Source organism: Mucilaginibacter sp. Mucisp86, assembly GCF_047324315.1.
Lineage (GTDB): Bacteria > Bacteroidota > Bacteroidia > Sphingobacteriales > Sphingobacteriaceae > Mucilaginibacter.
Genome location: NZ_CP168503.1, coordinates 2,245,841 through 2,303,511 on the forward strand (window position 1 = coordinate 2,245,841; position 57,671 = coordinate 2,303,511).

Annotated in this window: 45 protein-coding genes, 1 tRNA gene and 1 pseudogene (2 of these 47 running past the window's edge); 18 read left to right on the plus strand and 29 right to left on the minus strand. The window is 44.1% G+C overall.

All coding sequences use genetic code 11. The features are described 5' to 3' along the window. The 3 genes in view from ACEN9X_RS09445 to ACEN9X_RS09455 are tightly spaced (each overlapping or abutting the next) and all read left to right on the plus strand, a layout consistent with a single transcriptional unit that may run on beyond the window. Nucleotides 1-1,642, plus strand: partial view of a hypothetical protein gene (locus ACEN9X_RS09445; protein ID WP_413670134.1) — the 3' portion only. Its footprint begins 1,217 nt before the window's first position; only the last 1,642 of its 2,859 coding nucleotides appear in the window; its start codon lies beyond the left edge, outside the window; its stop codon occupies nt 1,640-1,642. After that, entirely contained in the window at nt 1,639-2,694 is a 1,056-nt protein-coding gene (locus ACEN9X_RS09450; protein WP_413670135.1) for a hypothetical protein, read from the plus strand. Before ACEN9X_RS09445 ends, ACEN9X_RS09450 begins: the two co-directional genes overlap by 4 nt. Beyond that, complete coding sequence (locus ACEN9X_RS09455) at nt 2,664-8,240, plus strand: DEAD/DEAH box helicase (RefSeq protein WP_413670136.1); 5,577 nt, start codon at nt 2,664-2,666, stop codon at nt 8,238-8,240. The genes ACEN9X_RS09450 and ACEN9X_RS09455 overlap by 31 nt, the downstream gene beginning before the upstream one ends. Before the next feature lie 142 nt (nt 8,241-8,382). On the opposite strand, the gene ACEN9X_RS09460 is transcribed toward ACEN9X_RS09455, so the two are convergent. Together ACEN9X_RS09460 and ACEN9X_RS09465 are read right to left on the minus strand one after the other, a co-directional pair. Next, nucleotides 8,383-11,277, minus strand: coding sequence for a KGGVGR-motif variant AAA ATPase (locus tag ACEN9X_RS09460; protein WP_413670137.1), 2,895 nt, complete (start codon nt 11,275-11,277; stop codon nt 8,383-8,385). Next, nucleotides 11,274-11,849: a hypothetical protein gene (locus tag ACEN9X_RS09465; protein WP_413670138.1), complete on the minus strand. Its 576-nt coding sequence runs from the start codon at nt 11,847-11,849 to the stop codon at nt 11,274-11,276. Before ACEN9X_RS09465 ends, ACEN9X_RS09460 begins: the two co-directional genes overlap by 4 nt. A gap of 804 nt (nt 11,850-12,653) precedes the next feature. Between ACEN9X_RS09465 and ACEN9X_RS09470 the strand changes: the two genes are divergently transcribed. The 8 genes from ACEN9X_RS09470 (at nt 12,654) to ACEN9X_RS09505 (ending at nt 22,164) form a co-directional block, all read left to right on the plus strand. Beyond that, nucleotides 12,654-13,415 (plus strand): SDR family NAD(P)-dependent oxidoreductase, encoded by a 762-nt coding sequence (locus tag ACEN9X_RS09470; RefSeq protein WP_413670139.1) that lies wholly within the window; start codon nt 12,654-12,656, stop codon nt 13,413-13,415. A gap of 72 nt (nt 13,416-13,487) precedes the next feature. Then, nucleotides 13,488-14,099, plus strand: a complete 612-nt coding sequence (locus ACEN9X_RS09475) for a TetR/AcrR family transcriptional regulator (protein ID WP_413670140.1) — start codon at nt 13,488-13,490, stop codon at nt 14,097-14,099. Between the two features lie 55 nt (nt 14,100-14,154). Beyond that, nucleotides 14,155-15,519, plus strand: coding sequence for a TolC family protein (locus ACEN9X_RS09480; RefSeq protein WP_413670141.1), 1,365 nt, complete (start codon nt 14,155-14,157; stop codon nt 15,517-15,519). A gap of 12 nt (nt 15,520-15,531) precedes the next feature. After that, on the plus strand, nt 15,532-16,584 hold the full coding sequence (locus tag ACEN9X_RS09485) for an efflux RND transporter periplasmic adaptor subunit (RefSeq protein ID WP_413670142.1): 1,053 nt from the start codon (nt 15,532-15,534) through the stop codon (nt 16,582-16,584). An 11-nt stretch (nt 16,585-16,595) separates the two neighbouring features. Further along, nucleotides 16,596-19,667, plus strand: coding sequence for an efflux RND transporter permease subunit (locus ACEN9X_RS09490; RefSeq protein ID WP_413670143.1), 3,072 nt, complete (start codon nt 16,596-16,598; stop codon nt 19,665-19,667). Between the two features lie 101 nt (nt 19,668-19,768). Then, on the plus strand, nt 19,769-20,683 hold the full coding sequence (locus ACEN9X_RS09495; protein ID WP_413670144.1) for an NAD(P)/FAD-dependent oxidoreductase: 915 nt from the start codon (nt 19,769-19,771) through the stop codon (nt 20,681-20,683). Nucleotides 20,684-21,130: 447 nt separating this feature from the next. Next, nucleotides 21,131-21,204, plus strand: a tRNA-Asp gene (locus tag ACEN9X_RS09500). Nucleotides 21,205-21,702: 498 nt separating this feature from the next. Then, nucleotides 21,703-22,164, plus strand: a complete 462-nt coding sequence (locus ACEN9X_RS09505; RefSeq protein ID WP_413670145.1) for an Arm DNA-binding domain-containing protein — start codon at nt 21,703-21,705, stop codon at nt 22,162-22,164. A gap of 62 nt (nt 22,165-22,226) precedes the next feature. Here ACEN9X_RS09505 and ACEN9X_RS09510 read toward each other — a convergent pair. Continuing rightward, nucleotides 22,227-22,445, minus strand: a pseudogene (locus ACEN9X_RS09510) (single-stranded DNA-binding protein); the annotation flags it as partial. A gap of 831 nt (nt 22,446-23,276) precedes the next feature. On the opposite strand from ACEN9X_RS09510, the gene ACEN9X_RS09515 reads away from it, so the two are divergent. After that, a complete protein-coding gene (locus tag ACEN9X_RS09515; protein WP_413670146.1) occupies nt 23,277-23,546 on the plus strand; it encodes a helix-turn-helix domain-containing protein in 270 nt (89 codons plus the stop codon). A gap of 412 nt (nt 23,547-23,958) precedes the next feature. Here ACEN9X_RS09515 and ACEN9X_RS09520 read toward each other — a convergent pair whose 3' ends face one another. From ACEN9X_RS09520 to ACEN9X_RS09565, 10 genes are all read right to left on the minus strand, one after another. Beyond that, the gene (locus tag ACEN9X_RS09520) at nt 23,959-24,249 is read right to left on the minus strand and encodes a DUF2147 domain-containing protein (RefSeq protein ID WP_413670147.1); all 291 of its coding nucleotides are present in this window, start codon (nt 24,247-24,249) and stop codon (nt 23,959-23,961) included. A gap of 41 nt (nt 24,250-24,290) precedes the next feature. Then, the gene (locus ACEN9X_RS09525; protein WP_413670148.1) at nt 24,291-25,292 is read right to left on the minus strand and encodes an NADP-dependent oxidoreductase; all 1,002 of its coding nucleotides are present in this window, start codon (nt 25,290-25,292) and stop codon (nt 24,291-24,293) included. A gap of 21 nt (nt 25,293-25,313) precedes the next feature. After that, nucleotides 25,314-26,081: an SDR family oxidoreductase gene (locus tag ACEN9X_RS09530; protein ID WP_413670149.1), complete on the minus strand. Its 768-nt coding sequence runs from the start codon at nt 26,079-26,081 to the stop codon at nt 25,314-25,316. A gap of 24 nt (nt 26,082-26,105) precedes the next feature. Continuing rightward, nucleotides 26,106-26,909 carry an SDR family NAD(P)-dependent oxidoreductase gene (locus ACEN9X_RS09535; RefSeq protein ID WP_413670150.1) on the minus strand — a complete coding sequence of 268 codons (804 nt, stop codon included), beginning with the start codon at nt 26,907-26,909 and terminating at the stop codon, nt 26,106-26,108. Between the two features lie 27 nt (nt 26,910-26,936). After that, complete coding sequence (locus tag ACEN9X_RS09540; RefSeq protein WP_413670151.1) at nt 26,937-28,037, minus strand: alkene reductase; 1,101 nt, start codon at nt 28,035-28,037, stop codon at nt 26,937-26,939. A 214-nt stretch (nt 28,038-28,251) separates the two neighbouring features. Further along, nucleotides 28,252-28,848, minus strand: a complete 597-nt coding sequence (locus tag ACEN9X_RS09545) for a TetR/AcrR family transcriptional regulator (RefSeq protein ID WP_413670152.1) — start codon at nt 28,846-28,848, stop codon at nt 28,252-28,254. Between the two features lie 169 nt (nt 28,849-29,017). Continuing rightward, nucleotides 29,018-29,650, minus strand: coding sequence for a TetR/AcrR family transcriptional regulator (locus ACEN9X_RS09550; protein ID WP_413670153.1), 633 nt, complete (start codon nt 29,648-29,650; stop codon nt 29,018-29,020). A gap of 7 nt (nt 29,651-29,657) precedes the next feature. Continuing rightward, on the minus strand, nt 29,658-30,950 hold the full coding sequence (locus ACEN9X_RS09555; protein ID WP_413670154.1) for a TolC family protein: 1,293 nt from the start codon (nt 30,948-30,950) through the stop codon (nt 29,658-29,660). Between the two features lie 10 nt (nt 30,951-30,960). Then, nucleotides 30,961-34,068, minus strand: a complete 3,108-nt coding sequence (locus tag ACEN9X_RS09560; RefSeq protein ID WP_413670155.1) for an efflux RND transporter permease subunit — start codon at nt 34,066-34,068, stop codon at nt 30,961-30,963. 9 nt (nt 34,069-34,077) lie between these two features. Then, complete coding sequence (locus ACEN9X_RS09565; RefSeq protein ID WP_413670156.1) at nt 34,078-35,139, minus strand: efflux RND transporter periplasmic adaptor subunit; 1,062 nt, start codon at nt 35,137-35,139, stop codon at nt 34,078-34,080. Between the two features lie 259 nt (nt 35,140-35,398). On the opposite strand from ACEN9X_RS09565, the gene ACEN9X_RS09570 reads away from it, so the two are divergent. Next, nucleotides 35,399-35,989: a TetR/AcrR family transcriptional regulator gene (locus ACEN9X_RS09570; protein ID WP_413670157.1), complete on the plus strand. Its 591-nt coding sequence runs from the start codon at nt 35,399-35,401 to the stop codon at nt 35,987-35,989. 91 nt (nt 35,990-36,080) lie between these two features. On the opposite strand, the gene ACEN9X_RS09575 is transcribed toward ACEN9X_RS09570, so the two are convergent. Beyond that, entirely contained in the window at nt 36,081-36,380 is a 300-nt protein-coding gene (locus ACEN9X_RS09575; protein ID WP_413670158.1) for a hypothetical protein, read from the minus strand. On the opposite strand from ACEN9X_RS09575, the gene ACEN9X_RS09580 reads away from it, so the two are divergent. Then, nucleotides 36,345-36,437 (plus strand): hypothetical protein, encoded by a 93-nt coding sequence (locus tag ACEN9X_RS09580; RefSeq protein ID WP_413671127.1) that lies wholly within the window; start codon nt 36,345-36,347, stop codon nt 36,435-36,437. The two genes, ACEN9X_RS09575 and ACEN9X_RS09580, sit on opposite strands and share 36 nt — an antisense overlap. A gap of 201 nt (nt 36,438-36,638) precedes the next feature. On the opposite strand, the gene ACEN9X_RS09585 is transcribed toward ACEN9X_RS09580, so the two are convergent. The 3 genes from ACEN9X_RS09585 to ACEN9X_RS09595 form a co-directional block, all read right to left on the minus strand. Next, nucleotides 36,639-37,445 (minus strand): HipA domain-containing protein, encoded by an 807-nt coding sequence (locus tag ACEN9X_RS09585; protein ID WP_413670159.1) that lies wholly within the window; start codon nt 37,443-37,445, stop codon nt 36,639-36,641. A gap of 120 nt (nt 37,446-37,565) precedes the next feature. Continuing rightward, on the minus strand, nt 37,566-37,892 hold the full coding sequence (locus tag ACEN9X_RS09590; protein ID WP_413670160.1) for a HipA N-terminal domain-containing protein: 327 nt from the start codon (nt 37,890-37,892) through the stop codon (nt 37,566-37,568). Further along, nucleotides 37,882-38,085 (minus strand): helix-turn-helix transcriptional regulator, encoded by a 204-nt coding sequence (locus ACEN9X_RS09595; RefSeq protein WP_090463249.1) that lies wholly within the window; start codon nt 38,083-38,085, stop codon nt 37,882-37,884. Before ACEN9X_RS09595 ends, ACEN9X_RS09590 begins: the two co-directional genes overlap by 11 nt. A 624-nt stretch (nt 38,086-38,709) precedes the next feature. On the opposite strand from ACEN9X_RS09595, the gene ACEN9X_RS09600 reads away from it, so the two are divergent. Continuing rightward, the gene (locus ACEN9X_RS09600) at nt 38,710-39,180 is read left to right on the plus strand and encodes a ferritin-like domain-containing protein (protein WP_413670161.1); all 471 of its coding nucleotides are present in this window, start codon (nt 38,710-38,712) and stop codon (nt 39,178-39,180) included. 167 nt (nt 39,181-39,347) lie between these two features. Continuing rightward, entirely contained in the window at nt 39,348-43,199 is a 3,852-nt protein-coding gene (locus ACEN9X_RS09605) for a hypothetical protein (RefSeq protein WP_413670162.1), read from the plus strand. A gap of 42 nt (nt 43,200-43,241) precedes the next feature. Here ACEN9X_RS09605 and rpe read toward each other — a convergent pair whose 3' ends face one another. The 6 genes from rpe to ACEN9X_RS09635 form a co-directional block, all read right to left on the minus strand. After that, nucleotides 43,242-43,892: a ribulose-phosphate 3-epimerase gene (gene rpe / locus ACEN9X_RS09610; RefSeq protein ID WP_413670163.1), complete on the minus strand. Its 651-nt coding sequence runs from the start codon at nt 43,890-43,892 to the stop codon at nt 43,242-43,244. A gap of 52 nt (nt 43,893-43,944) precedes the next feature. Continuing rightward, on the minus strand, nt 43,945-44,361 hold the full coding sequence (locus ACEN9X_RS09615) for a DUF1003 domain-containing protein (RefSeq protein ID WP_413670164.1): 417 nt from the start codon (nt 44,359-44,361) through the stop codon (nt 43,945-43,947). Between the two features lie 670 nt (nt 44,362-45,031). Continuing rightward, nucleotides 45,032-46,678: a glucose-6-phosphate isomerase gene (pgi, locus tag ACEN9X_RS09620; protein ID WP_413670165.1), complete on the minus strand. Its 1,647-nt coding sequence runs from the start codon at nt 46,676-46,678 to the stop codon at nt 45,032-45,034. Nucleotides 46,679-46,741: 63 nt separating this feature from the next. Further along, nucleotides 46,742-48,193, minus strand: a complete 1,452-nt coding sequence (gene gndA / locus ACEN9X_RS09625; protein ID WP_413670166.1) for an NADP-dependent phosphogluconate dehydrogenase — start codon at nt 48,191-48,193, stop codon at nt 46,742-46,744. Between the two features lie 32 nt (nt 48,194-48,225). Further along, nucleotides 48,226-50,241, minus strand: a complete 2,016-nt coding sequence (gene tkt / locus ACEN9X_RS09630) for a transketolase (RefSeq protein WP_413670167.1) — start codon at nt 50,239-50,241, stop codon at nt 48,226-48,228. 96 nt (nt 50,242-50,337) lie between these two features. Further along, nucleotides 50,338-50,613: an AtpZ/AtpI family protein gene (locus ACEN9X_RS09635; RefSeq protein ID WP_413670168.1), complete on the minus strand. Its 276-nt coding sequence runs from the start codon at nt 50,611-50,613 to the stop codon at nt 50,338-50,340. 313 nt (nt 50,614-50,926) lie between these two features. On the opposite strand from ACEN9X_RS09635, the gene ACEN9X_RS09640 reads away from it, so the two are divergent. Both ACEN9X_RS09640 and ACEN9X_RS09645 read left to right on the plus strand, forming a co-directional pair. Then, nucleotides 50,927-51,373, plus strand: coding sequence for a VOC family protein (locus ACEN9X_RS09640; protein ID WP_413670169.1), 447 nt, complete (start codon nt 50,927-50,929; stop codon nt 51,371-51,373). A gap of 115 nt (nt 51,374-51,488) precedes the next feature. Then, nucleotides 51,489-52,412, plus strand: coding sequence for a Dyp-type peroxidase (locus tag ACEN9X_RS09645; RefSeq protein ID WP_413670170.1), 924 nt, complete (start codon nt 51,489-51,491; stop codon nt 52,410-52,412). A gap of 13 nt (nt 52,413-52,425) precedes the next feature. On the opposite strand, the gene ACEN9X_RS09650 is transcribed toward ACEN9X_RS09645, so the two are convergent. From ACEN9X_RS09650 to ACEN9X_RS09675, 6 genes are all read right to left on the minus strand, one after another. Next, nucleotides 52,426-53,343 (minus strand): bestrophin family protein, encoded by a 918-nt coding sequence (locus tag ACEN9X_RS09650; protein WP_413670171.1) that lies wholly within the window; start codon nt 53,341-53,343, stop codon nt 52,426-52,428. A 90-nt stretch (nt 53,344-53,433) separates the two neighbouring features. After that, nucleotides 53,434-53,799, minus strand: coding sequence for a two-component system response regulator (locus ACEN9X_RS09655; RefSeq protein ID WP_413670172.1), 366 nt, complete (start codon nt 53,797-53,799; stop codon nt 53,434-53,436). A gap of 40 nt (nt 53,800-53,839) precedes the next feature. Then, nucleotides 53,840-54,637: a mechanosensitive ion channel family protein gene (locus ACEN9X_RS09660; protein ID WP_413670173.1), complete on the minus strand. Its 798-nt coding sequence runs from the start codon at nt 54,635-54,637 to the stop codon at nt 53,840-53,842. Nucleotides 54,638-54,715: 78 nt separating this feature from the next. Further along, a complete protein-coding gene (locus ACEN9X_RS09665; RefSeq protein WP_413670174.1) occupies nt 54,716-54,865 on the minus strand; it encodes a KUP/HAK/KT family potassium transporter in 150 nt (49 codons plus the stop codon). Nucleotides 54,866-54,991: 126 nt separating this feature from the next. Next, nucleotides 54,992-57,367 carry an FdhF/YdeP family oxidoreductase gene (locus ACEN9X_RS09670; protein WP_413670175.1) on the minus strand — a complete coding sequence of 792 codons (2,376 nt, stop codon included), beginning with the start codon at nt 57,365-57,367 and terminating at the stop codon, nt 54,992-54,994. 15 nt (nt 57,368-57,382) lie between these two features. Next, a protein-coding gene (locus ACEN9X_RS09675) for a DUF7009 family protein (protein WP_413670176.1) crosses the window boundary here: on the minus strand, nt 57,383-57,671 show its 3' portion. It continues 62 nt past the right edge of the window; the window shows 289 of its 351 coding nt (coding positions 63-351); its start codon lies beyond the right edge, outside the window; it ends in the stop codon at nt 57,383-57,385.

The window sequence follows — 57,671 nt, forward strand, 5'->3', positions numbered from 1 at the left end:
GTATCTAATCCTTACATACAATGACCAGTGGCCAGAAAGCAAATTATTATTCGACTCTAACATAGACTGCAAAGGGATCTACGCCAGGCATATTAAAATCCCAGAAATGCTTGCCGAAGCGGACGAGAAGTTACTAATTAGTTTAGGGCTTAACATACAAAAGAGTATACGGATTTGGCCAGCTGGCTTGCCTGCATATTTTTGGGATGGTAATGGGTCAGGTGAATGGCTTGCAACTGAAAGCCCATGTTTGGGAATAGTGGTAGATTATGATTTTGAAAAACTAAAAGTCAGCTTGGGCCAGGCTAACACTTACTTTCCTGGCAAAACATCTGGGAATCCAACCTTTATACGGCTAAATCCACTGCCGGTTGGCTCGCATACTTTGAAAATAAACCTATACTCGGCCGGTTCTATAAAAGAAAACGTTGAATGTTATGTAAATCTTGAAATAAGGAATCCCGAAACTTGGGTTCGGGGCACAACCATGCATAATGGGCTTGCTTTTCAAATTGATCCTTATAGCGATGATTTAGATGAACTTCTTGGAGGTAAAATTCAGGTAAAAGTATTTGGCCCTCAAAACAGATCGATAATCCTTAACCTGGATTTTTTTATGGGTAAGGAAATCGTAAAAACGATTTCTTCAAAGCCAATACCTTTTCCCTTTAATCAAGGTGAGTTAAAAAAAGTATGTGAGCAGGCTATTAAGGATGATGCGGTAATCTATTCACAAAAACTGCGATTGAGGATATATTGCGAAGATCTGGGACATAAAGACTTAATATTTACAAGGAAAATACCACCTCTTCGTTGGTTTTTTAAATCTGTTGACCGATCACCCTGTTTGAAACTTGTAGATGAAACTGATAGCGATCAATCGCTCAAGGTTTTATTTTTTGACTTAAGTGAACCAGAGATTGAAAAAGACATATCAACAGAAACATTTTCACAACTTGTAAGTTTAAAATCGAGATGCGGATTGTTTCTTGCCAGACGAGGCGAGCATCAAACCAGTATCGTAATAAGTCATACCGACAGAGTGCACGGTTTTGACGCCCTATCAATCGCACCGAAATTAAATGAAAATCGTGATCTGCATATTCCCGGCTATCTTTCCTTCATAAAAACGTGGATTACTGCTCGTTCATCTGGGATCTTATCCCAAATCCATCAGGAAAAGGTTGTTGAAGCATCTACAATCAAGCTATTCTCTCATTTATGTGGTACTCGCTGGGCTAATGGAGAAAAGGAGTTCATTGACGGGAGCAACATTATTAGGTCTATCGAGAACCTGGCGCGTATTGTTGAAAACCCAACCATCCAAAACACAATTAAAAATAAGCTATTAGATATGCAGTACAGGGAGGTCGATATATCTGAAATTAGTTTCTGGTTAAATAGATTGTTTAAACGTTATAACATCTGTGCTTCAGATCCTTTAATTTCTTTCGCAATGGATTTCGCATCGAGACCTTTGTCGTTTGCAGGAAACTATGATCAAAAGTTTTCTTCAATGATTAATCACTTGATCGCAAATAAAAGTATTCTTCGTAGTTGCCGGTTGGTGGTGCTCTCAACAGCAAAATATATTGATCCTAACAGAAATTATCCTCTTCTATTACCATCAGGCTGGCAATGATAAACGAAATAACAAAAGACGAAGTATTGACATTGGCAGAGGAGTCGCTGCATTTGCCTAAATCAGGAAGTGTGGATGAAACTTTGGTCGCAAATTGTCTGCGCCGAATTGCAAGCTACAAGTGTCCGTGTTCCATAAATGCACTAATTAGTGAGGGACAACGGTCGCTTAAATTTCTTTCCGATAATGATAGTATATATCAGCAAGAGATCGAGCGGATTATAAATCTACTTATTGTGGGCGGAGATTTCCTGGAATTAACAGATGTAGTGACGCCGGAATCTAATGTAAAAGGTACGTGGATATTTGTAGCTCCCCCGTCGTTCGTAATACGGCCTAATGGAACTATCTTCCTTTTTGGGATAGGTCCCGATGGTGATATACCCATTTCATCACTTCTTGATCGAGTAAATTATGACGGTTGTAAGCGTTTCCTGATATCATTGGAAATGGAGAATCTCCCGGATAAATTAACTGATTATGGTTTATCGCAAATAAGCGAATCATCATGGCTGAAGCTGCCTCGTAAATCAACAGCACAACAATGTATTGAAGAGTTCGATAATTTACTAGCATCTGCCTCTTTAAGTGAACACATTCCAGAGGTAATGGTACTTGATAGGGGCAAATGGATTTCAGCAACTGCGCAGAACGGCAAATTCATTGCAAGAAGACCTCAGTGGTATGGTCCTAAATCTTGGTGCTATGCAGAAGTTGAAAACGGCAGAGTGAGAAAGTTTATTGATTTTCCATTGCGATATAATGGCATTCCGCAGAGACAATGCGACGTCGCTTGGTTACTACAATTAGCTATTGACGAAAATATTAATAAACCCCAGGAATTTACAATGCAAGTTGACGGGTTAAACTCAATTTTTAGCTTTTATTCTCCTATTCCACTTTGGGCTGAACGAAGATTGTTAGCCATGGGCCAAGCGACGAAACAAAAAAACTGTTTATTTTCATATATAATTCCCAATACCGAGGCACTTGCGGAAGAGGCATTTTTGTGTGAGTACTTATGGCTCAAGAGAAAAGACATAACACTATGACAGCATCAGTTACAAAAAACATTACAGAATTGCATGCAGCGCTATCTGATTATATAGAGGCGACTTATCACATAAGCCATCCCTCTCTCGTTGTGCAGAGGAAGGCTCTTTTGAATGCAGTCGGTATTATTCACCAAAAGCCCTATATTGAGTCAACGCCCAAATACTTAAGTGGTAGAAAATTTGCTGAAATACCTGGCCTTCCTAAAGAAGTTATCGAGCTTTTTGAGGCACTTGCAAATAGTTCTAACGGCCATGACAGGATAATATTTGACCCACCTTATAAACATCAATGGGAGTCAGTAGAAGGAATTCTGGTTAAACAAAAAAATCTGATGATAATGACCGGAACCGGCTCGGGTAAAACCGAATCGTTTCTTCTGCCCATTATTGGCAAGTTAGCTGCGGAAGCTTCCATAACTACAGAAAGTTTTAAAAATAATGGCGTTCGTGCACTGATCCTTTATCCAATGAATGCTTTGGTCAATGATCAGTTAGGTAGGGTTCGCAATTTGTTTCAGGATAGTCGATTGAAATCTTTCTTTAAATCGAAAGCAGGTAGAATACCAACCTTCGCTCGATATACAAGTAGAACACCATATCCAGGTGTGCGAGATGCGAAGAAAGATCAGAAGCGTTTAAAGTCATTTGAAGAATTCTATATATCAATTGAGCAAGCTACAACTGATGAAAATTCTGAAACCAGACAGAAAGCAATAAAGCTTATGGTTGAATTGAAGAAAAAAGGCAAATGGCCAGCAAAGCCGAGTATTTCGGAGTGGTATGGGACACGAAACACACACTGGCAAAATTCATCGGGTGATTATTTACGAGCTATTACCTTACCGGAGGATTCAGAATTAATTACAAGACAAGAAATCCAAAGATCTGCGCCGGATTTATTAATTACAAACTATTCAATGCTTGAGTATATGCTCATGCGTCCAATAGAACAAACAATTTTTGAACAGACATCAAAATGGCTTGCAGAAAATAAAAATGAAAAGTTCCTTATTGTAATTGATGAAGCGCATTTGTACCGAGGGGCTGCTGGTGCAGAAGTTGGGCTTCTGCTTCGACGATTACGAACAAGGCTAGGTATTACAGAAGATCGGTTCCAGGTAATATGTGCGACAGCAAGTTTTCAGGACCATGATTACGCGTTGCGTTTCGCAAGTGAATTATCCGGTAATGCTAAAGAGAGTTTTATTCCAATTACCGGCAGTTATAACTATCAAAAAGTTGATCTCTATGATGCTGAATGGGAGGCAAAACGCTTATCAGGAATCGATCTGGAACGATTTTATGAAGGGATTGAGGCCGAACGGATGAAGTTTATAGAAAACTTTATAAGAGATCAAGGTGTCAACCCACTTGAAAGCGTCGAAGCTTCTCTTTATGAGGCTTTAAAAAATTACGCCCCGTTAGCAAAGCTAGTCAACTTGACAATGGGACAAGCGATACCAATAGATAATCTTGGCGTAGAAATTTTCCCCAATGTAGATACCAAAATTTCTGATCGTGCAGTCGCAATTTTACTTGCTTTGGGAAGTTTAGCAAAGCAAACCAAAAGTGAGGCTGGTTTGCTGCCATGCCGCGTACATACTTTCTTCAGGGGGTTACCAGGTCTTTGGGCTTGTATCGATCCAAATTGTATCGAAATCGAGGATGAAAATAGATCACTCGTTTGTGGGAAAATTTATAGCCAGCCAAGGTCGCGATGCGATTGCGGCGCACGTGTTTTCGAACTTTTTACCTGCAGAAATTGTGGCACTGCGCATATACGAGCATATACTGATAATATTGAGAATCCAAGTGCCCTTTGGTCAGAGCCTGGAAACAATATTCGATTAATCGGATCCAATGTTATAGACTTATTCCCTTTAGACCTGCTTCTTGAAACGCCAGTACATGCAAACAAAACAGAACCTGCCTTTCTTGACATTAAAACAGGGAGATTAAATCCTAACGATCTTGGTGATTCTTTCCGCCGCGTTTATATAAGAAGAGAGAGGCAAGTTTCGGAAGAACAGGATGATGAAAACGAGATAGGAGGTGAGGGAGAAGTTGAAGAGACCTTAGGCATGTTCGTCACATGCTCTGTATGTGCCAAAAGCGGCGGTTCAAGAGAAAGCGCAGTACAGGATCATCAAACAAAGGGCGATCAGCCATTCCTGGCGCTTCTTTCAAGGCAAATTCAAATTCAGCCTCCCAATTCTGCAGAAGCAACACGTTTTGCACCTCTCCGAGGTAGGAAGGTGCTTATCTTTTCAGATTCTCGTCAGGTAGCTGCAAAGCTTGCTCCCAACCTACAAATGTATTCTTTGAGAGATTCTGTGAGACCGCTTATGGTTTGGGGATTCAGAGCAATGGCTAACAATCCACTAATTGCAGAAAGCCTTTGCCTTGATGATGCTTATTTGGCTGTCCTCATTGGCGCAAATAAGTTTAAATTACGCCTTAGACCAGAATTATCAAGTAGCCATAATTTTTTTTCTATTGAACAACGCGTTCGCAATGAAATAGAAAACGGGGTGTTAGATAATGAGATGAAGTTTTTTCAGTTCTACGTTAAATACCGCACAGAAGAACCGCCAGAGTCATTATTAAAGGAAATAGTAGGGGCAATTTATGACCGATTTACAGGCTTGGAACCTCTCGCGCTTGCGACAATCTGCATAAAAAAAGAGTTTACAGATAAGATAGTCTCGCTTCCTTCAATAGAGCCAATAGCAACAACTAATGAAACTAAACTTGCTTTAGCGAACTTCTGGATTCGTTGCTGGCAAAGCTCAGGCTACTGGATAAAGGGTATGCCTCCTAATTGGTGGAAACCAGCCGAAGGCCGACATAGGCAAGGAGTGCGGCCTCACAAAGGCAACTTTAAAGCGGTGGATCAACTTATTGGTCAGACAGGGAAAAGAATATTTAATACGCACTGGTTACCCGAACTGAAAAACCTAGCTGATGACCTCGATGGAGTTTTTAGAATGTCAGGAAAAAATTTGTCTTTGGACTTTGGCAATAACTGGGTTCGTTGCAGCACATGTTCTTCGGTTCACAGGCCGATCACGAGTGTTAATAGGTGCTTAGATTGCCACAGCTTAGCCATCGAGACACTCAATCCTGATGAAAATGCAGTATTCGTAGCTAGAAAAGGGTATTATCGTTCACCCGTCAAAGGAGTTTTTTCGGACCCTCCCACTGTTCCTATGGCACTTGTTTCTGCCGAGCACACGGCTCAATTAAATTCTCCTCAAAGTGAAGATGTATTCTCTAAAGGAGAGGAAAATGAATTACTTTTTCAAGATATTAATGTTGAGTGGCCCCTTGGAACGAATAATGCCTGCGCTATTGACATTCTCTCAAGTACCACCACAATGGAAGTTGGTATTGACATCGGCGCATTGTCTGGAGTTGCACTTAGAAACATGCCTCCCGGTCGCGCCAACTACCAACAGCGTTCAGGCCGCGCGGGAAGACGTGGTAATTCCATTGCGACAGTTGTTGCTTATGGTAGTGTTGACAGTCACGATGAGCATTATTTTTCGCATCCACAAGAGATGATTTCTGGCAAAGTCGTTGATCCCATTATCACATTAAATAACATAGATATCGCAAAACGACATGTTCGAGCATTCTTGCTGCAAAAGTATCATCAACAAAGACTTCCGATATTTCTTCCATCCCATCACAAGGCAAATTTGTTCTCCGTATTGGGTACAGTAAAAGACTTCATATTAGATACTACGACAATAAATAGGAATAACTTTTTAGCCTGGCTCAATAAGGAAACGGCTAATCTAAAAGATCAGATTGGTTCATGGATTCCAAATGAATTAAGCAATCAAGATAAGGAGGATATTCTCTCAAACTTTGTACAGGATGTTATCGAAGCGATTGATGAAAGTATTGATTATGCACTTGTACGAAGTCAGTTAGTACCAGAGTCTTCGAGCGAAACTAATGAAGAGGAAGATATTGAAGCAAACGAACAAGCCGATCTTGGTAAAATGAATTTAAGTGATGGCCTGCTTGATAGGCTGCTATATCGCGGGAAACTACCCCGATATGCTTTTCCTACAGACGTGGCTACATTCTACATTTTTGATCAAAACAATTCTACTCAATACAAAACGGCTTTTAAATTTGTGCCGTCACAAGGCCTTCCGATTGCATTATCTCAATACGCGCCTGGAAAACAGGTTTGGGTTTCCAACAAATGTTATACTTCAGGCGCAATTTACTCTCCGATTCCTGGTGAACTCGCTGAGGCTTGGAAAAAGCGAAAGTTGTACTATGAATGCGTCAATTGCGGATTCGCAAAAACCGAAGCTTATGATTCTGAAAGGCGTCATCAAGTTTCTAACTGTGATGCTTGTGGGGAGGAACTTAACCAGCCATTTGTATGGTTACGTCCTCCCGGCTTTGCTCATCCGGTCGATGTTGCAGAAGAAACATCACCCGATGGTATGCCCGAAGTTAGTTATGCTACAAGGGCTAAACTATATATGCCTTTTCCCGATCCTAATAAATGGAAAGTAATAAACAATCGGGTTGCCGGATTAAGTGTCCGAACTCATCTTCTAATTTCAAATACAGGTCCAAGTCGAGAAGCATATCAATATTGTGTCCGTTGTGGTCGAATAGAATCCGAAGCTACTTTTACTGGTACCCTAAATGGCGAACATCCAAAGCCCTTTCCTGACGAGAACCCTACCTGTCAAGGTGGATTACGATCGACAATTGTGTTGGGTACAGATTTTATAACGGACGTATGTCTTTTATCAATTGACCTGGCGCCTACAATTAGGCTATCTCCTGGTTCTTATACTACAAATGTTGCTTTGCGAACAGTCTGTGAGGCACTGTCCAAAGCCGCTTCACAGATGCTGGAAATTGAAGCTACTGATATTATGGCGGAATACAGGCCTGCACTCACATCAAACATCAGCGGCAGGATTGGGGATGTTGTGGAAATCTTTCTTTATGATACGCTTCCAGGAGGGGCGGGCTTTGCATCACAATTAGTAGATCGTGGAGCAGAACTGTTTGCACGTGCCTTGAATATTATGGAATCATGCCAGGAAAACTGTGACTTGTCCTGCTACAGATGTTTACGGTCATTTAAGAATAAGTTTGAACACCGAATGCTGGATCGTCATGTGGGCATTGATCTCATAAAGTTTATATTAACAGGATCTTTACCGGCGCTCGATGACCGACGAATACAGCGTGCAACTGCTGACTTATTTGAAGATTTACAACGTAATAACTTGGGGGATATAGTTTTAACGACCAAGTTACCTGGATCCGAAAATGACAACATGGATATGATTTTTGCCGTGAATGAGGAGGAGAAAGAATTTGTGATTAGCGTCTCAAATCCTTTAATTCCGACGGTGCCTTTAAGCGTAACTGTGCAGGCATTAATAAATGAAAATAGTGGAATTACTGTTTTACCAATCGATGAATATCTGGTAAGAAACAATTTACCTTCTGCCACACAATGGGTGTTGCAAAAAATTCGCAATGTTGATGTTTGAATCTGACCGAAGCGGTCGTTATTTTTAAAATGATCTTAATATGTTTGTGCAATCAGGGCACTTAAATTATTATGCAAACTTCAAAGTGAATTTTTATAACTGAACAAAAACGGTGATGTTTTGTATTCCGACAGTATTAAATCTAATTACGCCCCCTATATTCATATTTTCTGCTTCTAAGACCTAACCAATATTTATAAAGTTGGGCAAAATAAAAGATGTTTTCATGTGGCGTTACATTTTCATGAATTATGCCATTTGAAATTAAAATAGATTTCAAATCATCAATATTTTGACTTTCAAGTTGCTCCTTATATTCATTAAGAATTGCCTGAAGCAACTCATGTAATTCGGTTTTGGTCAAGAATATTTGTTTAAAATTGTCTCCCTTCTCTCTTAGGTAAATAAAAATAAATTCCAAGTCTTGATTAAAATCCTCTCTAACAAGATCATTAAAGTGCTGGATGACTGCATTTTCCCTGTTTTCTCTTGACGCGTAATATTGATACTTAATAATGGGAGGAATTTGAGTCGATTGGTCCTGTAATGCTTCATCAATCGAACCATCAATAAGGTTAATAAAGGGTCTTAAGCTAATTGACTGCTGATCTGCATTTGTTAAATTAAAATAGAACCAGTCAAATGTTTTACCAAGAAAACCACCTGAATAACTTTTAACCTCCTTTCCAAAAAATGTGGACATAAATGGGTCAATTTCATTTCTCAGGAGATTCAATTGGTTATTGTTTTTTTGTAGAAATTTAGGCGTGTTTTTAAAAAAACGTTCTTCAAACTTGCCACTCAGTTCCATTATTTGAAAGAGTGCCTCGTAAGAGTGTTTATTCGAAAAAATCAATTTAAAAAAGTAGGCATAAACTTCTTCTCGCGACCACTCAATTTTAATAATATTGTTTTCAAGCCTGGTAGTATTTGTCCCAATAAGTCGATTATATAAGTCCGTTCTAATGAATATTTTCGCCGTAATATTTTTGAACCTATTAAGGCTATCCCACCAATAATCAATCAGTGGCGAAACTGTCTCACGCCAAAAGATCGGCTTAATCAAATTGTCGAGTTGGTCATAAAGGACAACAAGAAAACTGCTTTTTTTATTTAAGAACTCATCCAATACCAGGAGTTCCTTTTCAATAATCGCTAATTTATTTTCATCATTAATCAATGAGTCAAAGCGTTGTTTGGTTTCGATTGGGCTTTCAAAAGGCTTTATATAAGAAGCTAATTGAGAATCTGACAAATAATTCAACCGATGTTTGGCGTCCAGAAAAATGGAATGCCAAGTATAAACTAACCAGAAGTTTTTAAAGTAGTGATTCTTGTCTTCAATTTTTGATAATTGAATTTGATCGAAATCAAATGATTTCGGTTCTGCTTTCCCCTTTAGGGAAATAATATCAATAAATCGAAAATCCTTATTAGGATCTTCCTTCGCTCGCCTCAATAATTCTCGTTTAACTGATTGGAGCTTGGGGTCTCTTAGCGCTTTATAGAGATAAGTTTTTCCGGTCCCTTTAAATCCCTGAATGAGAAACTTATTCTTGTCAAACAATTTACTCATTTGGTCCCTATAGAAAAAAGTATTAGGATTTACGTCGGCATCTTCTGCAAATAATACAGGATTATCGTTTTCATTTCGCAGAGTCGCTTTAAGGTTCTTTAAAATTAAATTTTTTAATTGACCCATCCTTCGAGGATCTTTAATTTGGGGGATGGTAAAAATCTTTGCTACTGACTTAGATTCATTAAAAGCTCTGAAAATGGCATTAAAATCATTAAAAGATTTATTTCTGATTAAGCCTATGTGATTGCTAAAATCGGTACTCTTTGAAGTTTCATTATTAATGCCTAGCTTTTCAAGAGTATGGTTTCTGCTTAATTTATAAAATGAAGGTAATTTCGTCTCATCGGAAGGACCAATATTTTTATATTTATTTTCTTGGAGAAATTGTACATATTGACCGATTTCTGATACAAATGCATTATGAAACATTTCACTGCTGTTGGGATTAGCGGGCAAAATAGAATTTACGAGTACTAATTCGGTATCATTATTATTTTGGTTGTTTAGTTCATAGAACTTATCTAACAGAAAGCGCAATCCTGGTTTTGTTTGTTCATTACTTCCAAAAAAACCAACTATGAGATTTGATAAAATAAGAGCCGTAATTGCAAATACGTCATTAAAACCTGTTCTGGAATCAATGAGTATAATATCCGGATTAACTTCATCGCGAACTTTCTCAAATAACACCTTAAAACCTTCTATAAGTGCTCCCTCTGCAAGATCAATTCTTGAAAGGCCTTCGAGGTATTGATCTCTATGAGTTGTATAGTTATCTGATCCTTGAATTGTACTATCACTTAAATTGCCTGCTGGAATTACAGAAATTTTTTTCGCCCATGATTGAAAATGTGATGGGGATATTAAGTAATCCTTAATGTTTATCTCTTTTTTGAATGCATGGTCAACCAAAAATTCAACAATCCCATTTTTCTCACCCGATTTTAATATTTCATTGTGTGAAAAGTCAAAGAAGTTTAAATATCCCGGTGCTTCCAGATCACAATCAATAATGCAAACTTTTTTATTGTAATTGATCGCTAAATCCAAAGCATAAGAAGTTAACGTTGTCGTTCTTCCCATCCCTCCCTTGTAAGAGTAGAATGTCACAATTGGAATAGGGAATTTGCGATTCACCTCGTAAAATGAATTTGGCTTTTTATCGAGCAATGAATTGAATCTATATTTGAGTCCAAAGTCAATTGGTTGGGATGCTTTAAACGATTCAGACAAATAGCTATATTGTTGTATTTCGGCATTAGAAAAACGTTTAAAGTTTACATAGTAATCCTTGTATTTCGTTTCTAATTCAGAAATTAAGGATTGGGATGTCGTGATTATATAGACATCTATTTCCAGGTTCAACCTTATAAAAATCCGATAATCCTCAAGTTGGACTTCTTTCTTGGATTGTAGCTCTTTATTTAATTTGTCGGCTACCTCTAATATCTTTATCATCCTACAATTTTCATTAAACCGTTATACAAAATATCTGTTAACTCCACGAATTTTTTAACATTCGCAAAGGTCAATTCAACGCCGGAATATCTTTCGGTCGGCAAATGATATCTGACTTCAACATTCCAACTAAAAAATAGCTTTTTAGCATCATTATCAACTGGCGCGGTTCTGTCTATTAGGGGTAATCCACAGGAAGAAAATTCCCGTTTCAAAATATCTATATTTCTATGAAACTCATGTTGCGAAGCCCAATATTGATAGGTTCCTCCGTTCCGTCTTGGTACATGAGGGAAAAACGTAAAATCGCATCTGCCGCTAAAGGTATGATCTAATTCCTGTACGGATGGTTTTGTCCATCTGTAATGTTTGAAAATGGAATAATTAATAATAGATTCAAGCGTGTAACCAGACAGGTAAAAGACATTATGCAGCGTTGCCTGCGTATTATTTGGTTGTAGGATATCCGCGCTTGTATTGCCTACTGTATGTAAGAGGTGTATAGCGTGTAATATCGATTTGCAGGTTGAAAGATGCTTAATAGAGGATTCTTGGTAATTTTTGAAATCCATTATTATTAAAGTGATTAGGTTGCCAAAGGCAAGGTAGTAAAATATTTACTATTCTATCACTTTAATAAGTATGAGTAAGCATTTGGTTATCAATAGCTGTTTAGATGTTTTTTATCGCTTATTAAGCGATTTTTATTTAGACAAGTTAATGCCCCTGAGATGGTGGCTTAAGTATTTGTAACATTTTGTACGTTTTTGTATTTTTGAATAATAAAAGTTCTTTCAAAATCTTTCAAACAGAGATGTTTATCAAGGTTACCAAAAAGGTTACCATTCGACATATCTGATTGTAAAAATCTATAAGTGAGATATTTTCTAGCGAATGTACAGACCCGTCCATTCCGCTAAAAATGATTAAAAGCCTGTAAGTCGTTGACTTACAGGCTTTTTCGTTTCCGATGGGCGGGACTCGAACCTAACTCTCAAATTCTACCAAATACACTTAAATAAGCACATTTTAGACCGAAATAACATTTGGTCACATCGTTGGACCGGATTGAAAAGGTTACCAAAAAGGTTACCATTTTATTGTGCTAATTTAAGGCATTGAACTACAGTACGGTATGAATTGCTTTCTCGGACCCTTTGGTACTTACGCAGACACACTAACCCCAATAATATATTCTCTAACGGATTGGGCTTGAATCACCGGGGAAAGATTACAGACCAGTCGTATCTAATACCTTAAAAGACGTACACGTTTTATATGCGTTTATCATTTTCATGTCAGATGAAAAATTAATTTTGTTTTGTTGAACACTGTTCAATAATTTTGTAGTGTTTAAAAATATAATCAAGCCAAACATGAAAAAAGTATTGATCACGGGTGCAAGCGGCGGCATAGGGCTGGAAACAGCCAGGCAACTTGCGGCGAAAGGTTATCAGTTAACGCTGGTAGCCCGTAGCGAGGAAAAATTAAGCAAGGCAGTAAAAGATCTGGGTGGCACCGGCCATACCATTTTGGTTGCCGACCTGACGAACAAAGACGACCTGCAAAAACTGGTAGACCATCTAAAAACAGAGAAATACGATGTCCTGATCAATAATGCAGGTGCGGGTATTTACGGAAAATTTATTGAGATCCCATTGGATGAGCAACTGGCAACCATGCAGCTTAATATAAATGCCCTGGTAACCCTGTCTTATACATTTTTACAAAATGCAAAACAAGGAGATGCTTTGGTAAATATAGGTTCCATGCTTGCCCATTCTTCCCTTCCAGGCGGTTCAGTTTATGCAGCTACCAAAAGTTTTGTCGCCAATTTCTCGGAATCACTGTGGTATGAGTTTAAGAAAAAAGGCGTTTTTGTGATGGGTTTTAACCCCGGTGCTGCAGCCTCAGGCTTTCATGCAAACGCAGGCGGACATACCAGCGATTTTCCAAAATTTGTCATGTCTTCTGTTGAGGATGTCGCCAGAGAACTGGTTAAAGCGCTGGAAAATAGGCGGAAACCAAGAGTTGTACAGGGTTGGAAAAATAGGTTCATGCTGTTTGGATTCAAATTATTGAGCCGAAAATCCGCTATAAACATTATGGGACAAATTAGCCCCGGCATGAAAAACTAAACGCTGTATCCTGGGGCGAATTTTCGCCACCCGGCCAGCACTATTATATTTGTATCTTATTATTAATTGAAAATGGGCATAGCAGAAAGAAAACTAAGAGAAAAAGAGGAAATGCATCAGCGTATCCTGAACGGAGCGCGCAAGATATTCCTCGAAAAAGGCTATGAACAAACCAGCATGCGCAACATTGCGAACGAAATCAACTATAGTCCGGGCTCGCTCTATTTTTATTTTAAAGACAAAAGCGAAATTTTCCATGAACTACATAAGGAAGGTTTCCGTCTTTTACTCACTCAATTCAAAGTATTGGAGAAAGTAGCTGAACCCTTTGAGCGTTTAAAGGCAATGGGCCGCATCTTCATCCAATTTGCACAGGAAAACAAGGATTATTATAACCTGATGTTCCTGGTAGAAGAACCGGCAAAAACAGGTGACGATGAAGGTGGCTTTGAGATCGCGCAGGAAGCGATCGATCGCTTGGCTTCCGTGATCAAAGACTGCCAGAAAGTGGGACGATTCAAAGATTTAGATACGCAAGATCTAACCTTTATGATCCTTTCCGCAATGCATGGCATTTGTGCCCTCTTCTGCAAGGATCGCACAAAAAGTTTTGTGGGTAAAACAAATGAAGAATTAATGCAAAGCGGCTACGAGTGCTTTGTTGCGCTGCTTGAAAAAAGTTAGCCCTTTTTTTTGACCATATATTGAACAGTGTTTGAATTTAAAACAGCGATTAAAAATGAAAATTAAAAGCAAAAAAAAATATGGTTTTGTCCTGTTGGCGGCGGCCTTGCTGGCCTCCCCATCAGCAAAAGCCCAGAGCAAGCTGGATGACTATATCCGGGACGGACTTGCATCCAATCAGAGCATCAGACAACAAAATTTTGTGCTCGAAAAAAATGTATACGCGCTTAAGGAAGCGAAAAGCATGTTTGGGCCGGATGTAACTTTTTCAACCACCTATACCAAAGCCGATGGTGGACGAACGATCGATTTTCCGACAGGTGATCTGTTTAACGGAGTTTATTCCACGCTGAACCAATTGACCGGCAGCAATGCCTTTCCGCAGCTACAAAACCAGCACATCCTGCTCAACCCCGATAATTTTTATGATGCGAAGTTTCGTACGACGCTTCCCATTTTAAATGCAGAGTTGATCTATAATAAGCGGATCAAAGCGCAGCAGGTAGATCTGCAAAAAACCGAAGTATTGCTTTACAAACGCGAACTGGTCAAAGAGATCAAAACGGCCTATTACAATTACTCAAAAGCCGTTTATGCTACCGGGATCTATGAGTCCTCGCTCCGGCTGGTTGAAGAAGGTCAAAGGATCAATACCAAACTGTTTGATAACAGCAAGGTAAACCGGACCGTTGTGCTCAGAAGCCAGAACGAAGTTTCCAGGATCAATGCAGCACTTGTTGGCGCAAGGAAAACCGCAGAATCAGCACGCTACTATTTTAACTTCCTTATCAATCGCCCGTTAACGGATAGCATCCTTTTAGATGATATTACCGCACTACCCTCAAGCGACCAATTATTGGGAAACAGCATTAGCGGCAGGGAGGAATTATCCAAACTTAAGATCGCTAAAGACATTAACAGTAACCTGAACGGGTTGGCAAAATCATACATCATCCCTAAGCTGGGCACTTTTATTGATCTGGGCTCGCAGGCTTTCGACTGGAAGTTTAACAGCCAGAGCCGTTATTATCTGTTGGGCGTTTCCTTGGAATGGAATCTGTTTTCCTCTGGCAAAAATAGTTACCGGGTAAAACAAACGATTGCTGACCGGGAGGCCCTGGCATCACAGACCGACTATGTACAGCAGCAACTCCTTACCGAGCTTAAAGTCCGGCAAGCGGGTATGCAAACCGCAATTGCGCAATATGAGGCGGCACAGTCCCAACTGAAGACCAGCCAGACCTACTATAATGATATGGTGAAGTTATACAAACAGGGAATGGCTATTTACATCGAACTGCTGGACGCACAGAACCAGTGGATAGATGCGCAGCTTAACGCCAACATCGCCCTTTACGACACCTGGATAGCCTATACGGCCATCGAACGAGCTAACGCCAGTTTTACAATTCAACAATAAAAACATACAACAATGAAAAAACTTCAATTACTCAGCATAATAATGGCAGCCATATTCCTGCTGACTTCCTGCAAACAAAAACACCAGGAACAAAATACAATGGGTGAACCGGATATCATCCCCGTTAAAACAGCACCAGTTTCCGTATTAGGAGTTCCCGACCACATTAGCGCAACCGGCCTCGTGAGCACCGAAGATGAAGCTAAATATGCCTTCAAGATAGGCGGTGTGATCAGTCGAATCTTCGTACAGGAGGGGCAGTTCTTTAAAAAAGGCCAATTGCTGGCTACGCTCAATTCAACCGAGATTTCAGCCGGCCTGGCGCAATCAAGCCTGGGTGTGGAAAAGGCGCAACGAGATTATAGCCGTGCAGTGAACCTTTACAAAGACAGCGTATATACTCTGGAACAATTGCAAAACACCAAAACCGCATTGGACGTTGCGCAAAAAGCCCGGGAAGCGGTAGCATTTAATGATCGTTACTCAAAAATATACGCCGCATCCGATGGCTTTGTGAGCAAGAAGATCGCCAACGAGGGCGAAGTAATAGGTGAAGGCATGCCGGTGCTGCTCATCAATTCCACCGAACAGCATAACAGTTATTCACTAAAAGTCGGGGTGACCGACCGGGAATGGGCCATCATTAAACCGGGACAAACGGCCAAAGTTACACTTGATGGGTACGCAGGCCAACAATTTGATGCCGTGGTATTTCGCAAGTCGCAGGTCGCGGATCGTGAACTGGGCTCGTTCCAGGTAGAGTTGAAGTTGAAATTAAATGGCCTAAAGCCGGCGGTTGGCATGTTTGGCAAGGCGGAAATAGCCACCCACCAGGATGAAAGTGTGATGGTGATTCCCTACAGTTCATTGGTTGAAGCCGACGGCAATAAAGGCTTTGTATTTACCACCGTTAGCGCTACCCGTGTAAAAAGAGTACCGGTTACCATCCTGAAGTTTGATAATGACAATGTATACCTGAAGGATAAGCTGGAAGGTATAGACCAGATCGTGGTTTCCAACAGTGCCTACCTCAACGAACAGTCTATTATTAAAATCATCAAGTAAAGGCTACAGTCATGAAAATCACAAATTTCGCAGTTAAGAACTACCAGTTCACTTTGATCATATTCCTTTTGGTGGCAGTTGTAGGCTTGCTCACACTGTTTACCATGCCCCGTTCGGAAGATCCGACCAACCATCCGCCGCAATACATTATCACGGTGATTTACCCTGGAACCAGTCCAAAGGATATGGAAGAGCAGGTGGTAAAACCCATCGAAAACAAGATCTATGGCCTTGAAAACATTGAAAAGATCCTGACAACGGTAGAGGACGGTGTAGCAGTTATCCAGCCTAAGTTTAAATATGGCGTAGACGTGGACAACAAATACCAGGAAATCTCCACGGAGATCAATGCGTTAAAGAACAGTGAACTTCCTAAAGATATCTATCTGATCAAAACAGAAAAAGTATCCTCATCAGATGTAAAAATTTTGCAAGTTGCGCTCGTGTCAGATAATGCTTCCGGTAAATTGCTGCGGGATAAAGCAGACATCCTGAAAACACAATTAGAAAAGATCACCAATTTAAAAGAGGTGAAGTATTTCGGTATGCCCGAACAGGAGATCCGGATCGATATGCAGCTCAAGAAACTGGCGCAATTGAAAATACCGCTTAATGTGGTCATCGGCAGTTTGCAAAGTGAAGCTGCGGATATCCCTGGGGGAAGTATCAATCTGGACAGCAAGATCTTTAATGTTAAAACCAGCGGCAAGTTCAAGAGTGTTGATGATGTGGCCAATACGGTTATCTATAATGCGAACGGCAAGATTATTTATCTGAAAGATGTGGCCGACGTTAGTTATAAGGACGGTGCGATTGACCATATCACCCGTTTGAACGGGCACCGTTGCGTACTGGTTACGGCGGCAATGAAAGGCAACGTGAATATTGCCAGCGTTCAGAAAGAGTTTTTACCGGTACTGGACGAATTTGGCAAAAGCCTGCCGGAAAATATCCGCATGGTCAAAAACTTCGATCAGGCCGATATGGTATCCAGGCGTTTGGGCCACCTTGGCTTCGACTTTGGTTTAGCCATCGTTCTGGTCGTCATCACCCTGCTGCCATTGGGGTTCCGGGCATCGCTGATCGTGATGATCTCCATTCCACTTTCTTTGGGCCTGGGCCTTATTGCCATGAATTTTTTAGGGTATTCTTTAAATCAACTGAGTATTGTTGGGCTTGTCGTAGCATTAGGGCTGCTGGTAGACGACAGTATTGTGGTGGTGGAGAATATTGAGCGCTGGCTCAGGGAAGGCCACTCCCGTATGGATGCTATCCTGAAAGGGACAAAACAGATCGGTGTGGCGGTCGTAGGCTGTACTGCTACCCTGGTTATCGCGTTTCTACCACTTGCCTTTTTACCTGATGCAGCTGGTGAATTTATCCGCAGTCTGCCCGTGGCTGTCATGACCAGTGTTTTGGCATCCATGATCGTAGCTTTAACACTCGTCCCTTTTTTGGGCAGCCGGATGTTAAAAACACATACCCATGGCGGGGGTAATTTCTTTTTAAAGCATCTGCAAAGGTTTTTGACCCGCTCTTACGCCCGGGTGATGCCGTTTGCCTTGAAATGGCCTAAAGCAACTATCGGGATATCATTGGCGCTAAGCGGACTTGCCTTTTTCCTGTTCACACAAACCGGGTTCAAGCTTTTCCCAACTTCGGAAAAACCGATGTTCCTGATCAATATCAAATTACCCCTGCAGGCCGATATTCCCGAAAGCGACCGGGTGACCAGGCTTGTAGAAGGTGAACTAAAGAAACATAAAGAGATTGTTTATTATACATCTAATGTAGGCAAAGGAAACCCCCAGATCTATTACAACGTGCATCAGCAGGATGTAAAGCCTGATTTTGCCCAGGTATTCGTTCAACTGGATGAGGAGGCCAGCCCGGATAAAAAGACCGAACTGATCAAGCAACTGAGAAAGAAGTTCAATGACTTTCCCTATGCCAGGATCGAAGTGAAAGACTTTGAACAGGGAACGCCGATCGAAGCGAATATTGTAGTCAGGGTATTTGGAGAAAACCAGGATACCTTACGGTCCCTTTCTTTTAAAGTCGAAGAAATCCTGAAAAAGCATCCCGGTACATTTTATGTCAACAATGAGCTGAATGTCTATAAATCGGATGTTAAAATAAAGATCGATAAAGAGAAAGCCCGCACCTTAGGTGTGCTTACCAGCGATGTGGACAAAGTGGTCAGGATGGCAGTGGCCGGATTAACCGTTGGCGACTATATTGATGACCGGGGCGATTCGCGCAACGTTGTCATCACACTTCCAAGAAACAAGTTCTCAAACCTTGATGCTTTGAAAAACTTGTATGTAAACAACATACAGGGCACCCCGGTGCTGGTTGATCAGATCGCTACCATTTCGTTTGAAACATCCCCTACGGCCATCAATCATTTTAACAAATCGCGATTTGCAAAGGTGACTTCCCTGACCAAAGAGCATGTTTTGGCCAATGATGTCCTGAAAGAGGTGGTGCCCGAACTGAATAAATTGAAAATGCCGCCAGGCTACTATTATAAATTATCGGGAGAAGCAGAATCGGAAGGTGATGCTTTGGGCGGTAACTTTCTGTCTGTGATCATCCTGAGCACATTTCTTTTTGTCGGCGTACTGTTGTTACAATTTAAAACATTTAAAGGGATCATTATCGTGCTGTCGATTATACCTTTAGGCATACTTGGTGGCGTGGTAATGTTACTGATGACAGGCAACCCAATGTCAATGGTATCCATTATTGGTTTTATAGGTCTGTCAGGCATACAGGTTAAAAATTCACTTTTGCTGGTTGATTTTACCAATCAGCTACGTCTGGAAGGACACAGCATTGATGAGGCCATCAATTTGGCTGGCGAAACCCGTTTTCTTCCGGTGGTATTGACTTCGATCACCGCCATTTGCGGCTTACTTCCGATTGCGCTGAACCCGAATCCACTTATTGCACCATTGGCTATTGTATTAATTGGAGGACTGATCAGTTCTACCATACTTTCGAGGATCGTAACGCCGGTGATGTATAAATTGATTCCGCCACATTTGGAAAGCGACACACATCCAAAAACAATTGACTGAAACGAAAAAAATATCAGGACGAGAACTGATAAAACAAGGCACTTGTTTTATCAGTTTTAGCTTTACCTTTTCCATTAACAGCATTTTTAAATTTTAATAAAATGACAGATAACAAAAACTTTGACGTAATCATAATTGGCGGAAGCTATGCAGGACTTTCGGCAGCAATGACTTTGGGACGGGCATTAAGAAATGTTTTAATCATTGACAGCGGTTTGCCATGTAACCGGCAAACACCTCATTCACATAACTTCATTACGCAAGACGGTGAAAAACCAGGCGTTATTGCCGAAAAAGCAAAAGGGCAGGTGTTGAAATACGACACGGTAAAATTCTTAACTGACCTTGCCGTTAATGGAACAAAAACTGATAAAGGCTTTGAGATTTCAACTCAATCAGGAAAAATATTTTCAGCTAAAAAATTAGTTTTTGCAACAGGACTAAAAGATACAATGCTAAACATTAAGGGATTTTCTGAATGTTGGGGAATTACGGTACTTCATTGCCCCTATTGCCACGGATATGAAGTAAAGAATCAAAAAACAGGGATTTTGGCAAATGGATATGCTGCGTTTCATTTGGCTCGACTCATTCGCAACTGGGCAAAGGATTTAACCATATTTACCAATGGGAAATCGGAATTGACACAAGAGCAAACCGATGAAATCAAAAGACACAATATTTCAATAGTTGAAAGGGAAATTACCTCATTGAAACACAAAGACGGAATAGTTGAAGAAATAATTTTTTCAGACAATTCAACTTTTCAATTAAAAGCTATCTATTCAAGACCGCCATTTGAACAACATTGTAAAATCCCCGAATTATTGGGCTGTGAATTGACAGAACAGGGACTTATCAAAGTAGATACATTTCAGAAAACAACAGTAGATAATATATTCGCTTGTGGAGACAGTACCAATCCACTTCGTTCTGTACCATATGCTGTATCAACAGGGAGTAATACAGGAGTATTTTTAAATAACGCTATGATAGAGGAAGATTTTTTAAAATGACTATAAAAGGTGCATATAACATGCGGTTTGCGTTATGGCTGCTGATCCAATACAGCATCAGCAGGAGTTTGTGAAAAGCGGTTTAGAATTTCTCACACGATAAAAAGTGAATATAAAATAACAAACATGCGATCTTCGTTTCGCTAATCATCAAATCATTGTCTTTGGTATTCTTAGAGCGATTTTGTAAATTTGAAATAGAAATAGTTCTTTCAAAATCTTTCAAACACAGATGTTTATCAAGGTTTCCAAAAAGGTTACCATTCAACATATCTGATTGTAAAAATCTATAAGTGAGATGTTTTCTGCGAAATGTACAGACCCGTCCATTCCGCTTTAAACGCAAAAAAGCCTTACTGAAAAGTAAGGCTTTTTTGCGTTTAAAGCTTTTTTATTTTACAATTTGCATAAATTAAAAAGGTTTGTATATTTGCAACCCCAAACAGAGGAGTGGTAGTTCAGCTGGTTAGAATACATGCCTGTCACGCATGGGGTCGCGGGTTCGAGTCCCGTCCATTCCGCTAAAAGAGCCTTAAAAATGCTCAAAAACGCTTAGATTTCTGGTCTAAGCGTTTTTTTTTTGCTCAAAAAATCGCATACTACCTCAGCATTTATGACCCATCCGGTGACCTATTCGGCGACTGGTTCAAACCTCCTAATTTAGTCACCAAATCAATGATTAACTAATTGATAGTCAAACAATTATAATCATAAATTTTGGACTCAAAACACCTCAATTTATATCAAATTTTTGGCTTCAGAAGTGATCTGAAAATTGGAAAATATCAAAAGGGCTCAAACGCACGGAAGCGTTTGCTCCGAGGGTTCCGGTTCCGGCAAAAAATGCTGTTTTTGCAGTATTTATGTCCAATTCGGTGACCTATTTAACAACCTTAAAAAAGGTCACCGAATAAGAGGTTAATTGATTGATTTTAAAGCACTTGATATTAAAAAAGAAGGTCAAGGAAAGCGAGTTTCCAAGCCATCACAGTTAAACAAGTATTTTAAAATTCATTCAAATGAAAAATGTACAGAAATTCTCGGTCCTGATCTGGGCCGACAAACGGAAAACAGATTCACAGGAAATGGTTCCCCTTTATGCACGGATCACCTATTTAGGCAAACGTTCGGAAATTTCACTTGGCAGAAAAGTCGACCCCCAAAAGTGGGATGCAGAAAGCGGGTATTTAAAAGGGAGCGGCCAGGATGCTAAAGATGTCAATGCCACCATTTCCGAAGCGATCTACGGTATACGCAGGGCTTTCGAAGATCTAAAGAGGCTCGAAGATTTTATAACTGCCGAAAAGATCAAACGCAAGTATACCGGAGAAGAAGAAAAGCGCCGGATGCTCCTGGAGGTTTTTGATGAGCACAATAATGATCTTGAAAAGTTAGTAGACAAGGATTTCGTAAAGGCCACTTTGTGCCATACCTTTTCCTTAACACTAAAAAAACTGTGCTGGTCTGTTTGTTGGTTATAAAAAAGATTGTATGCCATTTTCTTGATTTTTAAAGGTTAATAAATCTGTTCCTTTGGGTGGGGTCAGGCTGATTTGGTCAGCATATTGATTTGTTCGGTGCGGAATTTCAGGCTTGCCATCGGCTCACCGTCACGGCTTACCCAGGGCTCGGCGGTCATAAAACCCGATAACTGAACGACCATGCCTTTGGTTAGATAGGGTGCGATGCCCTCGCCCCGCCAGTAGGTGCAATTCACGAACGCGGTTTCCTCTTTACGTTCGCCCTTTGATTGGAATGTGCGGTTAACCGCAACCCCCTAAACCCTGTTACTTTTTTGTCCTCGCTTACTGCTCTCACGATAGCGTCTGCTACCAGTCTTCCTGTGATTTCCATCGCTTAAAAAAATTATTTGTTAAAAAATCTGTTATCCAATGGCCATTTCGGCGGAACCCTCATTTGGCCTTTGATAGAGGCAAAAAACTTGCGCGGGGGGTGAGCGGGGCAAGGCTGCCGCAAAAAATACGACCCGGAGCGCAGCGGAGGTGTGGAGATTTTTTAAGCGGCATTCGCATGGCCTTGCCCGCTGAAGAGGGGTAAATTTGCCTCAAGCAAAGGCTAAATGAAAAGGAATTAAAACTTGTAATAGTCCGGGAACGGCAATGGAGAAACGCTTTGGGGTATCTGCGCAATTGATCTGAACCGGCTGAAAGGAAACTGCCCTTCCGGCTACCGTTGCCGGACGAGGCACCCGGAGGGCCCGGTATTCCTTCCAGCCGGGTATTTCGTCAGGGGCGCACCTGTGCAAATCAAAAAAGGATCAATGAGGAATGCAGGCAGGCGCAGTTTTTTGGGCAGAATAGCATGAAGTGTGGTCAGCCAGCACAACCGGAATAATGCGTTAAATTACGATCCGACCTTAACGGCAAGCCTCATGCAGCAAAGCTAAAAGACAATTAAAGTATTCGGGATTACTCCCTTTGAATTTTTTAGCGAAGGTTTTGACTAATCAAAAATACTTGCCGTCCGACTCGGATAAACTCGGATAAAACCCGCTGTCTTTTGAGGCAAATTTGTGATGGCTGGTAGTTGGTATTTATGACAACCACCAAGTTGAAATTTAAAAGCTAAAGCTATGGCAGCAGAAATTATCACCAAAGAGGACTTGCAGGAATTCGGCAAAAATCTCCTTAATCAGATTAAAGGACTATTGGGGCAAAGCATTGAGGAGCCTAAGAAATGGCTAAAGTCTTACCAGGTAAAGAACCTGTTAAAAATATCGGATAACACTTTGCAAACATTAAGGGATAACGGTACGATCCCATTTACCAAGATCGGCGGAATCCTGTATTATAGCTATGAAGATATCAGCAAGGTTTTAAGCGGGGAGGTAAAAAGTAAGTGAATTAAGGTTGGGAGGGGATCGGAAGCGGCCTGAACAACAAAGCCACTAAAACGGTATGCCGCGGGAATGGATCGGTGCCTGCCCGGACAACACGAAAAAGCTTAACCGTACCACGTTCAGCAGGCAACGCAACCGGGAACTGCTGCCTTGAAAGCGGCTGCGGGGTGCTGTGTCCAAAAGCAGAACACCTGAAAAAATGACTTTACCTGTTTTCCGATAGCATATTCACCGATCTCGACAGCTTTACCCCAAGACAACCATTTGTTTATTATTTAATATTGTAATGCATTCTTTATAACTATTAAACAATAACACGATGGGAGATACTTTCCAGCTATGCCCAAAAAAGGGCGGACCTGGTGAGTAATCCTCCGTATTAATAAAAGAAACCATGGAAAATTTAACAGAATCCTCAGAAAACCCCAAAGTGGTCATTCGTGATCAGGCCTTTGAGGTTACGTGTCCTTAATTTTTCATCTTTGTTTTTAACATCTTTCCGGGAAGTAGTTCCATCCGATTCGTACATCGTTTTACCCCAGATCAGCTTGCCAAAATACTTGCCGTTTGCTTTATAAACATCAATTTTACCCGTCTTATCTTCGCTCAGCCATACGCCTAAAATCTTATGGGCTTCGGGTGTTTGTGCAAAAGTTTTTGTTACTATAAAAAGGCATAGCACTAATATTATTCTTATCTTTTTCATCATTATGGGGGGGGAGGCATTGTGTTGAACAAGCAACAACTTTATTTAATTTTAACAACAACTTTTCCTTTAGCTCTTCCGCTTTCAACATAGGCCATCGCTTCTTTGATCGATTCAAACGGAAAAACTTTGTCCACAACCGGTATTATAGTACCAGAATTTATAAGAGAAGTAATCTCTTTTAACTGCGCTCCATTTGCCTTCATAAATAGAAATGAAAAGCCCACTTTAAGTTGTTTTGCTTTTTTTCTTACTCCAGAGCTCAGCAAGCGCATAATTAATTTTACGAACCAGGGGGCTCCGATTTCTTCCGCAAAGTCCGGATCAGGTGGACCAGAGATTGAGATGAGTTTTCCATCAGGCTTTAATATGCGCAGCGACTTCTCGAGTGTCTTTCCGTCCTGGCTATTCAAAACCAGGTCGTAGTCGTGAAGCGCTTTCTCAAAGTCATCTTTCTTGTAATCGATAATCACATCTGCGCCGAGGCTTTTTACTAACTCAATGTTGGCTGCACTTGTAGTGGTAGCTACGGTAGCACCCAAATGTTTCGCCAGTTGAATAGCAAAAGTACCTACGCCACCGGAGCCTGCCTGGATGAATACTTTTTCACCTTTCTTTAGGTTACCTTTTTCAATCAGTGCCTGCCAGGCAGTCAGGCCCACCAAGGGGATGGATGCGGCTTCTTCCATGCTCAATTTCTTTGGCTTAAGTGCAATATCGGCTTCTTTAATGGCAATGAACTCGGCAAATGTGCCAATGTGATGATCCGCTGGCCGGGCGTAAACCTCGTCTCCAACTTTAAATTGTTGAACACGTGCTCCAACTTTGGTTACAACACCTGCCACATCATGACCTAAAACAAACGGTGTCTTATACGGCAAAATGAGTTTGAACTCCCCGTTTCTGATTTTGGAATCCAGCAGGTTGATTGCAGTGGCATGTACTTCTATCAATACTTCATCCTGTTGTGGTACAGGAACGGGTATTTGCCCAATGCGCCCGCCATCCTTGCTTTTAGACTTGTCTATAATGAATGCTTTCATTTTTTTATGGTTATAATGGTTTTACGAGGCTATTACTTTGTAACTTTTCTTCGGATTAACCAGACTAAAAGCCACTTTTGGAAAAAGCCGGTTGACGATGTACAATGCTTTTGTATCTCCTACACGAATGGTAAACTGATCCTTCTTGAGACCTGCGATAAGCGCTTTTACCAAACTTTCTGTAGTCATTTTTTTGCCGTCTCTATCAGTCGTCATTTCTGTAGCCACCACAGGGGGCAAAAGCTCAAATACCTTCAGATTACTGTTTAAAATTTGCAGGTGCTTTCTCAATGCTTCTGTATAAAACCGCAATGCTACCTTAGAAGCTGAGTAAGTGGCTTCCAGTAATGACGGAACATAACTGAGTATGGAAGTTGTGTTGATGATCGCGCTTTCTTTTCTTGATTTCAGCATATCAATGAAAAGGTTGTTAAGGCGGATCACCCCCAGGTAATTGACGTTCATTTCGTAAGCCGCGTCCTCAAAATGCTGATCGTTTGCTGTACCGAGGTTGATCGGGTCAGTTAATACCCCTGCGTTATTATATAAAATATCTATACCGCCCAATAGCTGTACCTGGTTAAAAAGCTTTTGCGCATCACCCGCGTCTGATACATCACTTCTGATAGCTGTAATTGCCGGATACAACTTCTTTGCTTCATCTAATTTCCCCTGGTTCCTGCCGGTGATGATCACTTTTCCACCATTGGCTAAAAATTGTTTTGCTGCTTCCAGCCCGATACCTGATGCACCACCTGTGATCAATACCGTTTTTCCTTTTAATTGCATGATTTTAATTTCTTATTGTTAATTCTATTTTGAAGCGTTAATCGATTTCAGAATGGATTTCTCGAAAAACTTATAGGCGAAATATTGAAGCAGGAGTACGATTGATGATCCTTTTCCGACAGGGTAACCAAACGTTGGATTTTTTTCCTTCACTGCCCGCAATAAAGTATCGATAACCGGCGTGGGCTCGGGTGCCTTATCAAAGGCCGTTTTGGTATACGCGATGACCTTCTGCCGGAACTGATCATAGTCCGCGATCGTTCCTTTCGCTATAGTTGCACTTTCGCCGATATTGGTTTTGAAGCTGATCGGCTCAACCATAACCACTTTGATGTTAAATTGGTTCAATTCAAACCGAAGTGCCTTAAAATAACCTTCAAGGGCATGTTTGGAAGCCGAGTAGTAGGAAGTATTTGGAAGACTCACTAAACCCAGCAAGGAACCAAGCGTAATTATTTTTCCATGTTTTTGCCTCCTGAAATAGGGCAGCAACTCGTTAGTTATTTTGATCGTTCCCCAAAAGTTGGTCTCAAACTGCTGTTTGCCTAACTCAATGGGGGTTTCCTCGGCAAGTCCGTTTACTAAGAAACCCGCGTTATTGATCAGCACATCTAAAGTTTTGATCTCACTGAACAGCTGTTTGCCAAAAGATGCTATGGAATGGTCATCATTCAGATCCAATAGCAGTAGCTTAAATGGTAATTTTGCCTGGTGTTTTTCCGGATCCCGGCTTGTGCCGATTACCTGGTAGCCATTTTCGTGTAGCTTGCTGGCGACAAGCAGCCCGATACCCGATGAGGCACCTGTGACCAAAACTGTTTGTTTCACTTTTCTGTTTTTTTAATATTTTATAAACTATTCTTGTTCGGCCATGACCGGATAATCAGTATAACCTTTTTCTCCCGGCGTGTAGAAAGTCGAAGGATCGGCCTGGCTGAGCGGCGCGTCTGCTTTAAAACGTTCAACAAGATCAGGGTTGGCAATAAAGGGAACCCCGAATGATACCAGGTCGGCATCACCGTCGTTCAATACCTGGCTGGCTGTGGCCTTGTTAAATCCGCGGTTAATGATTATCGTGCCATCATAAAGCGGGCGGTAACGTTTGGCAACTTCCTCAATAGCCCAAGGATTGCCCGACACATCGGTAAAAGGCTCGGTCAGGTGGAGGTAAGCCAGGTCGTATTCATTCAATTTAGCAACGATGTAATCATGCACCGCCACAGTTTCCTCGTCAAGCATCATACCCTGGATACCGTGAAGAGAAGGGTTTAATCTTACCCCTACCTTCCTCATATCGATTACCGTATACAGTTCATCCAGGACGTCGAATAATATGCGCGCACGGTTCTTGATGGCGCCGCCGTACTGATCCTGGCGTTTATTGGAATAAAGATTGAAAAACTGGTGCAGCAGGTAGCCATTGGCTGCATGCAGTTCAACACCGTCGAAACCTGCCTCCACCGCGTTTGCGGCAGCCTGTTTAAAATCATTAATGGTCTTTTTGATTTGCCCCAGTGTCATCTCCCTGGCATCTACCGTGTCTTTAAAACCTTCAGGTGTGAATGCCTTGGCCAGCGGATTTAATGCTGATGGTGCCAACGGAAGCTCACCGTCAAGCAGGTCAGGGTGCGATAATCGTCCTACGTGCCATAATTGGGCGAAAATTTTCCCACCTTGCTGATGCACTGCATCTGTAACCAGTTTCCAACCTTCAACTTGCGCTGCTGTATAGATTCCAGGCACATTAAGGTACCCTACGGCGTCACGGCTGACATAAGTTCCCTCGGTGATGATCAAACCGGCCGAAGCGCGCTGCTGATAATAGCGTGCTGTGAGTTCTGTAGCCACATTGCCCGGGTTAGCCGAACGGCTGCGGGTCATTGGTGCCATTACGATGCGGTTGCTCAGTGCAAGGCCATTTAAATTATATGGCTCGAAAATAATTTGGTCATTCATTGTTTTAATTTTAAATAGTTTCAGGAAGCAGGTCTGCTACCCCGGCTCATTGTTGTTTAATTATTATTTTATACTTTTTAGTATATTTTATTTCGTTTTGATTGTTTGTAATCTTTACTAAATAATGCCAGCGGTAGCGGGCTGAGTACGCTGTCGCAAAATAGTTCTCGTGTTTACAAAAAATACTTTTTAGTATATTTTATAGCGAAAAAAATCATATCGCATAACTTTCTAATTCCGCTTTCAGGCTCCTAAGCAAACCGGCCATCGGCTTTGCTGTATTCATCGCCCTGCACATCACAACAGCACCTTCAACGGCAGACACCGCTTTGAACGCATAGATAGCCGGATCAAGTTTTTCAGAAAATTCACCCTCGGCAATGCCTTGATTTAAAATACTAACAAATAACTCCTGTCCATGCCGGATGACTCCTGCTATCTTTTCTTTAATGGCTGGAAAGTTATCATCGGATTCAACCGCAATATTAAATACAGGACACCCACCTTTAAGGTAAGTATTTAAAGGATCTTTGTAAAAATCGAGAAAGGCAAATACTTTAGCTTTCGCTGTTTTACCCTTGCTGATAGTTAACAACATCTTCTCGCCGTTAGTATTCAGCATGTGGTCAACAACCTGCAGGGCCAGGTCTTCCTTGCCTTCAAAATGACCGTAAAGGCATCCCTTAGTCAATTTTGTGGCAGCGAGCACGTCGTCTATATTAGCACCGGATATTCCTTTCTGGTTAAAGATAGGGGCTGCTGTTTCCAGGATGAATTTTTTTGTTCTTTCCGCCTTAGTAAGCATGTTCATAAATTTTCAATACAAAAATATACTAAAAAGTTTAATTAAAAAGACTTTTTAGTATATTGTATTCTTTATGATATGAAGGTGACAATCATCGTGATCCTGAAAATTAATTGAAATGGCGCTATCGGACATAGCCTGCTTAACAATAGGTTATGAAGAGATCCGTTTGCTTTTACTTATTATAATTTGCGAGAAGACGTCGTCCGTTACTGGTAATTATACCGTTTATAAATAGTTGGAGTGCTTCAAATATGTCAGCCGGAGTCTTTACGTTATTAAACAAATAAAAGTCTGTTACCGATACGTAGATGCTTGCTGTGCCCGGAACATCCAGGCCCCGTCGGTACAACCCCTTTGCTACACCATCTGATAAATTTGATTCGATAACTGCCTTCAGGTGATTGTTTTTAAACTCATGGAACGCTTTCATGGCCCTCGGGTACCTTTTCAACATCATGTCGTTAAAAAGGTACCGTAAGGCGATCAAATGTTTAAAAAGCCCTTGCTGAAGAACCAACTCCTGTACCGGGTCATCCGCGGCATCGATATTTGAACTGATGATGCTTTTAGATTGACCGATCAGCTGGTCAACAACGGCTTCGACAAGGATTCCCTTATTGGAAAAACATTGGTAAACGGTTTTCTTTGACATACCGGCAGCTTTCGCCAGTTCATCCATGGTTACACTGATGATGCCGTGATTGATAAAAAGCTGAATTGCAATACCAATCAGGCGTTTTCTTTTATCTTCCATTCCGGTTGCTTTAGTTGTTACTTCCAACGCTTCAGGGATGCTATTTTTCAAGGCAGCCTCAGGGCTGATTTTCGGTTTTCGCAGTAACATACTTATATACCGCTGACCTTACATAAAAATCAGCAAATGCCGTAGCAACGGTACTTGAGGCTTGCTGGTAAGCAGTCTGGGCATCCAGCACCTCCGAAATGGTGGCCAAACCGGCTTTGTAATTATCCTGGTTAACTTTCAGATTTTCGGTAGCCTGCTCCAGGTTGTCTTTGGCATAGCTGATCTGCGTAAGCTGGTCCTGCATATCATACCAATAGCGTATAATGCCCACTCTCAGCTGGTTTTGGCCGTCGCGGAAATCGTTTTGGGCTATTTGCTCATTGATCCTTTGCTTCTGCATCTTTTGCTTACCCCGGCCCCATAAACCGCTGGAGATGGGAATACTCAGGGTAACAAAGCTGGCGGGTGCAAAATTGCTCCCGATGCCGCTGTTGATCGATCCCGTCTGTGATGCACTTAAACCAACTGCCAGGCTCGGCAGGTTGTCGGCACCTGCTAACCGGGTCTGCAGCTTTTCACCTGCTATACGTTTGGTTAATAACTGGTAATTGGCATTACGGTCCAGGTTGGTATCGGGCTGCAGGGCAGGCAATACCGGGGTGCTGTTTTTATTCAGTGTGTCCTGCATCACCATGAGTGAATCAAAGGCGATACCGGTATACATGGAAAAATCCAACAGGGCCACCCGGCGGCCGTTCTGCAGCTTGCTTTTGTTAACCAGCAACTGGCTAAGCTGAACTTTTACTTTGAGCAGATCGTTCCGGGCAATCAACCCGGATGCCAGCATGTCTTTCTGCGTTTTCAGTACTGCGTTAAGCAATGCTTCATTGACCAGTATGGTTTTCTGCTGCTCCTGTATGTTTACCAGGTTCCAGTATTTCTGTTCGGTAAGCAGTATGACAGAATCTGCTGATTGTTTTTTCCTGATCTGGCTGACTTGTAGCTGCAATGCCGCTAACTGGTTGCCCGTTTTAATTTTACCGCCGGCATACAGGGACTCCGTACCGGTTACGCCAAACAGGTAAAAATTATTGATGCCTTTTTCTAATAATGGCGGGGCTGCAGATACGAAATCTTTAAACCCGAATAAACCCACCCCGGTTGCGCTGACCGATGGGAGGTAATCAGACTTAGCTGCCGCTACATCTGTTTTTGCTGAACTTATCCGCAGCTCACCATTCTTTAAAGCGTAACTGTAGGCAATGGCAGCCTGCTTGCTTTCCTGCAAGGATATAATATGCTGCTGGGCTCCGGCCTGCAGACATGTAAAAGTGAATATTGATAATAGGAATGTTTTCATGATCATGTACTTATGCGGTTACAGGTTCCGGTGTGGTGCTTACCGGCTTGTTTTGATCCTCTTTGCGGAAGAACAGCCAGTAAAGCGTTGGCAATACGAACAGGGTCAGCAGCATGGAAACCAGCAAACCGAAGCAGATCACTGTACCAAGCGGTCCCCAAAGCGAAGACCTGCTGGCTACCATTGGTATTACCCCGACAGCTGCGGCAGATGAGGTTAAGAAAATTGGCCGCATCCGGCGTTCTGCGGATAGCTTAGCGGCTTCGAATACAGATTTCCCTTCGTGTATCCGCAATTCTTCGGCAAAGTCTATCAGGATGATGCCGTTACGGACCACAATTCCGCAAAGGGCAAGCAAGCCGAGAAATGAAGTAAATCCAAAGGGATATCCTGCAACCAGCAGGCCGAATGACGCGCCGAGTATACTTAAAGGCATCGTGGTTATGCTTAAAAGCGCATGTTTAAGATGCTTAAAATGCCAAAGCAGGATCAGGAATATCAGTACGATACTTACACCCAAAGCAATGCCCATGGGCCCCTGATTTTCGCCCTGCAGCTCAAATTCCCCTCCGTAACGGATCTCGACACCCTGCGGCAGCTTAATTTTTTCTATAGCCGGTTGAATATCCATTAAAACGCTATTGGCTACCGCATCCTGGGTTACGTCCATCCGGACAGTCAGTGTGCGTACGCTGTTCCGGCGGGTGATTTGCCCATCTTCCCACTCTTGGTTTACATCGGCTACCTGCCTTAATGGTATAACCGATTTTGTCTGAGGGGAAACTATATTGAGGTCCCGCAAATCTGAAAGGTTGCTCCTGGCAGCTTTTGGGGATTTGATCTTTACATCCACTGCATACGTATTTTCCCAAACCTGGGTAGCCGTGATGCCTTCCGAATGCATTGATACCGCATTGGCAATATCGCTTTTGCTCAGCCCGAGGCGCGCAACGTCGGCTGTTTTTACATCAACCTGGAGGGTTGGCTGCATTTCATTGTAGTCTGTCCTGGCCCAGATTACCTGCTTATGCGTTTTGCCAATGGCCAAAACCTGCCCTGCAACCTGTTTTAAGGCCGAAATGTCGTTCCCGCTGATCCTGACCTCAATCGGTGCAAGCGCATTGATCATATTCAGCTGCTTCATCCGAACATACGCCGACGGAAACAGGTTACTGTACTTGTGCTGGTAATCTACAATGACCTCGGCCGTAGCATCCTCAGATGCTGTTTTGACTAAAATCTGGGCATAATTCTTGGCCGGAAGATTAGGGGCATATACCGAGTGAAAACGCGGAGAACTGCTGCCAATGAAACTGGTATACGTGACGATACGTTTGTCCCGCTTTAGTATCCGCTCCATGCCCTTGACAACGCTGTCTGTCTGCGACAGGTTATACCCGGAAGGCAGATAGATCTCCATTGCGAACTGGTTACGTTCCACTTTAGGGAACAGCTGCTGGGGCAATACCCCCATAATGGCAATCCCAATGACCACCGCCAGGATGCCAAAAAACACGGTCAGCTTGTAGTGTTTCATGGAGTTACCGATATGGTTGTTGAAGAAATCCTGCAGCCGGTCCAGAAATGATCTTTTTTCATCATTCTTACCATGTAATAAACCTTTTTTAATAAAGAGGGTATTGAAAAATGGCACCAGCAACATGGATATAATCAATGATAAGGTGAGCGCGATCATGATCGTTACCGGGAAAAGCCGGATGAAATCTTTGGATACGCCGGTCATGAAAAAAGCCAGCGGTACAAAAGTGGCTGAGATGGCCAGTGTAGCGGTGAATACAGAAGGGAATAATTCCTGCGCGCTGCTTTTTGCAGCATCCCAAACGGACATGCCATGATCCAGTTTTTCCACATGGTTATCGATCACCACAATCGGGTCATCTACAACAATCCCCAATACCACAATTAAAGCCGCGAGCGTTACTGTGTCGAGCTCTATACCAACCATATACATAATGGCCAGCGTTGCAGCTATGGTAATAGGAATGGTGGCTGCGGCAACAGCTGCAACCCTAAAGGGCAACAACAGCAATGCAACGCATACCACGCCGATAAGCGCGAAGGCAAACTCTTTCATAAAGTGGCTGATCGAATCATCCACAACCTGGGGTTGATCTGCCAGCTTAACCAATTGGATATCCGGTGGCAAATGCTTGCTTACTTTGTCGATGCGCTCCTCCAGTTCTTTCCCAAACTGCACAATGTTTTTACCAGTGATCATCTCCAGCGATATCACAATGGATTTGGTGCCGTTGGATGTGACATAACTGTCGGGCTCATCGTATTCACGTTTCAGTGTAGCCACATCGCGCAGGCGCACCGAGTTCCCGTTGGCATCCTGCCTGATGATCTGCTCTGCAAGTTCTGCTTCTGTTTTATAGAAAGTACTCAGATGGATCGGCTGGTCAACTACTTCGCCATCTTCCTTCCCTGTGGAATTTATAGCGCCTTCGTTTTGCAGTATCTGCATAATATTGTTCACGGATACGCCTTTTTGCAGCAGCTTATTGTTGTCCACGTAAACTGTGATCTGCTCATTCAGGTTCCCGGTATGCGAGATCTTGGCGACATCCTGCACTTGCCTGAGCTCCGCCTCGATATCTTCAACATTACGGAGCAACTCCTTATACGGCCTGGTTTTCGATTCAACGGCCATCAGCATGGCTGATGTATTTCCAAACTCACTGTCGATATAAAAACCTTTCACCTCTTTGGGTAACTGGCTCTGCAAAATGAGCATACCGTTTTTGATCTTATTCCAGAATGCCTTGGTTTGGATAGCATTTAAATTGTCAGCGACCTCAACAAACACATACATCACCCCATCGCGTGAATAGGAATAGGTTTTTTTCTTATTTACTTCATTATTGCTGAATAAGTATTCCTCAACTTTTTTGGTCAGTTGCTCTTCTACCTGTTTTGACGAAGCGCCGGGGTATTGCCCAACGATCAGGCCCTGCCTGATGGTAAAATCAGGGAATTCGTTTCGGGGCATATTGAAAAGAGCCGCGATACCGAGGATAAAAAATATAGCAGACAGGGCAAGCGGAAATACATGGTATTCCATAGCCCATTCAATTAAATTACCTTTCTTTTTCATGATCTGCTGTTATTTATTGACGATGACAGGGGTTTGGTCGGCAAGTTTCTGATAACCGGAGGTGATCACCTGCTCGTTTCCGGCAAGTCCGGACCGGATGGCTATGCCGTTACTGTAAAGCTGGCCGGTAGTTACGTTTTTCCGCTCTGCCTTATGCGCCGCGTTCATTACATAGAGAAAGCAGGCTCCTTTTTCATCCACCTGGACGGATTGCACAGGAACAATAACTTCTTTAACATCATTAGAGGAGGCGACAGCACCGGCAGTTTTGTTAAATACCACTTTACAAAGCATGCCCGGCCTTAACTTCATATCATTATTGGCCAGCGATATTTTAAGGTTATAATTGGCACTGCCGCTAAGCGCTAAAACGCCCACTTCGGATACCTTGCCCTGCAAGGGCTGATTGCCCAATGCATCGATTTTTACCGTAGCCGGGGTTCCTGCTTTATAATGATTGATTTCACTTTCGGGCACAGCAACCAGGACTTTCACCGACCGGGTATCCAGCAGCTGCAAAACCGGCTGGCCAGGACTGGCAACAGCCCCTGCTTCGGCTTTCTTTTCGCCAATATACCCGCTTACCGGTGCATAAAGATGGGTGTGGGTTATATTCTGGTAAGTTGCGCGGGCTGTAGAGGTTGCCTGCTCATAATTTGACTTGGCTTCCAGCATTTTTATTTCGGCAATGCTACCTTTTTTAAACACATCGTTAATGCGTTTATAGTTTTCTTCGGCAAGTTTAGCCTGCGCCAGCTGTGCGTTATACTGGTTGCGGTATACCGTTTCATCTATAACACCTACCAGCTGTCCTTTTTTTACATAATCGCCAGTTAATACCGGGAAAGACAGGATAGTTCCGGAAACCTGGAAGCTTAAATCAATTGTCTTTTCAGCTTCAAGCGTGCCATCGTAAACGATCCGGTCATTGTTTGACACCGATTCCGCACTCAAATTAAATACGTTTACCGCTAAAGTGTCCGGGCCATTCTTTTGTTCTTTTTTGCCTGAGCAGCCGGAAATCCAGATAGCGGCCATTATCGCCCCTGCAAGTGTAAGTTTGGTTTTCATATAGTTAAATTGAACATTATTTGTTTTTTTGTCGATTACTATTCCACAGATTTATTAATCTCAAAGAGCATAGCATAAAGCTTTAAAAGCTAAAATTACGCTTAGTATGTAAGCTTCATTCTCGCTCAGTTATTTTTCGACAATTATACATATTTTGTTTTTGTGATTTTTTAATAATTCTGTCATATTATTATATTTTGTATAATCCGGCATTTATTAATAAAAAAGCCATCAACAAAATTTGTATTTTTGTCGAATCATGAAAGCAGATCAAAACGACAGCATAAGGGAGGAAATTATCGCGGCAGCCGATACGGTATTTGAGCGCTACGGCTTTGTAAGGGTGTCAATGCAGGATATATCAAATGAATGCAAAAAAGGCAGAAGTACACTTTATCATTATTTTAAGAATAAAACAGAGGTACTTGACGCTTTATGCCACAAAATATTTTCCCAATGCCTGGAGGAAAGCAAAGCCACGATAAGCAAACGACGTTCTTTTTCAGCCAATATAGAATCATTTAACGAAATAAAGATCAAACGCCTGCGTGAAGTCGTTTTAAAATACAAGCTGGTTATAGAAGACATGAGGCAGGATCCTTCGCTGTTGATCATGCAGTCCCGCATTATGTCTGAAGAGGAGATTCTGGTGGTGAAACTCATGATCAAATGGGCATTGGAAAACAAAGAAATAGCGGAACTAAATGAGGAAGACAGCCAATTTTTGGCGGAAACCTTACAAAGTGTTTTCAAGTGCTTTGATCAGGAAATTATCCTTTTCGGAAAGTTTCCACAATTTGAAAGCAAAATAACCTGGCTGGCGCAAATATTACATAAGGGCCTGATGTAATTGGTTTGATTTTAGCTTAGGAGATATGAATCCGTTGACATGCAATTGTATATGAGTAACCTGTATACCATCAATAAGGTAATCAACGAGGTTAACGAATCAGCAGGCGGGTCGGCTGAACAAAAGGCGGTGTTGTCGGCTGAAGCGCAGGCAACTCGGGCCAGGAAACGTCATCTGTCTTGGGTTCTGTAAAAATTGCATGAATATCTTTACCGGCTTCAGCGGGGAAAATCATGTTAAGTATTTTGAAGTCTAAATGCAATACAACATTGAAATTTTCCGATGTTAGTGGTTTATAGATCCCAGGATTCGTTGAAAGTAAAAACGTTATCATTACGACTGGAAAGTAGCTGAGATCGGTTTTAGCCCGGGATTCGATGATCCAACGCACCTTAATTACTTTTTCAGAAAGCAAACCAATAGCACGCCAGTGAGTTTCAGAAATTGAAATAAATCTCCATAAACTCCTGATTGATCCGATAAAGTCTGCCTGTTTAAGGTTCTATGAGAAATGAACGAGATATAAGGTTCCCTATAATGAGAGATTGGGGCGTGTTTAATATAAAATTTAAAATCCGTTCGCCACTTTGAGTTACATGAGAAGCATACTGTCCAGCTCGGAATGTGAAGGGCGTGCAGTGAGCGCTTGTCAATTAAACAACCGTTGCTTTTTATTCCAAATTTCCAGGTATAGTGCCTTTTTTTCGGGGCTCAGGAATGATGCTTCAATCATCTTACCAACCTCCTTATTACCGGAGGAAAATTTGTTATAGGTATTCCGAACGGCGGTTTCAGGTATATTCATACTTCTTGCCAACACATCAAAATCAGATAATCCAATTCTTTTCTTTTTGCCGTTTATTGTCAGGGCCAATTCTTCATCGTCCTGTGGATTAACAAGATTTACATTTAAAAGGTCATAGGCAGGGCTTAGGCTTATTCCTTCGTCCGTATATAGCACAGAAAAGTTCTTCAGATGCATATCATTGTTGCCTGTCAAAAAAGAAAATAATACCAGTTCAAAATAAGTCAGTGCATCAAAACCAGTTTGAGTACAGTATTTCAGGATAAGTTTACCGATCTTTTCATAAGAGCCCCTGTATTTGTTTTCTGTTAAAAATTCAGAAAGCTGGCAGAAATCTTCCATGTGAACTTTATGGCCTTTTACCCGGTCAAATCGTTTGGCAAGATAAACCAAACTACCGTCTGACGCCTCCATTAAAGTATGATCACAAGTTGGCATTTTAAATAGCCTTGCCAAATGCATCGTCAGATCTTCTGATTGCGGCATTTCCTGAAAATCAGGATGCTGCGGTTTAAGTATGTATTCTCCCCAAAGTCCTACTATCGTCAAACGGTTCTGCTCCTTTGCCTTTTCCAGGGTAACAGAAAGCTTTGGCTGAACTCCGGTCACAGATATCCTCTCGTTGATGGTCTGTTCGGCCAACGTTTTCAAAAGTTTATTATTCAATTCCAGCTCAGGTACTTTAGCCGTACCAAAAAATCGCCTTGAACATTTTTCATGATAAGACGATGTACCTGCATCCTGATAACAAAACCAACAATTTGCCATAGCTTAATCTATTTCGGGAATAACCGTTACAGCTCCGATTGCATCCCTGCATGTTAATAGTAATAATTCAAACCGGTCATTGCTTTTGACCTTCCAGTGTTTTGTTGCCAGATCCAGTAGCCAACCTTCCGGTATTAAGCCATCGAAAAAAGCAAACAATACTTTACTTTCATATTTCTGGGTTGACAATGGCAGCGTTAAGCTTACCGGTTTTGCGTTTTTATTCTCTAAGTAATTCGCCTGGTAAGTAAATTCGTAACCATCATCAGTTTCCGCAAGTACACCAGCCAGCGTGTCCTGAAAATACACCAAACCTTTCTTACTCATCATTTTTTACTTTTAATACCACTCCGAGTTCTGCGCCAAATAACATCAACACCTGATTCACTTTATCCATCCGCAATGTTGGTTTTCCCTGTTCCATCTCACGAACGACCCTAAGTCCGACCCCCGCTTTGGATGCCAGGTCTTCCTGTGTGAGATTTAGTGATTTCCTTTTTTTCTTCAAATACTCTGACAACATATTTATACCCTTTCGGGTACAAATATAAATAAAGTTTATTAACTATACCCTATCGGGATTATATCCTCTGTTAATATCATAATTATACCCTATCGGGACTATATAGTAAAATTATGCTTGTTTTATACCCTATCGGGATTAGTGGTTAGTTTAAAAAAAATCCCATACTGGTGCTCTCAGTACCAGTATGGGACACTCTTTTACCATTCAGATTTTCAAATAACGGGGCCTGATGAATCACCACTTTCGTTATTGATGACGAATCCATGATTAGGAACCTAGAAAATGGGGCAAAGAATTAGTATTCTCAGTCAGAAGCAACAAGCTAACACAGTCTACTACCTAATATTTGCTCTATTTACGAACCTCGGTGTTCTTAATTGAAAAGCGATTGTGGGCTATTGGTCCAAAAGCAGAACACCTGAAAAAATGACTTTACTTGTTTTCCGATAGCATATTCACCGATCTCGACAGCTTTACCCCAAGACAACCATTTGTTTATTATTTAATATTGTAATGCATTCTTTATAACTATTAAACAATAACACGATGGGAGATATTTTCCAGCTATGCCCAAAAAAGGGCGGACCTGGCGGATAATCCTCCGCATCAATAAAAGAAACCATGGAAAATTTAACAGAATCCTCAGAAAACCCCAAAGTGGTCATTCGTGATCTTACCGAACTCTTACATTTAGTTTACGATGGTAAGGAAGGCTACCAGCATGCAGCCGAAACAACCAAAACGCCGGCACTGCACATGCTTTTCCTGAAGTTGGCGCATGAAAGAGAAGCTTATGCCAATGAGTTAAAAGAACACATTGCCTTTCATGGCGGAAAAGCCCATGATCAGGAAGGGGGTGTATTGGGCGGGTTGCACCGTACCTGGATCACGATCAAGGATGCTTTAACGGGCAAAAGTGACGCTGATCTATTGGCAGCCATCGTAACAGGTGAGCAGGCTGCTATTGCTAAATTTGACGAATGTATCGCTGATCATAAGGATCACGCGGATCATTTGAAGTTGCTTGTCCGGCAAAGAGATGGGATATGGGCCGCTTTAGGTGAAATTGAAGTTTTGAAAGACAAGTATTGATAGCGCTCTGTTATTTAAGGTAAGCTTAAACGCAGGTATGACAGCCGGCGTTTTTTTGTTCGGGGCAGTTAATTCCTAAAATGATGCGCTATATGCTCCTCATCAATTGCCAGTGCCCATCATTTATTAGCCATCGAAACCAGCCGCAAAACCCTTATTTTGCATAGGTGAAAGCATTAAAACGTTTTGTTAAGTTACTGTGGGATTTTATCTGGCACATTGTGGTGGTGCTGCTATTGCTGTTGTTTGGCTTTCATTTATGGTTCATCCGTCACTCTGAAAGCGCGATCGATGAGCTGATCACGTGGAGTTCGAAGGGAAAAGTGAAGTGCACGCTTCACCGGGTAAGTATCAATTATCTCAGCAATGACCTTGATGTAAAGGATATCGTTTTTTTTAATACGGACTCTGTCCAACAGGCAACCTCCTATCGTTTCAGCACACAGGATTTTCACCTGAAGATCCACTCCAAATGGGACCTGCTGTTTCATAAACGGCTGGTGATCGACGCGGTTACCTTTAATGCGCCCGATATTACCGTCACCAGGAAGGCGAATGTTCAACAAACGGTGTCCGGCCCCAGAATCGCGCTGACCCGGGAGATCGGGAACCTGTACCGGACGATCCTCCGCTCGCTCAGGGTCCTGAATCTCCGGTTATTTGAGATCAAAGACGGACGGCTGCAGCTTAATGATGCCGGGGCAAATGCCAGCCAGCCGCTAAAGATCAGCCACATCAACTTTACGATCAACGAGCTGCAAATAGACTCCGCCAGCTTAAAGAACAAATCGCGGTTCGTTTTTTCGGAACAGGTGCGGCTGCGCATCACCGACCAGCACATTGCTTTGCCCGGTAACCACGGCAGCGTTGGTTTCAAGGAACTGCTGATCAATACCAGGGACAAGTTCATCCGGATCACTTCCCCGGATATCCAAATACTGCCTTCGAAAGGTGGCAGGAACAGGCTCGCATTTTTTGCCAATAAGATCGGCGTAACAGGCCTTGATTTTAATGCACTCTACCAGCGGCAGTTCATCAAGGCCGATTCCGTTTTCCTTGACGGGCTGACGAGCAATTACGATATTTTTGGCGATACCCCCAAAAAACAAACCGGGCTGAAGGTCGCCCCGCTGAACGGCCTGCTGACTAAGTCGCCGCTTAGTTTTAATATCAGCCATATCGTGATGTCCAAAGGCAATGCCGCCATTCACCTTCATCTTGCGGGGAAAGTAACATCATTTAGTACCCGGAATGACGACATCAGTATTTCCGGGTTTCATTTAAATGATTCCACTCAAAAGGGACTGACCATTAAAGGCTTTAATTATACCGTTCGCAATTACGTCGGCTACACGCCGGATAGCCTGCTCCGGTTTGGTTTCGACAGCCTGCAATTTGTGGATAGTAAGATCGTGCTTTACAACCTGGCCGCTGCGACCGACCGCCGCGCCGGCACCGGCCTGCAACAAACTTACACGGTCCCCCGGTTTGAAATAACCGGGATGGATTGGCTTTCGTTTATTTTCCGAAACAAATTCAAGGCAAGGTCAGCGGCCTTATATAACCCGGTGATACGCCTGATCAAAAACGATGGGGGCATTAGTGATCCTGATAGGGGTAAGACTGACGGCAGGTCGATTTACCAAAATTTATCGCTGTTGCATAAGGTACTGTCGCTGGATCAGCTGCGGATCGTGCATGGAGATCTCGCTTATCAAAATGCCGGTAAATTTCAGTTGCATGTTAAAAATTTAGGCCTGGACGTCCACGCGGGCCAATTGGAAAAAGCCGGATCACCGGATCAATTGATGAGGTCGCTGAATAGCCTGTCTTTTGAAAATGTGGCTGCTACCGTTGACGGCACCGGCATGAACGTGGACCAAGGGGCATGGAACGGCAGGGAAAAGCAATTTTCCTTCAGCAAGCTGCGGATGGCTGCGGACAGCGGGCATACAAGGGTCGCCCTCAGCGGCGTTTTACTGAATGCCGTTTCTTTTGAAAGCGACCGGCTTAAGATCAACGGCATTTCCTGGAAAGATGGGAACCTGCAGGTCAACGCAGGCCATGAATCCCGGGCAAATGACAGCAGCAGGAAAAGCCCGCCCGGGGTGTGGGTAGATCATATTTCCGGAAAGAACACCCGGCTGAGTTTTGCCAATAAAACCCTGAATGCGGAGGCCTATATCCAAACGATCTCCGGGCAGCACTTTCGGAAAGAGCCCGGCAAGCCGCTGGAACTGGAAAATCTGCTGATCGGGGGCAGCGATCTGCTGCTTAACTCCGGCGCAGGCCAGCTGAAATGCACCAATTTTTTTCTCCGGGACGGGGAAAACTCGATGCTCAAAAATGTCAGCATTCAACAGCAGCGACCCGGCGATAGCCTGCTCGTCCGTATTCCCGAACTCAGCTTCAAACCATTTATCAAACGGTCCCTGGAATCTCAAAAGATAACGATCGGTAAGATCAGTGTCAACCGGCCAGAGATCATCTACTCTTCGAAAAGTGTAAGCCGTCAAAGCGGTGAAAAATCGCCATCGGTCACTTTTCCCGGACTCCTGCTGACCGGGATCGGGATAAACGATGCTTCAGTGCGGCTGCGTCAAAATTCTTCCGTCATAAAGATCGCGGACCTGTCCTTAAAGATCAATAGGATAGCTACCCGGGCGGACGATGCTGTTTCCGTTGACCAGGTACAGATAAATACCAGGGGCCTGCTGGTTATGCCGGATAACAAGCAGGCGATAAAAGCCGCCGGTGCATTATCGGCCGGGTTTCATTCTATTTTATTTCACCCGGTTACTAAGGCCTGGGAAATACAGCTGGATAAATTCCTGACGGATAGTATGTCCTATCTTAATACCCATGCTGGCCACGGTACGGTTTCCTTATCGGCGGATCATTTACATGTTTCGGGGGTCAGGGCGACCAGCGATGACCTGAAACATTGGCTGCCCTGGCTGGCCGATCATTCCCGGGCAACGATCAGCCTGGGAGCCCTGCGCTGGCAAACCGTGGGTAACAACCTTACCGCAAGGGACATCACGTTCAGTCAAAATGAAAGACACGCCAGCATAGGTTCACTTAGCCTCGACCCGCGAAAAAACAGGGAGGAGTTTTATAAACAACTGATTTACCGGAAGGACTATATCCGCCTGGGCTCAGGGGCGATCACTTTAGACGGTCTCGGAACGACCGGCGGTCAGCTGCATATAGCGGACATGGACATCAAAAACCCGGTTCTGAGCATTTTTAGCAATAAGTTAAAAAAGCCGGGGAGCGAAAGCGAGCAGCCGCTGCCGATAGCGGCTTTGGGCAGCATACCGATGCCCTTGCAGGTGGAAAAATTACAGGTGGAAAATGCAAAGATCGGTTATACGGAATTGAACGAGGTTTCACGGGATACCGGACAAGTTTACTTCACGGCCATCAATGCACTGATCAGCAACGTGGCCACGCGGTGGGATGCGGCTACTGACAGCCTGCGGGTCGCTGTTAAAGCTAATTTCCTGGACCAGATGCCCCTGAACTTAAACATGGCCCAATCCTATCACGATGATAAGGGCGGGCTTGCCCTGCATATGCAGTTGGGGCGCGGCAAAGCGGCCTTATTGAACGGGTTTCTGGCACCACTGGTTTCGATGCAGGCAAGATCAGGCTATGTGGATACGATGTATATGAGCGCTGCGGGCAATGAATACCTGACCAGCGGAAGAATGCACCTGAATTTTCATGGCCTGCGGGCGAACATCCTGGACTCGGGTAATGTGAAACATCAGAAATTCAGCACCAAACTGGTCACCTTTTTGTTCAATACATTCGCCTTAAAAAGCCACAATCAGAACAAAGGCGCTGATTTCTATTTTGTCCGGGACCGCGACGGCTCTACCATTGATTACTTTTTGCAAATGGTCGTTGAAGGCGCGGCGGGCAGCACAGTCCCCCTGACCAGGCACATTTACCGCAAGGAATATAAAAAGGCACTGGAAGCGATGGCGCTTTCTGCAAAGAAACTCCATTGATAGTCACAACGCGGCTAGTTGCAATTGGCGAAGCGGGTAAAGCTAAATGTTTTTCAGGGACCAAATTGCCGCCGGCTGATCTTCAGCGGCAAATACAAAGCTCCCGGCAACCAGGACATTGGCGCCGGCCGCTATTAATTTTGCGGCATTTTGGGGAGAAACGCCGCCATCAACTTCGATCAGGAGCCCGGGGTTGCTTTTGTCGCTTAGGCTCTTCAGTTCGCTGATCTTCCGGTAGGTTTGTTCAATAAATTGCTGACCGCCAAAGCCGGGGTTTACCGACATGACCAGTACGATAGCCACATCGGCAATGATATCCGCTAACAGCGCGACCGGCGTATGCGGATTAATGGCCACGCCGGCAAGGCAGCCCAGCTCTTTTATCGCGTGAATAGTTCGATGCAAGTGCGTACAGGCCTCGTAATGGACAAGGATGTGGTCAGCTCCTGCAGCTTTAAACCGCTGCAGGTAACGATCAGGATCAACGATCATTAAATGCAGGTTTAGCGGTTTCCGGGCATGTTTTTTTATCGCCCCGATCACCGGAAAGCCGAGCGAGATATTAGGCACGAACAGGCCGTCCATTACATCCACATGGATCCAGTCGGCGGCACTGTTGTTGAGCATCTCTATTTGGCGTTGCAGGTTGCCAAAATCGGCTCCGAGTATAGAGGGGGCGATTAAATGAGTCATGGCAATAGTCGCTGAGCCTGTACAATTTGGTGAACCCAAACCTCTTACCAGCCTATTTCTGATCCATTTTTTCAAGTATGGCCAAAATCTTATCCAGTTTATCTACGTCGATCTTATTAAGACGTATTTGCAGATCCTCGATGTCTTTTTTTGCCTCCACGTTGGTTTTGAAATCCTCGTCAGCCTTAACGCGGTCGCGGTCACTCTGGCGATTCTGCGCCATCATGATGATCGGTGCGGCATAGGCCGCCTGGGTCGAGAAAAGCAGGTTCAGTAAAATATAGGGGTAAGGATCCCAATGATAAATAATAGCAACAACGTTAAGCGTCATCCATAGGGCGACAATGATGGTCTGAATGATGATGAACCGCCATGAGCCCATGCCCGTTGCCACGGAATCGGCCAAACGTTCGCCGAAGGTCATGGAGTCATTGTGCTTTTGAAACCAATTTTTTGTAGTGAGTGCCATTGTAAAGTAAGATTAAAGGGTTTAAATTGTAATGAATGAACTAAATATTTTAATTAAGCGGAACGTAATAAATGTTACCCCGAAAACGGGCCTTTAACGCTCCATCCGGTCAGGGCTTGGCGGTATTGTTAATCCCGTGGATAACCCCATCCGGCTTTTCTGCCTGTTTGCTTTAAATATTCAACTACCTGGCTTACGGTGTTCGCCCCTGCCAAGTTCTTCGGCCACGTTAACCAGGCCGGCAATGCTATAATAAATATATGGATCAATATTGAAAATAACATGCGATCTGCCTCCCATTTCAAATGATCTCTATTGGCCGCCATGATCATTTATCGTCACAAGAACCTCCTTAATAACAGATGAGGTGACCCTGTTAAATTTCTTCGCGTCGCAGTCTTCATGGCTTATATTGATTAAGATTTATGATAAAATTTCAGAATAACGGTAATAATTAATACCACTACTATAAACAGTGAGAACACATTTCCGAAAAAGCTACCCAGGCTGTTTGATTTTCCGTTTTTGGCCATGAACGGCCGGATCGTCATTAAGAATAACAGGCAAAAGGTGAATGTCAGAATTAAGGTAGTGATGCTTAACATAGTTTTTATGATTACAAGCCGGTAAACAGCAAAGCTTTTCCTTCTTTAAATTGCACCTCCATCTCTTATCTCCATGCCTTATATTGATTGATCAGACCGTTTGTGGACTGATCATGGCTTTTGACCTCGCCGGCAGCCTTTAGCTCGGGAAGTATTTTCCCGGCCAACTGCTTACCGAGCTCAACGCCCCATTGATCAAAACTGTAAATATTCCAGATGATGCCCTGCACAAATATCTTATGTTCATAGATGGCGATCAGCGATCCTAATGACCTGGGCGTTATTTTCTTCAGGAGGAAGGAGTTCGTCGGCCTATTCCCGTCGAATTGCCTGAACAGCGCTATTTTTTCAATTTGCTCACCGGTAAAGCCTGCCTTTATCATTTCATTAACCACTTCAATGGTCGTTTTCCCGTTCATCAAAGCCTCCGTCTGCGCAAAGAAATTGGAAAGCAGCATTTCGTGGTGTTCTCCAATCGGGTTATGAGATTCGGCCGGTGCTATAAAATCGCAGGGTACAAGCTTCGTACCCTGGTGGATCAACTGGTAGAAAGCATGCTGGCCATTGGTTCCCGGCTCCCCCCATACTATGGGCCCTGTGGAATAGTCAACCGGCTCTCCATCACGGCTGACATGTTTGCCGTTGCTCTCCATGTCGCCTTGCTGAAAATAAGCGGCGAAACGATGGAGATATTGGTCATAAGGCAGGATCGCGATGGTTTGGGCATCAAAAAAATTATTGTACCAGATGCCGATCAGGGCAAGGATTACGGGTATATTTTCTTCAAAGTCGGCATATCTGAAATATTCGTCAATCTCGTGCGCGCCGCTCAGCAGCTCAATAAAATTATCATAGCCGATGCTCAGAACGATAGGGAGGCCGATCGCGCTCCATAACGAATAACGCCCGTCTACCCAATCCCAGAACTCAAACATATTTTTCGTATCGATCCCAAATTTCGCCACGCCGGCAGCGTTGGTCGACAATGCCGCAAAATGGCTGGCGACGTCGGTGTCTGTTGCCCCGCTTTTCAGAAACCATGCACGCGCGCTGTGGGCGTTGCTCATGGTTTCCTGCGTCGTGAAGGTTTTGGACGCGATCAGAAACAGCGTTGTTTCCGGGTCAAGTTCCTTTAGCGTTTCGACCAGGTGCGTTCCGTCTACGTTAGAAACGAAGTGCATGGACAGGTGATTTTTATAGGGCCTGAGGGCTTCGGTGACCATAACTGGTCCCAGGTCCGAGCCACCGATACCAATGTTAACGACATCCGTGATAGCCTTACCGGTAAAGCCTTTCCAGCTCCCTGAAATGATCGCTTCACTAAAGCCCTTCATTTGTTCAAGCACGCGGTTGACCTCGGGCATGACGTCCTTCCCATCCACGTAGATCGGCGTGTTGCTGCGGTTGCGTAAAGCGATATGCAGCACCGGCCTGTTTTCCGTCAGGTTTATTTTCTCGCCGGTGAACATCTCCCGGATCGCGGTGTCCAGGGAGCAATCCCGCGCGAGCTGTACCAGGAGCGTCAGGGTTTCATCATTAATGCGGTTCTTCGAGAAATCCAGTAAGATGTCGTGGAAGACCAGGGAATATTTCTGAAAGCGATCCCGGTCTGCGGCAAAGAGCTCCCTGATGTGCTTTTTTGAAATATTGTTATAATGTCTGACCAGCTTTTCATAAGCCGGGGTTTTCGTAAAATCCGTATTGGGTAGCATATTTTTTTTATTGATATCTTTTGTCTGATTTCCGATCCGAAGGATTAACCGTTAAAAATGTCACTATATCAGGCGATGGTCGCGTTCTTCTTCCAATACCCATCGGGTATGGAAAGCACCTGTTTTTCCGATCAGTTCATAAGTATGAGCGCCGAACAGGTCGCGTTGCGCCTGGATCAGATTGGCAGGCATCCGCTGGCTTCTGAAGGCATCAAAATAACTTAGCGACGCCGCATAGGCGGGTGTGGCAATGCCGGCGGTGACTGTTGCGGACACCACTTTCCTTGCACCCGTTTCCGCCTGAGCGATCAGGTGTTGTATATGTTTGTCGAGTAACAGATGCGGTAGGCCTGGTTCTGCCCGGTAGGCCTTGACGATATCGTTTAAGAATGCTGACCTGATGATGCATCCGCCGCGCCAGATCCGGGCGATTTCGCCCAGGTCAAGCTGATAGCCGTAGACATCGGAAGCTTTGTCCAGTAAATGCATGCCTTGCGCATAGGTAATGATCATACAGGCGTAGAAAGATTCCTCCAGTGCAGCCAGGAATCCGTCCCGGTCCACATCAAGCCTGGCCGGTTCATCATAAGATTCAGCGGCCTGCTTCCGTAAATTTTTATATTTGGAAAGATCGCGCATAGCTACGGCCATATCGATCGTCGGAACGGGTACTTCGAGGTCCATGGCCACCTGCGAGGTCCATTTTCCGGTCCCTTTTCCCTTGGCTTCATCTTTAATTTCATCTAAAAGATAATGTTGCTGTCCGCTTTGCTTATAGGTGAAGATGTACGTGGTGACCTCCAGTAAAAATGACCGTAGCCTGCCGGAGTTCCACTTGCCGAAGAGCGCGGCGATGGCTTCATTATCCATTTTTAAGCCTTTTTTCAGTATTTCAAAGGTTTCAGCGATCAGCTGCATCAGGCCATATTCAATACCATTATGTACCATCTTGACAAAATGGCCCGAAGCACCGGGGCCGATGTAGGCCACACAGGGCGTGCGGTCAACTTTTGCGGCAATGGCCGTTAGTACGGGTTTGATCACATCAAATGCCTCTGTATCGCCGCCGGGCATCAGGCTCGGGCCCCTGCGGGCTCCCTCTTCACCGCCGGAGATGCCCATACCTATAAAATGAAAGCCTTTCGCCGACAGTTCTTTTGAGCGGCGTTCGGTATCTTTAAAATAAGAATTGCCGGCATCGATCAGGATATCCCCTTTTTCCATCAGGAAAGCCAATTCCGCGATCACATTGTCTACAATTTTGCCGGCGGGAACCAGCATGATGATAGCCCGCGTTTTTTTTAAACTGGCTACAAATGCCGTGATATCATTAAAACCTTTGAGATGGGTGTGCTTACCTTCCTGATCCAATAATCCACACTTAGCGGGATCTGTGTCATAGCCGGCGGCATGGATGCCGTGGTCGCCCATATTGAGGAGCAGGTTCATTCCCATGGCCCCCAGGCCGATCAATCCAAAATCGTATTTTTCGTCTTTTTTATTTGTTTTGCTCATATATCATAGATTAGGCCATGTGAGGAAACAGGCTAAATAACCTCTAAAAGAGCCTTCGCCCTTCGGATAACGTTCTCCACGGTGAACCCGTATTCCCTGTAAAGATCGGCGGCCGGAGCAGACTGGCCGTAGGTCGACATCGCCAATACGTCACCCTCATCGGTCACATATTCGCGCCAGCCAAGCGGCGAACCCATTTCGACCGCCAGGCGTTTTCTAACCGCCTTCGGCAATACCTGTTCGCGGTAAGCGCTGTCCTGCTTACCGAATAACTCCCAGGAGGGCATGCTTATCACCCTCGCGGCAATGCCTTCCCTTTCCAACCGGACCTGTGCCTCCAGGATCAGCGCGACCTCGGAGCCGGAAGCCATCAGGATAATATCCGGGAAAGCCTGCGCTTCGGAAAGTATATAGGCTCCTTTTTCAAGACCATCCGCATGGCCATATTTGGCCTGGTCGATGACCGGAATATTCTGGCGGGTCAGTATCAGTGCGACCGGGCCGTCGTTACGCCGCAAAGCGACACGCCAGGCCTGGGCTGTTTCGTTGGCATCTGCCGGCCTGATCACGACCAGGTTGGGAATGGAACGCAAGGAGATCAGCTGTTCCACAGGTTGGTGCGTAGTGCCATCCTCGCCCAGGCCGATACTGTCGTGGGTAAATACATATACAGGCCGTATCTCCATAATGGCCGCCAGCCGGATCGGGGGCCGCATGTACTCGGAAAAGATCAGGAAGGTCGCGCCGTAAGGTATCAACCCCCGGGTCAGCGCCATGCCGTTGAGCGCGCTTCCCATCGCATGTTCGCGGATGCCGAAATGAAAGTTACGGCCCTCCCGGTGTTCTGCATTAAAGGAATAGTAATTCTTTAAGATCGTATCGGTGGATGGAGAAAGATCAGCAGCGCCGCCAACAAGGGCGGGTAAGCGCTCCGCGATGGCATTGAGCACCTGGCCGGAAGCGGCACGGGTGGCCATCCCTTTTTCGTCCGGCTCGAATACCGGCAGGCAGGCCTCCCATCCTTTAGGCAAGCCGCCACTGCTGAAAAGCTCATATTCCGCAGCTAACCCGGGAAAATCTTCTTTATAGGATTTAAAAAGATCATTCCATTGCTTTTCCTGCCCCATGCCCTTTGTACCGGCATCACGATAATATTTCAATACCTCCTGGGGTACGACAAAGGATTGCTCCGTGTCAAAGCCGAAGAACTGCTTGACAAGTTTTAATTCACCGGTGCCCAGCGGCGAGCCGTGTGCTGCAGCGGTATTGACCTTATTGGGGCTGCCATAGCCGATTTGGGTACGCAGTCTGATCAGGGAAGGCCGGCTGGTTTCCCCGATCGCGGTCCGTATTGCTTCGGCGATCGCCGGCAGGTCATTGCCGTCGGCTACGGTTTGTACGTGCCAGTTATAGGCTTCAAACCTTTTACCAACATCTTCAGTAAAGGCAAGATCGGTATCCCCTTCAATAGTAATATGATTGTCGTCATAAATGCAGATCATATTGCCCAATTCCAGCTGACCTGCAAGGGAGGCGGCTTCCGACGTCACCCCCTCCATCATATCACCGTCCCCGCAGATACAGAATATTCTGTAATTAAATAGCTCAAATCCCGGCTTATTGTAGCGCGCAGCCAGGTGCTTTTGACCAATCGCAAAGCCAACGCTATTGGCAAAACCCTGGCCCAATGGCCCCGTGGTGACCTCAATTCCCGGTGTCAGCCCATATTCTGGGTGTCCAGGGGTCTTACTGTTCAACTGACGGAACGCTTTGAGGTCATCGAGGGTGAGGTCATAGCCCGTCAAATAAAGCATGGCGTACTGGAGAATGCAGGCGTGCCCGTTGGACAGGATAAAACGGTCCCGGTTCGCCCACTGGGGGTTAAAGGGATCGTAATTCATGAACGATGTCCACAGGACATGGGCGACCGGGGCGAGTGCCATGGCCGTACCCGGGTGGCCGGAATTTGCTTGCTGCACGGCATCGGCTGCCAGGACCCTTACGGTATCGATCGCCAGCGTTTGAATCAGTTGACTATTTACTTTCATCTTTCTTTATGATCATATATCATATTCAGTTGATTAAAGCCTGCCGGATTAACCGGTGGCCCATTGGTCTTTTGTTTCCTGACCGTTTATTGATGGTCAGTCTTTTTTCAGGGATACTACGACCAGGTAAATGGCAATAAAAACGCCGGCCAATGACAGGATACAGGTAACCCATTGGATACGGTGACGGGCAGCCGTATCTATCCTGTAACCCCCATAGGCAAATGCGCCGATAATAACGAGCATCTGGATACCAAGTCCGCTGTATTTCGCATAGCCATAACCCGGCGATTCTTCAGGCCGGGTTTGATATTGATTATCCGTTTTATCACCTGTGCCTGTAGTTTTTTTATTATGGTTATTTTTTCTCATAAGTGCCGTGTATGCATACCGGTAATGGTATCCAGACCCATTTAAATGTCAGGTAAGCAGGCTATATTAACCTTCGCTCATACTCCCCTTTCCTGTATTACCAATATAGGTCCTAAGAAATTTGTACCCCCAGTTAATAGCTATCGCAAACCGTGAGAATAGTATCGAATACTATTTATTGCTTCATTTAAAGCATCAATGGTTTGCGTTATCAATTAAATTTGAATGGAAAGTACCCGTCGCAAATAATAGAAGGGATGCGGGCATCGGCTATGGCATCATGAAGTACAGGCGACAATAAAAAGATAAATCAATGGCGACAACAAGCACCTATCTGACATTTGACGGCCTCTGCGAAGAAGCATTTGCGGTTTACAAAGCTACATTTGGCGGTGAATTTACGCAGCTGTCCCGGTTCAATACGATCCCGCCCAGTGAAGGGTATGTGGTATCGCAGAGCGATCAGCATAAAATTCTGCACATCGCATTGCCGATCGGGAATACGGTGCTCATGGGATGCGATGCGGGGGATGAATATGGTGATTCGCTGGTACAAGGAAATAATTTTGCAGTGTCTGTTTCGACAAACAGCAAGGCGGAGGCGCAAACTATTTTTGATAAACTTTCGCAGTACGGGCAGGTATCGCAGCCGCTTGCGGATACCTTTTGGGGCGCTTATTTTGGAGCTGTTATTGATCAGTTCGGTATCAATTGGAGGATCAGTTTCGATGAAAAAGCTGCGGCGAAAGGGGCACACTGATCCGTCCTTCCCTTTTCTGATTATATATTTTTCTTGTCTATATTTATCCTATCAAACAGTTCCGGGGATTTTCCGTGGGCCTGATTTATTTTCATCATTCATCTAATCGCACCTAATGACACCAGATTCACAGAATGTAACGGACTATACCAATAATAACACCATTTTCCTGGTGTGGAACTTCAAAGATGATATGCAGGTCAAAGATCAGTTCAACCGGCTTTGTAAGCTGGTCATTAATTTGAATAACTCCGCCAATGTCCGCTTCCCGGTATCACGGGCCAGTTGCGTACTCGGGATCGGGCATGATGCCTGGCTGCGACTCGGCCTGCCCAAGCCCCTGCCTAAAGAACTGGTCAGTTTTGCCCCGGTTACCGGCTCAAAGCATACCGCGGTAGCGACCCGCGGGGACCTGCATTTGCATATCAGAGCTGACAATGCGAGTATCTGCTATGATATGGCGGCGGCGATCTCGGAGATCCTGGTGCCGGTGGCGGACTGTGCTGAAGAGGTACATGGTTTCCGGTATTGGGACAGCCGGTCTATTTTAGGTTTTGTTGACGGGACGGAAAACCCGCATGGCCTGGACCGCGAGTTCTTCGCCATTGTGGGCGATGACGATCCGGCTTACAAGGGCGGCAGTTATCTTTTCGTGCAGAAATACATGCACAACCTGAGTGCCTGGAAAGGGTTGTCCACAGAGGACCAGGAAAAGGTAATCGGAAGATCAAAGGAAAACGACATTGAAATGGCCGATGATGTGAAGCCATCCAATTCACATAGCGCACTGGCCAACGTTGGCGACGATTTCAAAATTGTCCGGGATAACATGCCCTTCGGAAACATGTCTACCAACGATATGGGCACCTATTTTATCGCTTATGCGAGCACCTTTTCCACGGTACAGAAAATGCTGAACAGTATGTTCATCGGGATCCCGGAAGGGAACTATGACCGGATCCTCGATTTCAGTACGGCAAAAACCGGGACGATGTTTTTTGTACCGCCATTTAACATGCTGGACGATTTCTCGTCCTGACCTGCGGCGGGGCTTAGTCGATGACCGCCCCTTCCTTCATTTTTGTATCGGGCAGGTTTTCACCGATCATTTCCAGTAAGGTGGATTCGATCACGCGGCACATGGCATTCAGGGCCAGATCATTGGGTTCTTTTCCAAATGGCTGTTCGATCTCATCGGCAATAGCTTCAAAAGCAACGAATGTGTAAGCTATGAAAACGACAAGAAAAGGCGTAAGCCATTGCAGGCTGTCTACCAAACCGAAGGGCAATAAAAAACAATATAAATAGATCGTGCGGTGCAGTAATACACGGTAGGAATAGGGCATGGGAGTCGACTGGATCCGTTCGCAGCCGCCTACGATATCTGACAATTTATCAAAATTCTGATCGAAGCGGGATTGCTGGATAGAATCGATTTTTTTTTCCTGACGCGCTTGCTGTACCCATTGCGCCATCAACTTCATGATCAGGATGGGTTTAAACCGGGCATTTTTTACCAATTCAAACTGCGCTTCATTTAAGCGTTTCTGCAGGTCTCCGGACGGGTTGGTATGCCTTAACTGATGCTTTAAAGCATAGGTAAAAGCGACAAGCATCAGCACGAATGGCTTAGCACTTTCCGGCTCATCCGCTTTTTCAGGCAATGTCAGCACCTGACGGGCCAGTGAGCGGGTGTCGTTGAGCAATGCCCCCCAAAGTTTGCGTCCTTCCCAAAAACGGTCGTAACTGACGTTATTGCGAAATCCCAGAAAAAGCGCCAGCACAAAACCAAACAAGGTTAACGGCGTCGGATTCAAAGGAACCTTAAATGAAAAGATAATACCGTGCAGATAAACGATAATGAGCGATAACAGAAAGAGCAGGGACAGTCGCGGCAATATCCTGGGTAGTACAGAGCCATGCCACACAAACAGCATCTTAAACCAATGTTCTTTTTTTCTGATGATCATGTATTATCTATCTATAAATATCGGGGACAAAGTTAACTTACTTTTGTATATCGTATGAGCCGGCCGGCAAATGACCGGGGGCTTTATTTGTTATACCCGGGGTTGGGTTAACCAGTACAGTACCTTGGCCACCAATTCATCAAGACCGAAAGGTTTTGATAAGACATCGTCCACCATAAGCAATCGAAGAAGCTTTTCGGGCTGGTATTCGGTAGTCGTTACGATAATGGGACAAAGTTCGGTCAGCGGATCGTCCTTAAGCCTGCGGCAAACTTCAGGATGCTCTTTAACGATCCGGTAATCGAGAAAGATCAGGTCAGCCCTCGGCCTTTCGAAGTCCGGCAGGGATGAGCCAATACTTTCTGTAACCACATCGTAGCCCAGGTCTTCCAGTATAGACTGCATTAAAGCAGAAACGGCGGTATCAATTTCTAATATGTATATGATCTCTGTCATGGATGTTGGCCTGAATTTATAGCGCTACTAAGTCTATCCTTTACATGCCGGGTATCTTGATACCCGCATCTTTTACGGCTTGCAACAGCATGCCCTGGATCAAAAGCTTATTCTCGTAAAAATCCGGGGCGCTGGTCCAGATACTAATGCTTAAGGCGTACCCGTCGGGCAGCAATTCGCCTACGCCGATGCGTACCGCGGGCGATTTAAGACATTGATCGCATTTTTCCAGGGTTTGGCTGATGACCCGGGTCAGGTCGCCGGCATTGATATTATTCGGCACCTGGTAACTGATATCGAGGCGCCGAGTGAGCTGACGGCTCATATTGGTGATCACCTGATTGGAAAGCTGGCTGTTCGGGACGATCACGACCAGGTTATCGAACGTGGTCAGGATCGTATAAAAGAGCTGAATCGAGGTCACCGTGCCCTCGATGCCTTTTGTGTTGATCTGGTCGTCTACCGCAAAAGGTTTCAACAATAAGATCAGTATGCCGCTGGCAAAGTTTTGTAAAGTACCGGACAGGGCCAAACCGACCGCCACGCCGAATGTTCCGAGCAATGTGGCAAACAAGGTTGTTTGGATGCCCATGACCTCCATTACCCCAACAATAAGCATGATCCTTAAAGCGACGCCAAGCATGCTCATCAGGAAAGGTTTGAGTGTGGGGTCAATCTCTTTGGCGTGCATTTTCCGGAGCAGCTGATTCAGCAGGACCCTGATCAGCCAGAGGCCGCCAAGCAGCATGAGCATGCCGATGATAAAACGTGGGACATAGCTGATCAGCCAGCCATAAGTATGTTCGTAAAATCGTTGGAGATCCAGGTTGGTTTTCATGTAATCTTAATAAATAAAATAGCTGAGGCAGGATATGGGACACAGGATAGGTATACCTTCAGGGGTAATACAGGAGATCTATCCTGAAATAAAGGTCTCGTTGATCCGGCCGCCTTCTTCCAGAAGGGTTTGGAAAACATACAAGGGGGATGTCCCGATGTCGCCAAAAATAATACCTAACGCGATCAGCATGCCGCCAGCGGACAGCTTTTTTATATTGGCATCCATAACGACAGATCCGAATAGGTTAGGTCAATTGCTTTCAGCATTGTGATCGTGTTTAGTAATAAATAAAGCCAGTCAACGGGCTTAGGCCGAATGAACAAATGAATAAACCTTTCACGGCCGGCTGATTCAGACAGGCATCAATTCATTTCTCCGTTCGGTTTGTTGAATTTTCTCGACCCGTTCAAAAATCTCCGGAACATGCTTCCTGATCTTGATCCTTACATATTTTGAAGCCGGCATATTGCTTTCGCCGACTACATTATTTATCGATACCAGCACATTGGTTTCCGGAAAATAAGTAACCGTATTGCGTTCGGGTATCGGGTAGGCCACAATAATGAAAAGTGGCGCGATCCGCTCAATACCCTCATCGTAATTGAACAGGTCAACTTTTTCGCCGTTCACAAATCCGCCGTCATCAATATCTTTTTGGTTCATGAAAATAACGCGCCGTTCATTTTTGATCCCGCGATAACGGTCCTCCAGGCCATAGATCGTCGTATTGAACTGATCGTGCGTACGCGTGGTCGCCATCAGGTATTCATCATTGGCAAGTGTATTGTCCGGAACGGTTGTCAATGTAAACGGAGCGCGGTCTCCATATTGGGCAGTAACAAAATTGCCGTCACGGGCAGCATTGGGCAGATAAAACCCGTTGCGTTCGCGAACCCTTATATTGTAGTTCTCAAAGCCCGGTATGCATTTTTCGATAGCATCCCTGACCGCATCATAGCTATCCGCATACCGCTGCCAGTCAACTACCGATCTGGAGCCCAGTGTCGCCATCGCCATCCGGCAAGCGATCTGTGTTTCATTGATCAGGTCAGCTGATATGGGCTTTAGTATCCCTTTAGAGGACTGGACGATGCCCATGGAGCTTTCGGTGCTGATGAACTGCGCCTCGCCGTTCACGATGTCCAGGTCGCTTCGGGAATAGGTGGGCAATATCAAAGCCTCCTGACCGTGTACCAGGTGTGTCCGGTTTAATTTCGTTGAAACACATACGCTCAGACGAAGTTTTCTTATCGCATCCGCGGTATATGTAGTGTCCGGCGTTGCGGATAGAAAATTGCCGCCCATACAGAACAACACTTTTAACTTGTCCGCATGCATAGCTTTGATGGCCTTGACCACATCGTAGCCGTGTTCCCGCGGAGGTTCAAAGCCATAGAAATCCCGCAGTCGGTCCAGCTGTTCATTAGTCGGCTTTTCATTGATCAACATGGTGCGATTCCCCTGAACATTGCTATGGCCCCGCACAGGGCATACCCCTGCTCCGGGCTTGCCGATACTGCCTTTAAGCAGCAGCAGGTTAACGATCTCCTTGATCATATCTACCCCGTTGGGCTGTTGGGTAAGCCCCATGCCCCAGCAAAAGATAATGCGTTTTTTAAAGGCCAGCATTTGCGCAGCCTGGTAAATTGAGGCGGGCGATAAACCGGATTCTTCGGCAAGTTTATCCAGTTCATAGGCCTCAAACTGTTTTATAAAATCTTCGTAACCTACGGTTTTGCTATTGATGAACTCGTGGTCAAAAACCTCGCCGGGGGATTTTCTTTCAAAATCCAGCAATAAAAGTTCCAGGGCTTTTAAAAGCGCCATATCCCCGTTTATTTTCACAGGCAGGTAAAGATCAGCGAGCTCAACGCCGTGCCCGATCACGCCATTGAGTTGTTGCGGATTACGAAACCCCATGAGCCCTGCCTCCGGCAAAGGGTTGATGGCAATGATCTTAGCGCCATTTTGTTTGCCCTTCTCCAACGCGCTCATCATCCGGGGGGCATTGGTGCCTGGGTTATGGCCGATGATCACGATCACATCCGTATCATAAAAATCATCCAGCTTTACAGTGCCTTTGCCGATACCGATGGTCGGCAACAACGCTGTTCCGGATGTTTCATGGCACATATTGGAGCAATCCGGCATATTATTGGTCCCGAACTCCCTGGCAAAAAGCTGGTACACGAATGATGCCTCATTACTTGTTCGCCCGGAGGTATAGAAAGCGGCCTCATCCGGGGATTCCAGGCGATTCAGGTGGTCTGCTATTTTTTTAAAAGCATCATCCCAACTGATCGGCTGATAATGTGTCCCGTTTTGCGGCATATACATAGGTTCGGCCAGCCTTCCCATACGGCCGATCTCGAAATCCGTTAGTTTAGCGAGATCGTAGACCGAATTCTTTTTAAAGAATTTGGCCGTTACCTTTTTGGTGGTCGCCTCTTCCGCCAGTGCTTTGGCCCCATTTTCACAGTATTCACCCACTGGTGACCGTTCATCGTCAGGATCGGGCCAGGCACAGCTCGGGCAGTCAAAACCGCCGCGTTGATTCATAGAGAATAAAGCCCGGGTGCCCCTGACCGGAACACCTTCTTCAAACAGGTCACTGAAAGCCGCCATGACCGCCGGTATGCCAGCAGCCCATTTTTTTACCGGTGACACTTTTAGATCCAACAGTTTGTAGGGCGGCTCTGCCGACGGTTCTTTTTTTGTCTTTTTCATGGCCTGCGTATTTGATTATTGGGTAAGTAAGGGGTTGGGGAAATTATCGCTTTGATCTTCTTCCACGTTATCCAGACAGGTAAAATCTTTTTCGACCAACAGGCTTACCGGGCCGATACTGTCGTCAAAGCCAACCCTGGAAGTAGTTGCCAGGTCTTCGATCATTGTCCTGGGCATACTCAGCAAGATCCGGTCACCGGTATAATCGGCTGCCAGGCTATCATTGATGGTCACTTCAATACCATACGTTAATGTTTTCCCGGCAAATTCCGTCTGTTCCTGGAGGAAACCTTCCTGGTTCAGC

Excerpts from the sequence above, each read along its gene's own strand:
- ACEN9X_RS09645 (WP_413670170.1), top strand. The coding sequence starts at position 51,489 with ATGACACCAGATTCACAGAATGTAACGGACTATACCAATAATAACACC.
- ACEN9X_RS09470 (WP_413670139.1), top strand. The coding sequence starts at position 12,654 with ATGAAAAAAGTATTGATCACGGGTGCAAGCGGCGGCATAGGGCTGGAA.
- ACEN9X_RS09465 (WP_413670138.1), bottom strand. The coding sequence starts at position 11,849 with ATGGATTTCAAAAATTACCAAGAATCCTCTATTAAGCATCTTTCAACC.
- tkt (WP_413670167.1), bottom strand. The coding sequence starts at position 50,241 with ATGAAAGTAAATAGTCAACTGATTCAAACGCTGGCGATCGATACCGTA.
- ACEN9X_RS09615 (WP_413670164.1), bottom strand. The coding sequence starts at position 44,361 with ATGGCACTCACTACAAAAAATTGGTTTCAAAAGCACAATGACTCCATG.
- ACEN9X_RS09520 (WP_413670147.1), bottom strand. The coding sequence starts at position 24,249 with ATGAAAAAGATAAGAATAATATTAGTGCTATGCCTTTTTATAGTAACA.
- pgi (WP_413670165.1), bottom strand. The coding sequence starts at position 46,678 with ATGCTACCCAATACGGATTTTACGAAAACCCCGGCTTATGAAAAGCTG.
- ACEN9X_RS09490 (WP_413670143.1), top strand. The coding sequence starts at position 16,596 with ATGAAAATCACAAATTTCGCAGTTAAGAACTACCAGTTCACTTTGATC.
- ACEN9X_RS09635 (WP_413670168.1), bottom strand. The coding sequence starts at position 50,613 with ATGAGAAAAAATAACCATAATAAAAAAACTACAGGCACAGGTGATAAA.
- gndA (WP_413670166.1), bottom strand. The coding sequence starts at position 48,193 with ATGAGCAAAACAAATAAAAAAGACGAAAAATACGATTTTGGATTGATC.
- ACEN9X_RS09555 (WP_413670154.1), bottom strand. The coding sequence starts at position 30,950 with ATGAAAACATTCCTATTATCAATATTCACTTTTACATGTCTGCAGGCC.
- ACEN9X_RS09590 (WP_413670160.1), bottom strand. The coding sequence starts at position 37,892 with ATGATGAGTAAGAAAGGTTTGGTGTATTTTCAGGACACGCTGGCTGGT.
- ACEN9X_RS09640 (WP_413670169.1), top strand. The coding sequence starts at position 50,927 with ATGGCGACAACAAGCACCTATCTGACATTTGACGGCCTCTGCGAAGAA.
- ACEN9X_RS09655 (WP_413670172.1), bottom strand. The coding sequence starts at position 53,799 with ATGACAGAGATCATATACATATTAGAAATTGATACCGCCGTTTCTGCT.
- ACEN9X_RS09505 (WP_413670145.1), top strand. The coding sequence starts at position 21,703 with ATGAAAAATGTACAGAAATTCTCGGTCCTGATCTGGGCCGACAAACGG.
- ACEN9X_RS09570 (WP_413670157.1), top strand. The coding sequence starts at position 35,399 with ATGAAAGCAGATCAAAACGACAGCATAAGGGAGGAAATTATCGCGGCA.
- ACEN9X_RS09495 (WP_413670144.1), top strand. The coding sequence starts at position 19,769 with ATGACAGATAACAAAAACTTTGACGTAATCATAATTGGCGGAAGCTAT.
- ACEN9X_RS09595 (WP_090463249.1), bottom strand. The coding sequence starts at position 38,085 with ATGTTGTCAGAGTATTTGAAGAAAAAAAGGAAATCACTAAATCTCACA.
- ACEN9X_RS09545 (WP_413670152.1), bottom strand. The coding sequence starts at position 28,848 with ATGAACATGCTTACTAAGGCGGAAAGAACAAAAAAATTCATCCTGGAA.
- rpe (WP_413670163.1), bottom strand. The coding sequence starts at position 43,892 with ATGACTCATTTAATCGCCCCCTCTATACTCGGAGCCGATTTTGGCAAC.
- ACEN9X_RS09560 (WP_413670155.1), bottom strand. The coding sequence starts at position 34,068 with ATGAAAAAGAAAGGTAATTTAATTGAATGGGCTATGGAATACCATGTA.
- ACEN9X_RS09460 (WP_413670137.1), bottom strand. The coding sequence starts at position 11,277 with ATGATAAAGATATTAGAGGTAGCCGACAAATTAAATAAAGAGCTACAA.
- ACEN9X_RS09455 (WP_413670136.1), top strand. The coding sequence starts at position 2,664 with ATGGCTCAAGAGAAAAGACATAACACTATGACAGCATCAGTTACAAAA.
- ACEN9X_RS09670 (WP_413670175.1), bottom strand. The coding sequence starts at position 57,367 with ATGAAAAAGACAAAAAAAGAACCGTCGGCAGAGCCGCCCTACAAACTG.
- ACEN9X_RS09475 (WP_413670140.1), top strand. The coding sequence starts at position 13,488 with ATGGGCATAGCAGAAAGAAAACTAAGAGAAAAAGAGGAAATGCATCAG.
- ACEN9X_RS09665 (WP_413670174.1), bottom strand. The coding sequence starts at position 54,865 with ATGGATGCCAATATAAAAAAGCTGTCCGCTGGCGGCATGCTGATCGCG.
- ACEN9X_RS09530 (WP_413670149.1), bottom strand. The coding sequence starts at position 26,081 with ATGCAATTAAAAGGAAAAACGGTATTGATCACAGGTGGTGCATCAGGT.
- ACEN9X_RS09600 (WP_413670161.1), top strand. The coding sequence starts at position 38,710 with ATGGAAAATTTAACAGAATCCTCAGAAAACCCCAAAGTGGTCATTCGT.
- ACEN9X_RS09540 (WP_413670151.1), bottom strand. The coding sequence starts at position 28,037 with ATGAATGACCAAATTATTTTCGAGCCATATAATTTAAATGGCCTTGCA.
- ACEN9X_RS09480 (WP_413670141.1), top strand. The coding sequence starts at position 14,155 with ATGAAAATTAAAAGCAAAAAAAAATATGGTTTTGTCCTGTTGGCGGCG.
- ACEN9X_RS09525 (WP_413670148.1), bottom strand. The coding sequence starts at position 25,292 with ATGAAAGCATTCATTATAGACAAGTCTAAAAGCAAGGATGGCGGGCGC.
- ACEN9X_RS09650 (WP_413670171.1), bottom strand. The coding sequence starts at position 53,343 with ATGATCATCAGAAAAAAAGAACATTGGTTTAAGATGCTGTTTGTGTGG.
- ACEN9X_RS09660 (WP_413670173.1), bottom strand. The coding sequence starts at position 54,637 with ATGAAAACCAACCTGGATCTCCAACGATTTTACGAACATACTTATGGC.
- ACEN9X_RS09450 (WP_413670135.1), top strand. The coding sequence starts at position 1,639 with ATGATAAACGAAATAACAAAAGACGAAGTATTGACATTGGCAGAGGAG.
- ACEN9X_RS09485 (WP_413670142.1), top strand. The coding sequence starts at position 15,532 with ATGAAAAAACTTCAATTACTCAGCATAATAATGGCAGCCATATTCCTG.
- ACEN9X_RS09565 (WP_413670156.1), bottom strand. The coding sequence starts at position 35,139 with ATGAAAACCAAACTTACACTTGCAGGGGCGATAATGGCCGCTATCTGG.
- ACEN9X_RS09515 (WP_413670146.1), top strand. The coding sequence starts at position 23,277 with ATGGCAGCAGAAATTATCACCAAAGAGGACTTGCAGGAATTCGGCAAA.